Source organism: Pilibacter termitis (assembly GCF_900167335.1).
Taxonomy (GTDB): domain Bacteria; phylum Bacillota; class Bacilli; order Lactobacillales; family Streptococcaceae; genus Pilibacter; species Pilibacter termitis.
Map to the genome: position 1 here is coordinate 1 of NZ_FUXI01000015.1, position 57,671 is coordinate 57,671.

Sequence of the window (57,671 nt, forward strand, 5' to 3'; positions counted from 1 at the left end):
GATTTGAACAATCCTCAGCAGTTGGCGGTTTATGGTAAAAAAGTAGCCGTAATCGAAACGCGAAAACGTGGATTGGCGACTGTCAAAAAACAGTGTGAAGATAGTAAAGATAATGTTTTGGAGGATAATTCGTCCAAATATAATTTGGTACAAGTTACAGATAGTGTAGAGGAAGTTTATAAAAAATATATTGAGCTATCCAAAAAAGGTGTTCATCCTCATACAGGTAAAAAAATTAGTGACGAAGAGGCGAAAAAATTCCAATATGCAGCTTGGGCAGGCACGATTACAGATTTTGCAGGAACGGTGTATGGTGCTTACTATGTCTCTAAGGGAACTGTGGATATTAGTGGAAAAAACAAAGTCAATGGTAAAAAGACCACTAACGGACAATCTACTGGTAGGAATAGCCAATCTATTGCTCAAAAGTCGTTGAATGATTTGCCTAGCCATGTCCAAGATATTTATCAGAAGTATGAAAAAGGAGGTTGGAAAGGAAATGTAGTCGGACAAACTCAAGGAACCAAAGCAGGAAAAAATGGGGAAATAATGACGAAGTCTTGCCCAAATTGGACTCTAAAGGAAGAATAATTACGTATAAAGAATTTGATGTCAATAATTATTCTTCTCAGTTAGGTAGTCGAGATAAAGAAAGACTTGTCAGAGGGTCTGATGGTTCTGTGTATTATACAAAAGATCATTATAATTCTTTTGTTAAAATTAAGTAAAGGAGAATAAGATGAAGAACCAAATTAAAAGAATTTCTCTTCAAGAAGAAAGTAAAATCAAGTCTGAACTAAGAATAGAGGGATATTTCGTTACAGAGATAAACGCTACCGCCTTAACTGATGATAAAACTTATTTAGCGGAGATGAAAAGAGCATTTGAGTACAATGGAAATATAGAGAATTTTAATTGGTTAGATGATGTTATGACCGATTTATATTGGCTAAAAAATGATAAAGGGTATATACTGTTTATTAATAATGCTCAATCAATAGTTTATCCTTATCCTGAAAATGCTCCAAATAATTTTTCAAGAGTTTTATTTTGGATGGAATTTTGGGAAGAAGAAGTAGAAAATGTAGTTATGGGGGGGAAGAAAAAGAAATTTGATGTGTATTTGGTTTATTAAATAAAAACAATTATAATTTTAAAGTTACTACAAGGTGCAATTTGTGAGGTAGCACCTTGTAGTATTTGTAAACGAGCTATGAATTTCAGAATAATTTCTATACGACTTCTAGCAATATTCGTGTTGGAGAACGAATGACACAAGCCTAGACAATACTGGTATGTGCAAAGGCGAGGGTACGGAAAGTGAGAGGATAATAAAAACTCCCAGTTTAAAACAGAAGAACAACGGCGACAAGAAAACTTAGAGGCTGCCTTTGGCAAGCCCAATAAAGACGGTTGGTACTATATTTCAGGTTACAATGTCTACGTTGACAAAAACGGCAAAATCCGTGATAAGTATTTAGAGAATTTCTCGACAAGAAATAATGATATTTTAGAGACTCTATTTAAGGCGATAAGCGGAGAGGGCAATCCGAATACAGGTTGGTTGAAAGCAGCTCAACAGCTGTCAGCACTGGCTTTGTTGGTTCAAATGACATATAGCGGATATGGGCATATACTTGGAACTTGGAAATTGCCGCCGAGTAAGGTGAAGAAGGCTAAGAATCCGAGTGATAAGAAAGCTGGAGTTGAGCCACTGCCAAAAGAAAAAATAATGTCAAATCAAGGTAATGAATATGATTATACTCCGTTCAAAAATCATAAGCATGGAAAACCCGGGGAAAATCCGATAAAATCAGAACCAAATTCTTCAATGGATATTTATGATAAGAATGGGAATCATGTTCAACGACGTTGGTATGACAAAAACGGGGATGTTTACAGAGATTTAGACTTAACTAACCATGGAAATTCTAAAAAGCATCCAGAATATCCCCATGAACATTTATGGAAAGATGGTGTCAGAGGAAAATGATAGGAATTAGTATAGAAAGATTAAAACATAACTATATTCTTAATTTCCTAGATATTCTCACTCCTACGAGAGAGATTATTTCAAAATTTAATTGGGGTATTTCTCTAGAGTGGGAAAATGAAGAGTGGGAGAGTATATTTGAATCCAGTATGTTTTTGACACAAAAATATGTGTTTGTTGAGGGAGAAAAACTTATCGAGATTATGGAAAATAAGGAAATACAATTTATTTGGTCTGTTTTTTCAGCTTTTCCAAAAAGTATTTCTGTTGATAGGATAATGTCTGTACCACTTCCTTTTGTAGAATATAATGAGAAAAATGGTTATTCTATTTACTATGAAACCCCAGTCCTTATTCAGCATGCCTTAGCTGAAAAGGAAATAGTAGTATTTGATTCCTCTTATGTATATATTATAGAGCGAGAAGAAGAACTAATTCCTCAATTGAAAAGTGTTTATAAAGATTATGAACGGCTGTGATAGATTTTTCCTACTAAAAAAGAGATACCAATTTCTCTCTGCTGGCGAAATATATACGACAGTAGTTCTCGGACGGATTATAAAAATTAATTAGTATTTAATTCTTGTTGTAGCGATATATATTTTGCTACAACAAGAATGTTAGAAGGTGAAACGTGAAAAACCAAATTTTTAGAATATCCAAGGAAGAAAAAGAAGAACTAAAAAATAAACTACTTAAGGAAAAGTATTTTGTTTCAGAAATAGAGAGTGAGGTTTTAAAGGATAATACTTCATTTTTAACCAAATTTTCTAAAGAATTTTGTTTTCCTTATGTAGTTACAAACTTCAATGCTTTAAATGACTATATGATGGACTTAGACTGGTTGAATAATGAGCTAGGATATGTATTAATAATTAATAACTTTAATAAAATAAGTTGTACTTCTTACAATGATACCATTGCGATAGCGGAGTCAAACTTTTCAGGTATGATACGCTGGCTATACTACTGGGAAGAGGAGATTACAAGAGTTACAGGGTATTGGAATGAAGAAAAACAAATTTTTGAGAACGGAATGTCTCCTAGGAAATTTGATATTTATTTAGTAGATTAACTCTATAAATTTCAAGTGGCTATAAAAAATATAGTACTAACCGTCTTCGTAAAATCCAATAAAGACGGTTGGTACTATGTTTCAGGTTACAATATCTACGTTGACAAAAACGGCAAAATCCGTAATAACTATTTAGAGAATTTCTCGACAGGAAATAACGATATCGAAGAAACCTTTCGAATCATGAAAAGTGAATTTAAAGCTCGCCCTGTTCATCTTAGTCGTGATGATAGGATTCAAGCACATTTCATTACTTGTTTTATTTCGATAACGATTTTCCGTATTCTTGAGAAACTTCTTCACGAGCAATTTTCGTCACATGATATTATTACAACGTTAAAAGAAATGAATTTCTTAAATGTACATGGGGAAGGTTATATTCCAACGTACGCACGCACTGAGTTAACGGACAAATTACACGAACAAGCTGGTTTTCATACCGATTTTCAGCTACTTTCACAAAAAAATTTAAAAAATATTTTTAAACATATCGAATAAGAAAAAGTACGTAGTTTTTCGTGCGAGAAAACATCCCTACAAACGAAGTATAGCAAGGTTTGTAGGGATTTTATGGTTTGTCAACTGTTAAACTTGGGATTATAACTTAGTTAGGGATATATTTCAAGTTAGTGTTAGATAGATTGTGATATTCTTCGTTAGAATCATTTTTATCCCTTATTCTCATAATACCAACCATACGAAAAAACAAGCAAAAAGAGAATTTTACAAAAAACATGGTTTTAACTGTCAAACGGAAAATATTTTGTTATAATTATGTTAGAAAAGAATGAAAAATAAAAAAGAGATACATTGTCGCAGATAAGATTGTGTGATAGTGAGGGCGAGTCAAGTTTTTTTACCTTGTCAAAGTGAAGAAAGGGGTGTTCATGATGAAAACTCAAAAGAAAATTTATATGGTTGCACAATATATTGATTATCATCTGGATGAATTGCAAACTTCGATTGCAGATTGGATGATTTTGATCCGTGTGTTAAGTGAGCCAGCGACTTTTCAAATCAATCAGGAAAATGCAAGAAAATTTGATGTTGAAGAAGTCATTAGTCGGATAGAACACGTGTCAATGGAGGATGATTTTTGGTGGCGAATCACAGGAGATGCTGGTGAATTTCAAGTTCATGTTTACAAAGGAACATTGTTTTTTAGAAATTTGTTTTTTGATGAAGTTTTCTTTCAAAACGAACCGATGATTTTTGATTATTTTGACCATCGTATGAGCGAACACGGACTTTATGGTTATTTGAGAAGTTATGATGAATACCTTTATAGCAATACTTCTCGATTAGAAGATAGGGCGATATTTGAAGAAGAAGAAATTACGGAAAAATTGCCAAAAATGTATAACCGTCATCAGCGTTTGATTGTCGATTGCAATCAGTTGGCAGGATATGATACGTTTTTTAAAGGCTTGTGCTTGACGAGTTGTTGGAAGATGTATTTTAGTAAGTACTACTACAATGTCATTCCACGACCAATTTTGGAGGAAGTGCAACAAGTGGAGGAAATTGAAACGCTAGAAAATGACGTGATGAAAATTTCACTTTATAAAAATCCAAATAATTGGCAGCATGAGGCGAATCAAAAATCTCAGCGACTGTTTCGTGACCAAATTGGTGTTGACGGTTTGGCATGGAGTAATGGTGTGGGCATTTTGCGTGAGCCGTTTATCGAGTATGCTTTTACGGATAATATCGTGCATACGGTGCAATACCAAAACCAGCAAGGACAGCCGATTGAGAAGAAGAAGGCAACACATTTTGTCACACGCACCTTTGATTTTTTACATGATGATTATCGTGAGCAACGAATGTTTGGTACGCTTAATTCACAAGCATTTTTCCCTTGGGTAGATGATGCGGGGCGAAAAATGATGAATTATCGTGTGTTAAATCCTAGCTTGACCTTAGATGAGGGAGCGAGTGCATATGAATTTTACATTCGTGAGTTTTTAGAAGTAGAACTTGAGGATGATAAAGAATACGAGCATTATACCTCTGTTTTGCGTTTCTACGTGCCGAAACACAATATTCAGAAGTTACCTATTGAGGAACTAAAACAACGCTTAGAGGACGTTTCTTTCACCGAATTGAAGAACAAAACAGAATATCCGTCTTATGACTTGAAAAAAGGAAAAAATCATTTAAGAATTATTTTCTTCGATTACGAACAATTAGATTTCCTACACAAAGTCAACCGTGCAGAATAAAAAAACTCTCCTAGATACCAAAATGCGGTTCTAGGAGAGTTTTTAATTCAAATCTTCAAATTCATGTGTTAACTCAATGTAGCGAGCATATAAATCATCTAGTATAAGATTGTCTTGTATTTTATCTCGATAAGTTGCAAGTGCGTTTGAGAACGTTTCGTCTAGCTCGTTTCCCTCCACACGACGCTCACTAACATCACTTAACGCATCAAATTCAATCTCCTCTTGATTTTCCAGATTTGCAACAGCCTGCAACGTTTCCTGCTCGGACAAAAAATCTGCCACAGCATCTGAAAACTGAATTTTTATTTCGACAAGCTGTTGCTCTAGCGATTCATATTCCATCCAATTATCCAAGATTTCACCTCTAAAAAAATAGTCTCACTCTATTCTCTCAAAAAAAAGGGAAAATTTCAATGGGAAAGTATTTTCTTAAGGAAGCGGTTTTAATATTTTGAGAAATTTTCAATAAACATAGTGTAACAGCAAGGTTTATCAAAGCAAAAATCGGTAGTGACAAGGATAGAAAGAAAACGTGTTTATAAAATTTGTCCAAATTTTCGTCAATTTTTGTTTAATTAATCCCCTTTTAGCAAGAAAAAAATGTGAGTTGTTTGAAAAAAAACATAAAAGGATATATAATTGCAGACATAATGAGATTTCGTTCATGAAAATTTTAGAGAGTATGTTACAAATCTTGTGAAAAGATTCAAAAAAATAAGATTATGCCCCAACTAAGCAAGAGTATGAAGGAGAACCATGCTCATAACCATAATCTCACAAGAACAGGTGGAAATCTTGACGAAGTCAAATTATACAATGCGTTAGCGAAGTAGCTAAGCGTATTCTTCTATAAGAATCAAAAAAATAAGGAGTGAGGAAAATGAAGAAAAAACTTATTATTCTTTCTGATTTGCAGGAGGAGTTGCATAGCCTGATGCTTGAGTTAGTAGCAAAGGGCTTTGAAGTGATGATAAGTGAAACTGAATTAGAAGAATGTTTAAAAGGAAACTTTGATTTTATTCGCCGTTTTGATATTCTATTGTTTGATAGTGTTTCCTATAATAAATTGCCAAAGGAGAACCTTGCGAATTTGCAAAAGCAAAGCAAGCCAATCGCTGTTTTTTCAATAAAGGAAACATTGAATGGAGATTATCATTATTTGTTCTCTTTGTTAAAAACAGAAAAAGAAATAGTGAACTATCTTTCTCTTTTACTAAACGACGAACAGGAAGAGGAGAAGTATTCTGCCAAAGAGTTTGAAGACGACAAGTATAAGCTAAAGGCATTGTTCAATACTCCAGAAGTAAGTGCGTCGGTGTATAGATACTATGATATGCCAGAGAGTATTCCAAATTATTCTATGCCTGAAAGGAATGATGAAAAATATTCGATTGAAATTTACGACAATAACTTGATTGTCAATGGTTTTCCAATCAGATTGTCTAAGAAGGAAAGCCAAGTACTAGAAAGCGTTGTCAATGCCAATCATGATATTATTTGTAATGAACAGCTATTTGAAAAAGTATGGAACAAAAAATATGATGATAGCAAACAACCGTTTCTAAGCAATTTGATTTTAAAAATTCGTCGAAAAGTAAGGGAAGAATATGGAACGATAGATTCCATTATTTTGAATCAAAAAGGAAAAGGGTACCAGTTGAACGAGAAATTTTCAATAAAGAAAACAGATTGATTTCTGAAAGAAACTTTTGTTAATGAGAGGTAAGTAGCTATGGAAGTGAAAATAGGGAAATTATACCGTTGTCATGCAATCGGTGTGGACGGTGAAATTACAGGGGAAGTTATGAGTATATACGATCGTGTACTCGTGGTGAAAGTGGAAAAATGTTCTTCAGCAGATGAACGAGTGATAGTTGACAAGTTAAATCTTGTAGTGGTCAAAAAAAATGACGTTCTCTCGGAGATAAAAACGAAAGCGGGTTAGGTTAGCATAATAGGTTGGGATAATATTTCATTTACATTCTAAAAATGATTTTTCAAAAGAATGTGCGAAGTATTGTCCGAGCCTCTTTTGTTTGGAAAAATCAAAATGTTAATTTTTGAAAAAACAAACCCTTTACATTTTTAAAAAATTGAAAAAATCTTTGAGGTGAGGAAATTTTTTCATGAAATTTGTAATAAAATTGAAAAAGGTATTGTATTTTCTCGCGTTTCCATTATACTTAATAAATGAGTGTGAGGGGAAAAGGAACAACTTCATTTGATAGAGTATTTTAGAGGTATCCTTAATGGATTTATTATGACCTTAGAATATTCTTGTAAACTATTATCTCAAAAAAGGTCTGTTGGGAAATGATGACACTTTATTCACGTAAAGAAACAATTAGGAGGACCAAAAAAATAAAAGGGAGAGATTTCAAAAAATGATTACATTATTTAGTTCACCAAGTTGTACGAGTTGTAGAAAGGCTCGGAATTGGTTTGATGGACATGGTATTGAGTATAAGGAACGCAATATTATGTCTAGTCCAATTAAAAAAGAGGAGCTACGGAAGATTTTATCCTTGTCCTTAGAAGGAACAGAGGATATTATTTCGACACGTTCAAAAGTGTTTCAAAAGTTGAACGTGGATTTAGAAGAAATGTCGCTCTCGCAATTACTAGAGCTTGTTGAAAAGCATCCAAGCCTTTTACGTCGTCCGTTGATTATGGACACAAAACGCTTGCAAATTGGCTTTAACGAAGATGAAATTCGTGCCTTTTTGCCAAGAGACGTTCGCAAAATGGAATTACGACACGCACAAATGATGGCTGGGATTTAAAGAGTTGGAGATTACACCCTTTTGTTTGAGAGGGTGTATTTTTTGGGGGAGTTGTTGTAGAAATACACACCTTCTTTCCTTATCCTCTTTACCAATTCTTAAATCTTTAGTATAATAGCTAAGTAACGAGTATTTGGTGGAGAATCCACAGACGAAGGAGGAAATTCGATATGGCGATTTTTAAAGGACGCACAGTCGAAGAAGCGATTGAGAGAGGTTTGAAAGAACTTGGGATTTCAAAAGAAAAAGCTCATGTTCATATCAAACAAACAGAGAAGAAAGGATTCTTAGGCTTTGGCAGAAAACTTGCTGAGGTAGAGATTGACGGGATTGCAGAGGACGTAATCATGCAGGCAGACCGCCATGCTGTTCGTGGTGTGCCAGACGAAATTCGTGCTCAAGCAGAACCAGTAAAAAGTGCAAGTGAAGCAACGGTAGAGCTTTCTAAAGTAGTCTCAGCAGTGAAACAGGCAGAAGAAGGAGACGCAAAGAAAAATTCGTCAAAGTCTGAAGTAGGTGCTGACAAACTTGCTGCAACAGTACCTACGGAGCTTGCAAGTGAAGGAAATGAATTTTTAGAGAATCTTGACGAAAAAACAACGCTTGCAGAGCTTGCGAAATATTTGACGAAAATTACAAAGGAATTGGGTGCACCTGCATTGGTGAAAATTTCTCGTGATTCCACAGGTGTTGCAACGTTGAGTTTAGAAAGCACAAAGCAAGGGATTTTGATTGGAAAACACGGAAAAATCCTAAATAGCTTGCAATATTTATCGCAAGTGTTTGTGCATAGAGTGGCAGAGGGGAAAGTTTCCGTCATTATCAATGTTGGCGATTATCGTGAAAAACGAAAAGAGGTTTTAACTCGATTGGCAAAACGTACAGCTGAAAATGTGAAACGTACAGGTCAACCAGTATTCCTTGAGCCAATGCCTGCATTTGAACGCAAGCAAATTCATGCAGCTTTAGCAAAAGATCCATATATTAGCACACACTCAGAAGGGGATGACCCTTATCGTTATCTGGTTGTGGAAAAAAGTGGACGTAGGATATAGAGAAATAGTGAAATAACCAAAAACACACTTCTAATTGAACGTATAGTAGTTCAAATGGAAGTGTGTTTTTGCCTGAAAATTAGCCAATTCTTTTCAAAATCGCAATCGACTCCTCTGCCTCATCGCTCAGCGAAATCGGTGTTTTCTCGTCTGCGTGAATGGTGATTTGATAACCATATTTATCTTGAACAACGAGTTTGTGATCGTCAATCGTCAGAATTTTTCCGTCCATTGCAATATTATCAATTGTAATGTTCAAGGAATCTGTGATTTCTAAAATATGTGTTGTTTTTCTTGTAACGCTTGGTGCAGAAAAACTGAAACGTCCGACATATTTATCTTTGAAATTTTCTTGACGCACTTTTTTTTCACGTTTTTTCTGATACAAAAGTGAGCTCATCGCACCTGTAATAACAGAAGCACTCAAAAGTGCAAGCCAGCCTTTTCTCATTTTTTCTCCACCTAACTAAATAATCTGATAGAAAAAATAATACCATAGTTTAAAGCAAAATATTTTGATAAACTCTATTTGTAAAAGAAACGTAATTTATTTTATAAGAAAACTTAAAAATCGCTCCAATTGTCGCTTATTTTCTTTGTGGAATTTCCATATTTGTTGCTAGATTTCAAAAGCATTTTGTTAGCTAATCGCTTTAAATCGTTGTCAAACTGTTCAATTTTTTCAGCTTTTATTTTTTTGGTACCTTTTTATTGACAATTTTATTTACTAGTAATAATATTTAATAGTGTTAATAATTATCAAAGGTAAATAAAAAATATTCGCTCAAAAAAGAGGTGAGAAAAATGAGCTATGTAGAAGAATCGGCAAGAGAGCTTGTTGATTTATTCATTAATCATCGGAACAATGCGTTTCGGCGAATGGATAAAAGTTCACGTGGAGAACTTGTGGTGTTGAAATTTCTTGCACAATCTCCGCCACTTGCACCGCCAAAGCAAGCTCCACCGTCTATTACGCCAAAAATGATAGCGGAAATGATGAATGTTTCCAAGCCAAGAATTGCACTTATTTTGAACGCTTTGGAGAAAAAAGGTGAAATTTTACGCAAACCGTCTAAAACAGATAGGCGACAAGTCCTAGTTTCGATTACTGAAAAAGGTATTCTTCGAGTGAACGAAAGTAAAAATGAATGGCGAGAAACGTTGTACAAAGTCTTTGAAGAAATGGGTGAAGAAGATACAAGGAAATTTATTGAACTCATCCAGCAATTTATGACAAGCTATAAAAATCATGAGAAATAAATCAAAACGCTTAACAATTAACCTAGGTATAATATACAATTAGTTAGGTGAAATTTACGAAGTAAAAAATCAAGAGCGTAGTGAGACAAAGAAAGGAATAAAGCATGAAAATTTTTGGTTATCTAAAAAAATATTGGTATGCCGTACTGATTGCGGTTGTCTTGCTTATTGTGCAAGCACACAGTGATTTAAGTTTGCCAAATTTGACAAGTGACATCGTGGATGTAGGGATTATGCAAGGAGGAGTGGAGGATGCGACACCTAAAAAAATCCGCTCAACTTCTATGCAAGCTCTTGAATTGTTTATGACGGATAAAGAAGTCAAAACAGTGGAGGACAATTACAAATTAAGTGGAGATAAAAAAACTTATACACTTGATTTGCAAAAAGGAGAAACAAGCGAGAAACTCTCAAAAATTATGAGTTTGCCAATGGTGATGGTCGCAGAAACGGCAAAATTAAAAGATGAAAAAACGAATTTGACCGCTTTGATGAAAGCTTATCAAGCTGGCATGATGAAAAAAGAACAATTCATCGAAATGCGTGATAAAGCGAAAGAAAAAATGGGTGACTTGTCTGAAAGCTCTATGCAACAAGTTGGCGTGCAATTTGTTCGTAGCGAATACAAAGCGTTAGGCGAAAATACGAAAAAAATTCAAAATGACTATATGTGGTCAACAGGGTTGAAAATGATTGGTTTGACGCTACTTTCAGTTGTAAGTTCCATTTTAGTGGCATTGATTGCCTCTTATGTGGCGGCGAGTATCTCAAGAGATTTGCGTGTTCGTCAATACGAGCGAACGCTTGAGTTTTCAAATGCTGAAATGGATAAATTTTCTGCAGCCTCATTGATTACACGGAACACGAATGATATTCAGCAAATTCAAATGGGGCTTGTCATGGCAATGCGTTTAGTGTTGTATGCACCGATTTTGGGTATCGGTGGAATTTACAATGTATGGAAAACAGGTACAGGTATGGGATGGATTGTAGGTCTCGCCGTGGGTCTTGTATTGGTTTTAGTCTTGGTATTGCTCGGAACGACGATGCCAAAATTCAAGTCGTTGCAAAAATTAGTTGACCGAGTAAACCTTGTTTCTCGAGAAATTTTGACAGGACTTCCAGTTATTCGTGCGTTTAGTCGTGAAAAATTTGAGGAAAAACGTTTTGATGCGGCGAATACTGATTTGATGAAAACGCAATTGTTTGTCAATCGTGCGATGAGTTTGATGATGCCGTTGATGATGTTATTGATGAACGGAATTTCAGTGTTAATTGTCTGGGTTGGCGGACACAATATGGAAAAAGGCGAGCTTCAAGTTGGGGATATGATGGCATTCTTGACGTATACAATGATGATTGTCATGGCATTTATGATGCTTTCTATGGTGTCAATTATTTTGCCACGTTCAAACGTTGCGGCAGTTCGTGTGGAAGAAGTATTAGCTACCACACCGACGATTACGAGCAAGGAAGTTGTGCGTGATGATGAAAAAGAATTTGCTGGTGAAGTGAAATTTGAAGGCGTAACATTCCATTTTCCAGATGCGAAAGAAGATGTGTTGCACCACATTAATTTCACAGCGAAAACAGGGCAGACGACTGCTTTGATTGGCTCAACAGGTTCAGGAAAATCTACGATTGTCAATCTTGTTCCTCGTTTGTACGATGTGACAGGTGGGCGAATTACGATTGATGGCGTGGATATTCGTGATTTGAGCTTGCATAAATTGCATGAATTGATTGGTTTTGTACCGCAAAAAGGAATGCTCTTTTCTGGTGATATAGCTTCAAATATTAAGTTTGGCGATGCTGAAATTAGTGATGAAGAAATGAAAAAAGCAGCTGAAATTGCACAGGCAACAGAATTTATTTCACAAAGTGAGGAAGGATTTGAACGCTCCATTTCCCAAGGTGGAACAAATGTCTCAGGTGGGCAAAAACAACGTTTGTCTATCGCTCGTGCAATTGCGAAGAAACCCAAAATCATGATTTTTGATGATAGTTTTTCAGCACTTGACAACAAAACGGATGTGGCTTTAAGAAAAGCTCTGGCTGAAAATGTAAAAGATGCAACGATGATCATTGTTGCACAAAAAATTTCCACCATTCTTCATGCTGACCAGATTGTCGTATTAAACGAAGGGCGTGTTGTTGCGACAGGGACACATGAGGAATTGATGCAAACGAGTGAAACCTATCAAGAAATTGCGAAAAGTCAGCTGAATAATTCAGAGCTTGGCATTGAAGAAGCGGAGTAGAAAGGGGCGAAAAACATGAGTAAAGAAACAACAACACAACATAAAGCCCCACAAGGACGAGGCGGATTTGGCCCAATGGGCGGTATGCAAGGAAGTGTCGAAAAGGCAAAGGATTTTAAAGGAACACTGAAAAAATTACTCGCCTATATCGGTTCATATAAGATTGCTGTAATCTTTGTGATGATTTTTGCGATTGCCTCTACTGTTTTTACGATTTGGGGACCAAAGATTTTATCTAAGGCGATTACCGAGTTGTTTAATGGGTTAATTAAGAAATATCAAGGAACAGGCGATATTAATTTTGACAAAATTGCAGGCATTTTGATTTTCATGCTTGTTCTGTACTTGCTAAGTTCATTCTTTTCTTTTATTCAAGGATGGATTATGTCAACTATTACACAACGCATTACTTATCGCATGAGAAGAGAAATCAGCGAAAAAATCAATCGTATGCCAATGAATTATTTTGAAAGTCGTACGATTGGAGATGTATTGAGCCGTATCACGAATGATGTCGATACGCTTGGACAAAGTTTGAACCAATCTGTTACACAGCTTATTACAAGTGTTTGTACGATTATCGGTGTGGCGATTATGATGTTGACCATTAGTCCGCTTATGACAGGAATTACGATTATCATCTTACCAGTTTCTGCCATTTTGATTGCCGTTGTCGTGAAATTTTCACAAAAATATTTCCGTATTCAGCAGAAATATCTAGGTGTCATTAACGGTCAAGTCGAAGAAACAATTGGAGGACACAATATTGTCCGTTTGTTCAACGAAGAGGAAAAATCCCTTGCTGAATTTAAAAAACAAAATGATATTTTGTTCCAATCTGCATGGAAATCACAGTTTCTATCTGGGTTAATGCAACCAATCATGAACTTTGTCGGAAATCTTGGTTATGTGGCAGTTGCTATTGCTGGTGGTGTCCTTGCGTATAACGGCACGATTACAGTTGGAGATATTCAAGCGTTTATCCAATATGTTCGCAATTTCACACAACCAATTGCTCAACTTGCACAAGTTTCCAATATGTTGCAATCAATGGCAGCAGCAGCAGAACGCGTGTTTGAATTTCTTGGTGAAGAGGAAGAAGATCAATTTGCTGAAAATCCTGTGAAAATCGACAAAGCAAAAGGAACGGTTGACTTTGAACACGTGAAATTTGGTTACACACCAGAGAAGATTGTCATCAAAGACTTCAATTCTCATGTTGAGGCAGGTCAAATGGTCGCAATTGTAGGACCTACTGGAGCTGGGAAAACGACAATGGTCAAATTGCTTGAGCGTTTCTATGATGTTACCAGCGGTGCAATCAAAGTGGACGGACACAATATCCAAGATTTTAATCGTGCAGATTTGCGTGAAAATATCGGTATGGTCTTGCAAGACACGTGGTTGTTTAAAGGAACGATTATGGAAAATCTTCGCTATGGTCGTCTTGATGCAACGGATGAGGAAGTATATGCAGCAGCTAAAGCGGCACACGTTGACCACTTTATCCGCACACTTCCCGGCGGTTATGAAATGGAGTTAAACGAAGAGTCTAGCAACATTTCTCAAGGTCAAAAACAATTGCTTACGATTGCACGTGCCATTCTTGCCGACAAACCAATTTTGATTTTGGACGAGGCGACATCAAGTGTAGATACACGTACAGAAGAATTAATCCAAAATGCGATGAACAACTTGATGAAAGGCAGAACGAGCTTTGTTATCGCTCACCGTCTTTCTACAATTAAAGATGCAGATAAAATTCTCGTAATGAATCAAGGAGATATTATCGAGCAAGGCACGCACCACGAATTGCTTGACGCAGGTGGATTTTACGCTGAGCTTTATAATAGTCAATTTGAGGAAGTGGGGGAATAAGGTTTTAGAGTGGCTAGGACAAAATAGAACATTCATCTATTTTGTCCTAGCTTTTTTACATTTTTCCACACAAAAAAACTTTTCATAAATAATTATCGTTTACAATTGTTTGTTTCAAGAAAAACTGTTAATCTTTCCTTGTTATACGACACGCAAATATAAACCTCACCCCACTCTACGAGTTGAAATCCCTAAAGAAAACGGAAAATGCGTCAATTAGGCATTTTCACAGTCGTTGATAAAGTGATTTAACAACAAATATTAGGTCCGATATTTGAAAAACAATTTAGCGAGTATAGCTATGGTTTTCGTCCATAACGCAGTTGTGAAATGGCGATTATTCAAACGTTAGAGTATCACACAAAACACTTGCATTCTTTTTTTCTTCATGGTAAGATAGTTAAGGTTAAGTAATTAACTGTACCGAAGACAGTAGGTGAGGCGACTCGTAAATCCTACCGAGGACACAATATGAGAAAATCATTTGTCCCTTCATGTCTTTTTGTGTACGTGAAGTTTTTTTATTGTAAAAAATCTTCACCACAAATAAAAACGGAGGTGAAACATACATGAGCGAAGCAATTATTGCAAAAAAAGCTGCATTAGTAGAAGAAGTAGCTGGTAAATTTAACAATGCAACTTCTGTTGTTATCGTAGATTCACGTGGTTTAACCGTAGAACAAGATACTGTTTTGCGTAAAAACTTGCGTGAAGCTGGCGTTGAATTGAAAGTAATCAAAAACTCTATTCTACGTCGTGCTGCTGAAAAAGCTGGATTGTCTGGTCTTGACGAAGTATTCACAGGACCAACTGCAGTTGCGTTTTCAAATGAAGATGCTGTTGCACCAGCGAAAATCATCAACGATTTTGCAAAAGAAGCAGAAGCACTTGAAATCAAGGGTGGTGTTGTGGAAGGAAAAGTTTCTTCAAAAGAAGAAATTATCTCTCTTGCAAAACTTCCAAACCGCGAAGGTTTGCTTTCTATGCTTTTATCAGTTCTTCAAGCTCCTGTACGCAACGTGGCATATGCTGTCAACGCTGTGGCAGAAAGCAAAGAAGGCGAAGCTGCATAATTTCTATGCAGGAAAAATTTGTTGCGTAAGTGCAACACCATTTATTGAAATAAAACAATTAACTTAAAACGGAGGAATTTTACAATGGCATTAAACATTGAAAACATCGTTGCTGAATTAAAAGAAGCAACTATCTTAGAATTGAACGACTTAGTAAAAGCTATCGAAGAAGAATTTGGTGTATCTGCGGCTGCTCCTGTAGCTGTAGCTGCTGCTGGTGGAGAAGCTGCTGGTGGAGCTGAACAAACTGAATTCACAGTTGAATTGACTGAAGCTGGTGGAACTAAAGTGAAAGTGATCAAAGCAGTTCGTGAAGCAACTGGTCTTGGTTTGAAAGAAGCAAAAGAATTAGTTGATGGTGCTCCATCTGCAATCAAAGAAAATGTTTCTAAAGAAGAAGCTGAAGCATTGAAAGCTGCTCTTGAAGAAGCTGGTGCTGTGGTTACACTTAAATAATCGGTGTATAAATATAGGTAAACTACAATTTGTGGTTTGCCTTTTTATTTTGACAATTGATATCTTCTCATGTTTATACTAAACGAATTCTAAAAAAACACTCTCATCCACTGTCGATAACAAATACTCTTAATCATTTCGTTTTTTTAATTCTTTATCGTCTCGCAAAGTTGAACTATCACCTCCTCTAAGGAGTTAAAAATCCGATTGTTCCATCCAATCTCTCTTATTTTCGCCCACACTTGTTCAATCGGATTCATCTCAGGTGTATATGGTGGAATAAATAAAATTTTGATGTTTTCTGAATCATCTATTTTTTGGATTTATGCCAAATTTCATTCTCGCAAATCAATAAGTAAGTCCGTCTCCAAGACAATAACCATAAGCCTTAGAACAATCTTTTTATCTTTTTCTTGTTTGATGAGTCGGCTTGCTTCTTGAATTTGTTCGCCTGTAATATTATGTTTAGTCATAAGATAATTATACTACGGTTTATGTTTTTTTTAGAATTCTTTTAGTATCAAACCAAACAACAGAAAAAAACGCAAGAAACCAACATCATTTTCTAAAAGGTTCATTTCATGCGTTTTTTTATTTTTAAAGTCTTTTGTTACGACTATTTCTCTAAAACCTCAACTTCTACCACTTTAAACGATTTTTTTTCAAGTTTTTCTATAATCGCATCAACGGTTTCTTTTGCGGTATCTGCCGGAAGTGTGAAAATGGTACGTCGAATGTATTCATCTTTTCCGATGTCAAGCGTGATACAGCTGGCAATAGAGGCATATTTGGCGATAATTTTACTCATAGTTGCCAGATCTCCTTGGATACCCGTAGAGGCAACGGTCAAGACATAACGTCCTTCTTGTATATTCCAGCTTTGTGAGAGCATATTGAGCAAAGCGGAGTGTGTTAAAATACCGTAAAACTCATCTTCATCGTTTAAAACAGCGATATAAGGTAATTCCTTGATAGTGAAGAATACTTTGAAAAAGGAAGAAGAAAGATGAATAGTCTTCGTTTCGTTTTTCAAAAGATGAGTAACGGGAACATCCATTGCACCGCCCTCAGATTTATGCTTATAAATGTGCATTTTGTAGATATTTCCTAGAAATTTTTTCCCTGTTTCATCAAGTATCGGCACGCAGCGGAAACCAGATTCCTCTAAAATTTGAAGTGCCGCTTCAAGTGTAGTGTCCTCTGTAATCGTTGTCAGCACTTCTTTTTTTGTTACAATTGTTTTGAGAAGTAACATGATAATTCCCCCTTGTGATATAGGTATTTTGTTTTTTTATCATCTCAGTTTTATTTTAACACAAGATAAATAAAACTGCCTAATGTTATTTGAAATGATTTTTTATTCCTTCATGGAAACTCTGTTATAATAGTATTGATAGATTAAAGATGTTCGGAGAAAAGAATAGAATGAAAGAATTGAAAGTAGAAAATTTGAAGAAAACTTATGGTGAGAAAGATTTATTTAATCATTTAACGTTTTCTATTCAAGAGAAAGATAGAATTGGATTGATTGGGGTGAATGGTACTGGAAAATCTAGTTTGTTGAATATTTTGTCACAGCGTGAGGGGGCAGATGGTGATGTGTCGCCTATCTCGATGGCGAAAGATTATCGCATTGCTTACCTTGCTCAGCAACATGATTTTTCAGATGATGAAAGTGTTGCTGAGGCGGTGTTTTCTGGAGAAACGGCTGAAATCATGGCGGTGAAGAATTATGAGTTGTCACTTTTGGCATTGGAAGAAGATAGCATGAGCGAAACTGCACAAAATAGATTTTCTAAGTGTGAGGAAGAGATGAATAAACTTGATGCTTGGAATTTGGAAGCGAGGGCAAAAAGTATTTTGAATAAACTGGGGGTTGATTTTTTGTCGAAAAAAATCGGAGAGCTTTCAGGAGGGCAACAAAAGCGTGTGCAATTAGCGAATACTTTGCTTTCAGAGGCAGATTTATTGCTTTTGGATGAACCGACCAACCATTTGGATTATCAAACAATCGAATGGCTTGAAAATTATTTGCAAAATTTTCAAGGGGCAATTCTTTTGGTCACGCATGACCGTTATTTTTTGGATGCAGTGGCAAATCGCATTTTTGAGCTGGAGTTTGGCAATTTAGTTGAATATAAGGGAAATTATCAAGACTATTTGGCACAAAAAGAGGTGCGAATAGAAGAAGCAAAAAACCAAGAATACAAGAGAAAACAATTGTTTAAGCAAGAATTGGCATGGATGCGTAAAGGTGTAGAGGCTAGAAGAACCAAGCAACAAGCGAGAATCAATCGTTTTCACGATTTGAAAGAAAATTTGCATCAAGTGAAAATAAATGACGATGTTGAGATGAATTTTGCAAGTAAACGGCTAGGAAAAAAAGTGTTGGAGTTGTCGAAAGCAAGTCTTTCTATCGGGGAAAATGTACTTTTAAGAGAATTTGACTTACTCGTGCAGGCGAATGCTCGTATTGGGATAACTGGGAAAAATGGTGCTGGAAAATCTACTTTGCTCAATGTGCTAAGTGAGCGATTGAACATTGATAGTGGCACTCTTGAAGTTGGAGAAACGGTGCGTATTGCATTTTACACGCAACAAAATGAGGATTTGCCAAATGATAAGCGAATGATTCGCTATTTGCAAAGTGTGGCAGAAGAAGTGAAAACAGCAAACGGTGAAACAATCGGAGTAGCTGAGATGTTGGAGCGATTTTTATTTCCGAGACATTCACATGGTACATTGATTGGCAAACTTTCTGGCGGAGAAAAACGCAGACTTTATTTGCTTAAACTTCTCATGGAACAACCGAATGTCTTGCTTTTGGATGAGCCGACAAATGATCTTGATATTTCGACATTGACAGTGTTAGAGGATTATTTGGCACAATTTTCAGGTGCTGTTATTGCAGTCAGTCACGACCGGTATTTTTTAGATAAAACGATGAATCAACTGTTAATTTTTGAGGGGAATGGAAAAATTGAACGGTTTTATGGTAATATGACGGATTATCTTGATAAAAAAGAGAGTGAAGAATTACTCAATTTGCCAAATAAAAAAATTGAATCGAAGGAAGTGAAGAAAGAGAAAATCAAAGAAAAGAAACGCTTGAGTTATATGGAGCAAAAAGAATGGGCGACGATTGAAGATGAAATTTCTTCTTTAGAAGAACGGATAGAAGAAATTGACATGGAAATGAATGAACATGGCAGCGATTTTGGTAAATTAAATTTGTTGCAAAAGGAATTAGACGAAATAACGAAGCAATTGGAGGAAAAATATGAACGGTGGGAGTATTTGAGTGAGTATGTTTAGGGGTGTTCGGTGCTATTACTTGAATGGTTTCAAAATTATTTAGAGGGTAAAGCCCATTTTTGTTAGTCTAAAATTTTTAGACTAATAACCTCCAAAAAATCCTTGAAATAAAAAAGAATCCCCTATAATCCCGACTTTTACAGAAGAAACAAGCCTAAATCAGCCAGAGTCCTTGATTTCAAAGGGGGTAGGACTGATTTGGGCTTGAATTTTTTTTGTTAACACAACTATCTTCCATATTTTTTAGTTTCTCTATCGAAAAAAACGTATTTCTTATACCATTCAATATTGAGAAGTTGATTTAACTTTTTAAAATTACTGTCGAAACGTACTGCTTACCCTCGCGGTTTTCGTGATTTTTATAGACATACATTGTTATAATGCGAACAACCGTTCGCAACAAGAAAAATAAATAAAAAAAACATTAAGAATCCTTATATACTCAAGGTTTCTTAATGTTTTTGGGTGGTGGTAACTGTAAAATTTGAAAGCTCTCCCCTAATTTCCTATCAGTACAAAACTCCCCCTGCGATATGCTATAATAATAAAAAAACAAGATAGGAGTTTTATCGTGAATCATATTGTTTTATTTGAACCGCAAATTCCAGCGAATACTGGGAATATTGCACGTACTTGTGCGGCGACGAATACGCCACTTCATTTGATTGAGCCGTTAGGCTTTTCGACAGATGATAAGCATTTGAAACGAGCGGGACTGGATTACTGGCAAGATGTGGAAATTCATTATTATAAAAATTTGGAAGAATTTTTGTCGAAAATTTCTTCGAGTAATCTTCATTTGATTACAAAATTTGCCAATAAGACATATAGCGAAGAAAATTATGCGGATAATGAAGAACATTATTTTTTATTTGGAAAAGAAACAACGGGATTGCCTGAAGAGTTTATGCGTGAAAATGAGGAAAAATGTCTGCGTTTGCCGATGAATGATGAACATGTTCGGAGTTTGAATTTGTCTAATACAGCAGCAATCGTCATTTACGAGGCGCTGCGACAGCAAAATTTCCCAAATCTTGAGCTGACGCATCATTATGAAAATGATAAAATAGATAAATAATGGAGAATAAAATGAACTTATATTTTGTACGACATGGTAAAACTGAGTGGAATTTAGAGAGACGTTTGCAAGGGAGAAGTGGAGATTCTGCACTTTTGCCAGAGAGTATTGGTGAAATTGAGCAGTTGGGCGACTATTTGAGCGAAATTTGCTTTGATAAAATTTATTGCTCTCCGTCTTTGCGAGCGAGAAGAACGGCTCAGGGAATTTATGCCCAATTAAAACAACCTTGTGAAATTGTGTTTTCAGAAAATCTCCGTGAATTTGGATATGGTGATTTGGAAGGTGAGTTAATTGAGGTAGCTCACCAAAAGTTTCCCAAAGAAATGCACAATCTTCGTTATGATTTAAGTCACTATGACCCAAGTGCTTTTCATGGTGAGACGATAACAAGCGTGCTGGATAGAGTATCGCACGTGGTCATGCAGGCGATTTTGGAAAATAAAGGAAACGTGTTATTTGTCTCACATGGAGCTGCTTTAACGGCAACTATTCGTCATTTGGCTGGTTTTTCGCTTGACCAGTTGCGAGCCGTAGATGAAAGTTTGAAAAACAATTCGGTGAGCATTTTAAAAGCTGAAGGACTTCATTTACCTTTTGAGTTAGAATTGTGGAATGACACGAGTTATTTAAACGAAAAATGATAGGCGGTGATTGGTGTGGATTTGTTTCAAGAAGAGCCTTTTTACATTGACGGAAAAGTGGCAGCAATTTATTTTGAAAATCCGCAGAATTTTTATAAAGTCATGCGTGTGGAAATGCTGGATACCAATACCGATTTTTTAGAGCATGAAGTTGTTGTCACAGGCTCATTTGGTGCGATTTCAACAGGTGAGGAGTACCATTTTGTTGGAAGAATGGTCGAACACGTGCGTTTTGGCAAACAGTTTCAAGTGGACACTTACGCTCAAATTCAGCCGACATCAAAAAGTGGGGTAGTAACGTACCTTTCAAGTGAAAAATTTCAAGGAATTGGCAAGCGGACAGCTGAAAAAATCGTAGATATTTTAGGAGTAGATGCGATTGAAAAAATACTGGATGATCCTAGTGTTTTAGAGAAAGTATCAGGTTTCACAAAGAAAAAACGTGAAATGCTCGTTGAAACACTTCGCCTGAATTATGGTATGGAAAAAATACTGATTGGTTTAAATCAATTTGGTTTTGGTTCGCAACTCTCCATAGCCATTTATAACAAATATCAAGCGAATGCTCTGGATAAAATTCATGAAAATCCTTATCAGTTAATTGAAGATATTGACGGGATTGGATTTACCAAAGCCGATCAACTTGCCGAACAGCTCGGTTTTTCGGAGGATAGCTCTGGTAGAATACAGGCTGCGATTATGCACAAAATCATGGAAAATGCTCTTGAAACGGGCGACACGTATGCCGAAGCTCAAGGTTTTTTAGAGCAAATTATCGAAATGCTAGAGAAAGCTAGACCTTATGAAATCGCTCCTCAAAGAGTGGCAGATGAAATTATCGTTTTAGTTGAGGAAGGGAAAATTCAGCAGGAGGAAATGAATCTGTTTGAAAACTCCTTGTACTTTGCAGAATGTGGTGTTGCAAGCAAAATATCACGCATGATAAAAAGCGAGAGTGAGCTTAGTTATCAAAAAAAAGAAATTGAGAAATGTATTTCTGAAATTGAAAAAAATAACAAGATTACTTATGCTGAAAGTCAAAAAGAGGCGATGATTGAGGCGATTCAAAGTCCGTTTTTTATTTTAACGGGTGGTCCCGGGACAGGGAAAACAACGGTTATTCGTGGAATAGTAGAATTATACGCTAAATTGAACGGTATCAGCCTTGAATTGGATGATTATACGCATAAAACATTTCCGATTTTACTAGCGGCACCGACAGGTCGAGCGAGCAAACGCATGAATGAAACGGCAGGACTTCCAGCAGGAACAATTCATAGAATGTTAGGACTAACAGGGCATGAAAAAAATGGTCATGAGGAAATTCGTGAACTTGAGGGTGGTTTGTTGATTGTTGATGAATTTTCAATGGTGGACACATGGCTTGCAAATATGCTCTTTAAGGCGATTAACGAAGACATTCAAGTAATTTTTGTAGGCGATAAAGATCAACTTCCTTCGGTTTCTCCGGGGCAAGTGTTGCATGATTTATTGCAAATTGAAGAAATTCCAAAAAGAGAGTTGACGGAGATTTTTCGTCAGAAAAGCGATTCTTCGATTATTCCACTTGCACACGAAATCAAAAATGGTTATTTGCCAGCAGATTTTGCAGAAAACAAGCGAGACCGCTCCTTTTTCTTTTCTTATGCGAATAATATCGAGGCGTACATTCGTCAAATTGTTGAAAAAGCGAAAGGAAAAGGTTTCACTCAAACGGAAATTCAAGTGCTTGCTCCGATGTATCGGGGATTAGCGGGAATTAACGCACTGAATGTCATGCTCCAAGAAATTTTCAATCCGAATGACACAGGAAAACGAAAAGAAGTGAAATATAACGATACCATTTATCGAATTGGTGACAAAATTCTTCATTTGGTCAATGCTCCAGAAGTGAATGTCTTTAATGGAGATTTTGGGCGAATTTCAGGGATTAGTTATGCAAAAGATACGGAGGAAAAAACGGATATTTTGCACCTTGATTTTGACGGAGTAGAAGTAAGTTATCCACGAGGTGAGTGGAATAAAATTACTCTTAGCTATGCGACAAGTATTCACAAAGCTCAAGGAAGTGAATTTGATACGGTTATTTTACCTTTTGTCATGCCTTATCGCCGAATGTTGCAAAGAAATTTGCTCTACACGGCGATTACACGAGCGAAGAAACGTTTGATTTTGCTTGGCGAAGTCGAGGCGTTTCATATTGCAACGGAAAATGAAAGTGCCGTTCGCAAAACGAGGTTGAAAGAACGTTTAGCAGAGTTTGGGTTTACAATTTGCGGAGAAAATGCTAGCGAAGAAAAACAAAAAATAGAGTTACAGGCAGAGCATATTTTGACACTCGAGGACATTGACGAGGAAAATATTTCAGCAATGATTGGCATGGAGGGAATTTCGCCGTTTGATTTTTTGTAAATCTTCACAAGAGAAGAAAAAATACCCGTATCTATTGAAAAAAAAGAGAAAAATAGGTAATCTTAATACTATATGACGATAATAGGCAAGTCTAACGCAGATTTGCTCAATAATGAATGGAGAGAAACAATGCCTTACAATCACAGAGAAATTGAAAAAAAATGGCAAAAATATTGGCATGCGAACAATACGTTTAACACGCATGATGAAGGCGAAAAACCTAAATTTTACGCACTGGATATGTTTCCGTATCCGTCTGGAGCAGGACTTCACGTAGGGCATCCAGAAGGTTATACAGCAACGGATATTTTAAGTCGCTACAAACGTGCAAAAGGCTACAATGTTTTGCATCCAATGGGGTGGGATGCATTTGGACTTCCTGCTGAGCAGTACGCACTTGACACAGGAAATGACCCTGCAGAATTTACAAAGAAAAACATTGAAACGTTCAAGCGACAAATCAATGCTCTTGGTTTTTCTTATGATTGGAATCGTGAAATCAATACCACTGACCCTGAGTATTATAAATGGACACAGTGGATTTTTACAAAATTATACGAACATGGTTTGGCATATGAGGCAGAAGTAGCAGTAAACTGGGTGCCTGCACTTGGAACAGTGATAGCTAACGAAGAAGTAATGCCAGACGGCACTAGCGAGCGAGGCGGACATCCCGTTATCCGTAAGCCAATGCGTCAATGGATGTTGAAAATTACCGCATATGCAGAACGTTTGCTAGAAGACTTGGAATTGGTTGACTGGCCAGAGTCTATCAAAGAAATGCAACGCAACTGGATTGGGAAATCTACTGGGGCGAATGTAACATTTAAAATTGACGAGACAGACAAAGAGTTCACCGTCTTTACAACAAGACCAGACACACTCTTTGGTGCAACTTACGCTGTCTTGGCTCCAGAGCTTGATTTGGTCAAAGAGATTGCGACAAAAGAGCAATTGCCACTTGTTGAGCAATATATCGAAGAGGCGGCGAAAAAATCAGATCTCGCTCGTACCGATTTGGCAAAAGAAAAAACAGGTGTCTTTACAGGGGCTTATGCTGTAAATCCTGTCAACAATAAAAAAATTCCGATTTGGATTGCAGACTATGTACTTGCAAGCTATGGAACAGGTGCGATTATGGCAGTTCCTGCTCACGACACACGAGATTGGGAATTTGCCAAGCAATTTCACCTTGAAATTCTCCCAGTGCTTGAAGGTGGCGATGTTGAAAAGGCGGCATACACCGAGGACGGCGTGCATATCAATTCAGATTTTCTAAACGGTTTAGATAAAGCGACTGCGATTGAGAAAATGAACATATGGCTTGAAGAAAAAGGTGTAGGTGGCGAAAAAGTAACTTATCGTTTGCGTGATTGGCTGTTTTCTCGTCAACGTTATTGGGGAGAGCCTATTCCGATTATTCATTGGGAAGACGGTGAGACGAGTGCCCTTACCCTTGAAGAATTGCCACTTCGCTTGCCAAAAACAGACAACATTCAGCCTAGCGGAACAGGAGAAAGTCCACTAGCGAACATTTCTGAATGGGTCAATGTGGTAGACGAAAATGGTCGCAAAGGTCGCCGTGAAACGAACACTATGCCACAATGGGCAGGTTCTAGTTGGTATTATCTTCGCTATATCGACCCGAAAAATAAGGAAAAATTGGCGGATAGTGAGAAATTAAAACGCTGGTTACCTGTGGACGTTTATATTGGTGGTGCAGAACACGCAGTATTACACTTGCTTTACGCACGATTTTGGCACAAATTCTTGTACGACATTGGTGTCGTGCCAACGAAAGAGCCGTTCCAAAAATTATTCAACCAAGGGATGATTTTAGGGGTCTCTTATCGTGATAGTCGTGGAGCATTGGTGCCAAATGATAAAGTGGAAAAACAAGGAGAAAGCTACATTCACACTGAAACAGGTGAAACATTGGAACAATTCCCAGCGAAAATGAGTAAGTCGCTGAAAAATGTTGTCAATCCAGATGATGTGATTCACCAATACGGAGCAGATACTTTGCGATTGTATGAAATGTTTATGGGTCCACTCGAGGCGAGCATTGCTTGGAGCGAGGAAGGACTTGAAGGTGCGAGAAAATTCCTTGACCGTGTATGGCGATTGATCATTGATGACAACGATAATGGACGTATGCGAGAAAGAATTACGACAGTAAATGACGGAAAATTAGACAAAGTTTACAACGAAACGGTCAAAAAAGTCTCAGAGGACTTTGAGAAATTGTCCTTTAACACAGCGATTAGTCAATTGATGGTTTTTGTCAATGCAGCAAACAAACAAGAAGCTCTATGTTACGACTATATCAAAGGTTTTGTGCAATTACTAGCACCGATTGCTCCGCATTTAGCAGAAGAATTGTGGGAGCGTTTGGGTGAAAAAGAAAGCATTAGCTATGTTGCTTGGCCGACTTATGACGAAACTGCTCTTGTGGAAAATGAAATCGAAGTAGTTTTCCAGATCAATGGAAAAGTCCGTAGCAAACTCATTGTACCAGCTGATTTATCAAGAGAAGAACTCGAAAAAACAGCACTTGAAAACAAGGACGTTCAAAGACACCTTGACGGGAAACAAGTACGCAAAGTTATTGCGGTACCGAATAAATTGGTTAATATTGTGGCGAATTAATAAAACTCAAAAAACGCAAGAGTATAGAAATTCTTGCGTTTTTTAGGTATCTTAAAATGAAAGTTCCTCGTCTTCACGGTTCAACGCACGATAAAATTCAGCATTTGCCATGTCCGTATAAGGTACTAAGAAAATTGCTCCAATCCCACAAGTAAGAAGAGCGAGCAACCCCCAGCCTATAAAAGAAAGTTGTAAACGAATAAAATCCCATATATGTCCTTTCATCAATTCTTTACTGAGAGTGATTGCTTGCATGGAAGAGTCAAGTTTTCCATTTTTTTCAATGATGTCATACATTAAAAATATGGCTTGAGAATATTGACAAATTTTCCAAATTCCCACAATAAATGTTGCCAGTGCGAATAGAAAAGTGAAAAACGTTTCTCCGCCGACGAATGATACAACAATGAGTACGATAATAAATGGCACAATTGTCCAAGATAAAAGAAGAAGTCCCATTAATATGTTTGTTATGATAATTCCTTTTAAATAAGGTGGTTTTATTCGGTTGAAAAGTTCTTTAAAAGGATTGAATTTATCAATATTCTGACGAGAGAGTGTGAGTACACACCCACTTACTGCAATGGATAACAAGAAAATTGGAATGTCAACAAAAAATTGAAGAAATCCAACAATCAAATCAGTACCATTAGTATGAAGGGCTTTCTGAGTTGTTCCAAGAGCTATGGCACCTAAAATAAACGGGAGAGAAAAGAGCATACTAGCGATGAAATTCAATCCCACAGGAATTATATTAAGAAGAAAAATCTTCCAATAACTGAATCTTAAATTTTCCCAAGCTGCTTTGCGTGTTTTGTTTGCTGAAATCATTTTTTTCCTCCTATTTCATTTGTTGTTAAAAATATTATGAAATATTTTGTATAAAATATCAAGCAAAAACTTGTATGGTAAATTCTTATAAAAACTGTTGTTTTTAAAAAATTTACCTTATCAACAGCTAAAATCTTCACACTTAGGAATTTTGTGCTAAAATAGAGAGTAGAAATTTTTCAGTAGGTGAACTGAGAAACTTTTGGAGGAAATCAACATGTATGACAATTATGGTGGAAATGATGCACAAGTGGAAGTGACGTGTTCCTTTTGCGGAAAAGCACAAACTGAGGTTCGACGGATTATCGCTGGACCGGGGGTATATATTTGTGATGAGTGTGTCGAGTTAAGTAAGGAAATTATTGATGAAGAGTATATGGACGAGGTGGTTCGTGAGTTAAACGAAGTACCAAAGCCTCAAGAATTACTTGGAATTTTGAATGAATATGTAATAGGTCAGGATCGTGCGAAAAAAGCATTGGCTGTGGCTGTTTACAATCATTACAAACGTGTTAATCAACTAGATATTTCAGATGACGTTGAGCTACAAAAATCAAACATTTGTCTGATTGGCCCGACAGGTTCTGGGAAAACATTTTTAGCACAAACGTTGGCTCGTAGCTTAAATGTACCGTTTGCGATTGCAGATGCGACAAGTTTGACAGAGGCTGGTTATGTCGGAGAAGATGTGGAAAATATTCTACTCAAACTTATTCAAGCGGCAGATTATAATATTGATAGAGCCGAGCATGGCATTATTTATATTGATGAAATTGACAAAATCGCTAAAAAATCAGAGAATGTTTCTATTACTCGTGATGTTTCTGGTGAAGGTGTGCAACAGGCTCTTTTGAAAATTTTAGAAGGAACGGTTGCCAGCGTGCCACCGCAAGGCGGAAGAAAGCACCCACAACAAGAATTAATCAATATTGATACTAAAAATATTCTCTTTATTGTTGGCGGAGCATTTGACGGAATTGAACAAATGGTGAAAAATCGTTTGGGCGAAAAAGTGATTGGTTTTGGTGCAAGTCAGAGGAAATTATCCGAAGAAGAAAGTGCAATGCAACACATTATTCCAGAAGATTTGTTGAAATTTGGTTTAATTCCAGAATTTATTGGTCGTTTGCCAGTAATGGCTGCTCTGGAAAAATTGACCGTGCCAGACTTGGTTAAAATTTTAACAGAACCAAAAAATGCACTTGTGAAACAATACCAAAAGCTACTCAGCTTTGACGAGGCTGAACTTGAATTTACACATGGTGCCTTAGAGGCGATTGCCAAAAAAGCAATTGAACGCAATACAGGAGCTCGTGGACTTCGCTCTATCATTGAAGATGTCATGTTAGATGTGATGTTTGACGTGCCAAGTGACGAGACGATTGCCAAAGTTATTGTAACAGAGGAGTCAATTACAGAGGGGAAACGTCCTGAACTCCTTTACACAAAAGATACTAGACAGGCAAGCTAATAGGCAAGAAAAGGCTGGTATGATACTCAAGATACTCTCTCTATTAGAAAGTGGATTTGAGTATTCTTCCAGCCTTGATTTTGTTTTCAATAAAAATGTGAGAACGTGTGTGATGTGCAAAACTCACTAGAAAAAGGAAGAACATGAATATTCATAACGCAGAAATCGTGATAAGTGCAGTAAGTCCTGCACAATATCCAGAGAGTGATTTACCAGAAATTGCCCTTGCAGGTAGAAGTAATGTCGGAAAATCTTCGTTTATTAACACGCTTTTAGGAAGAAAAAATTTGGCTAGAACGTCTAGCAAACCCGGAAAAACACAAACGCTTAATTTTTACAATATTGATGACACGCTCCATTTTGTTGATGTACCGGGGTATGGCTATGCAAAAGTATCGAAAACGGAGCGAGCAAAGTGGGGGAAAATGATTGAAACGTATTTGACGACACGTGAAAATTTGCGTGCAGTTGTAAGTCTTGTTGACCTCAGGCATGACCCTAGTCAAGAAGATATTCAGATGTATGAGTTTCTAAAATACTATGACATCCCTGTAATTGTAGTGGCAACAAAAGCTGACAAAATCGCTCGTGGAAAATTGAACAAACACGAGGCTGCGATAAAACGCAAACTAGATTTTGATAAAACGGACAAATTTATCACATTCTCCTCTGTCACAAAAGACGGTACACAGGAGGCATGGCAGGCGATTCTTTCTGCTATTGAAAATTGATGAAAAGGGTAATTACTGTAAAAAGATAAAACTTTGGGATAAAATAGAAGCAGATGATAAAACAGAATTGAGGAAAAAAAATGGTAAATTCAGTGTTAAGAAATGCTTGCTTGAAAGACCTTGCGATTCGTGTCAAAAATCGTGACAAGATGATTGATTTTTATCGAAATGTGCTAAAATTTCGTCTGATAAGTGAAGAAAATGCAGTTGCGTTCTTCGGTGTGGCGGCTGATAAAGAAATTCGCTTTACCCTTGAGGAAAGTCCTGAATATCGTACTCGTGCAGTCGTTGGAGAACAAAAACTACACGTTTTTCAAATTCGATTGTCAAAAAAAGAAGATTTTTTAGCGACAGCAGGAGAGATTTTAAAAAGAGAACTTCCGATTGAATTTGCATGGAAAAAAGGAGAGGCAATGGGGTTTGTCTTGCGTGACCCGGAAGGCAATCGAGTGGGTGTGTATGTAAGCGACGTTGCACTTTCTGCAAAAGATGCCGAGCGTGTTGAACTTTCTACTCTCGTGGAAAAAGAAGTGAGCGTTGACACTTGGAGTGAGGCAAAAATTGATTATTTGAAATTGAACGTACCAAATCTTGAAGTTGCCAAAGCGTTTTATGAAAAAGCCTTTCAGCTTTCATTTAATGAACGTCAAGAATTGTCGATTTTAGATGATTTCACCCTTGCGTTGACTGAAAGAAGTGGCGAAGATTTAATTGGCAATGTGGATAAATTGTGGGATATTGAATATGTCGAGATTTTCGTTGAAAATAGTGAGGAAATTAAACGATTAATTCAGCATTTTTCCGATAAAGAAATCGAGTTTTTCGTAGACAAAAAGCACCAACTTTTCACAATTAGCGACACTTCAGGACTTGAATGGTGGTTTATGCTACAAAAGTAAAGGGTTTGAGTGAGCTTCGGCTTGCTCAAGCTTTTCTATATGGAGAAGAGGGAAATTATGTACGAGCGAACAAATGCTCTGATAAGAGAACAAATGCAACAAGGAGTGTTTCCGGGGGCTAGTTGGGCATTTTTGGACGATGAAAAAGAGCAAAAACACGTTGAGGGCTTAGCACAAGTTGTACCGACTAAAGAAATTTTGCGTGAAAATATGCTTTATGACATGGCGAGTATTACGAAGGTCGTTTGTACGACAAGTTTAATTTTAAAACTTTGGGAGCAAGGAGAAATTGACTTAGACGTGCCGTTTCGTCGGTATTATCCCTCGTTTTTAGACGAAAAAGTGACCGTTCGTCATTTGCTTACGCACACAAGCGACATCAATCCTTGGATTGAAAACAGAGAGAAATTATCTGCAAATGAATTGAAAGAAGCGTTTAATTTTCTGAAAAGTGGTGAAAATGTCGGGGAAATAGTGAAATATACGGATACTGGTACAATTTTGCTTGGTTTTTTATTGGAAAATATATTTCAGATGAATGTACAGAGTGCATTTCAACAATTTGTTTTGGATGAGTTAGAAATGAACAATTCCTGTTTTCAGCCCGCACCGATTGAGCTTAGTGTGCCAACGGAAAATCATGTCACTCGAGGTGTCATTCGTGGGTGGACACATGATCCAAAGGCATTTGTTTTAGGTGAAAGTGCAGGAAGTGCAGGACTTTTTTCGACTTTAGACGACCAAATAAAATTTGTCAGAAAAGTATTTTTTGAGCAAAGTTATTTGAAACCTGCAACAATAGAGAAATTATTACACGACCAAACTCCCTCAGGTACGCTCGCACGTTCATTAGGTTGGGATTTAAGGCAAAATAAACAAGAAGAACCTGTTCTTTTTCATACAGGATTTACGGGAACGTTTTTGCTGGTTGATGTACGAAATCAGCGTGCTTTTATTTTTCTATCCAACCGTGTACATCCTGAAAATCATCGTCAAGCATACATTTTGAGTCGCGAGGAATTGGTAGCGAAATATTTTGAGGAGTGTGAGGAATGATTTCTATTGTATTTCTTTTGTGTAACGATTATAATATCTATTAAGATAATTGTTTTATTTTTAAAAAATAAAAAAGAAGAAAGTTGAGAGAAAAAATGAAAGAGCCATTATTTTTGTCATCAGTTATGCAAGAAAAAATATGGGGTGGCACTCGTTTACATGAGGTGTTTGGATATGATTTACCGAGTGAGAAAATCGGTGAATATTGGGCGATTTCAGCACATCCTCATGGCGTTTCGACAGTGAAAAACGGAACATATAAAGGGTGGAAATTGGACGAATTGTGGGGCAAACATCGTGAGCTTTTTGGCAATGCAAAAGGGGACGTTTTTCCACTTTTAACTAAAATTTTGGACGCAGAAGATTGGTTAAGCGTACAAGTTCATCCAGATGATGCTTATGGTTTGGAACACGAGGGTGAGCTTGGGAAAACAGAATGTTGGTATGTAATTGATGCAGAAGAAGGGGCTGAAATTATTTACGGTCATCATGCCAAGAGTCGAGAAGAGTTGCGTCAAATGATTGAACAAGGTGAATGGGAAAATCTTTTGACAAAAGTTCCTGTTAAAAAAGGTGATTTTTTCTATGTGCCAAGTGGCACTATGCACGCAATTGGAAAAGGCATCATGATTTTAGAAACGCAACAATCAAGCGATACTACTTATCGTGTGTATGATTTCGATCGTCCAGATGACAATGGGAACCTTCGTGAACTGCACATTGAGCAATCTATTGATGTAATGACGATACCAGCAGCTACTCCAGATCTTGCGATTCAGCAGGAGAAAATAGGACAATCGCTTATTACAACTTTTGTTGAAAATGAATTTTTCAATGTATCTAAATGGGATATAAACGAGGAGTTAACTCTTGATTTGACCGCAGATTATACACTTGCCTCCGTTCTTGAAGGAGAAGGAAGTATTCAAATTGAGGAAAACACTTGGAATATTGGCAAGGGCGACCACTTTATTTTGCCAAATGAAGTGAAAAAAATAACGCTGACAGGAAAATTGTCTTTGATTGTCTCTTCAGCGGGGGAGTAATTGGATAAAAAACGCGGGAAATGTTTAACCCTGCTGAAAAAGTTAAATAATTAAAGCTACATAAAACCATTTTCGTTTTATGTAGTTTTTTCCTTTTTTATAGATTTAATGTTAAACAAATTCTAAAAACTCATTCTCGCCCACTGTCGATAACTAATACTCTTAATCATGGACACCTCTAAAAACTCGCACTTATCCTAAATTGCTAGTTTTCTGATTTGCTTTGTCAATCTCCTCAACCTTGTCTAGCTATAAGGGGCAGGAGTTTGGTCGCTGTGAAACTTTGTTTCCAGTAAATAAATGCTGTGGCTCACTACGACAAACTCCTAAACGCCCCTCTCCGCTTTTCTTTGTCTAGCTCCGAGGAGCTGGCAACTGCTCACAATATCGCTAGAAACTTACTCCAAAACCAATTTTCTTTTTCTTTCCCAACCCCTATGTTAAAATACCCTTATACTAAATAATCCTGAAAAGAGGTAACCCTATGGCAAAAAAACTTGTCATTATTTCCATAGATGCACTTGGTGCAAGTGATTTACAAGGTGATTTGTCACATATTCCGACATTGAAACAATTGGTTGAGACAGGTTGTCATGTTGAACAGGTGAAGGCGATTTATCCTTCGTTGACGTATCCCAGTCATACAACGATTGTGACAGGAGAATATCCTGTTGCTCATGGCATTGTCAACAATACTAAAATTCAGCCAACACGCATTAGTCCTGATTGGTATTGGTATCGGAAAGATGTGAAGAGTAAAACGATTTATGATGTGGCACGAAAAGAGGGAAAGACGAGTGCAGCGTTTTTATGGCCTGTTACGGCAAAATCGAAAATTCACTGGAATATCGCAGAAATTTTCCCAAATCGCATATGGACAAATCAAGTGCTTGTATCCATGAGTGCGAGCTCCCCTAAGTTTATTTTTGAGATGAATAAAAAATATGGGTACTTGAGAAATGGGATTCAACAGCCAGAACTAGATGATTTTGTGACAGCTTGTGCGGCGGATACGTTGTTAAACAAAAAGCCAGATTTAACTTTAATTCATCTGGTTGATATGGATTCTCAACGTCATGCACATGGTGTGAGAAGTTTTGCGGCACAAAATGCACTTGTTCGCCAAGATATACGTGTTCGAAAAATTATTGAGGCGACGAAAAAAGCTGGGACGTATGATGAAACGGTGTTTGTAATTTTAGGTGATCACTACCAAATTGATGTGCAAAAACGTATTCAGTTAAACGTGCGTTTTGAACAATTAGGTTGGTTGAATGCTAGAAGTGACGGAACAGTTGCGAAAAATTGGGAAGTATATGCTCAAAGTTGTGACGGTTCGAGCTATGTTTTAGTGGACAAGAAAAGTGCGATTACACCAGAAATCGTGCGAGAGGAACTTGAGAAAATCGAAGGAATTGAAGCGGTTTATACAACAAAACAAGCAGAAAAAATGGGAGCGAGCAATAAAATTACCTTTATGGTTGAAGCACAGAGGGGATATTATTTTACAGATGAGTCGACAGGTGAAGTAGTTGCCACTGTGAAAAGTGATGAAATTGGTAGCCCCAATCGCTATAAAGCGGTGCATGGTTTTTCGCCAGAAAAAGAAAACTACAATACAACTCTCGTCTTTAACGGTGTGGGAATTGCCAAAAATAAAAAAATCAAACAAGCACGTTTGATAGATGAAGCGGCAACATTTGCGAAAATTTTGGCATTGAAAACATTCCCGAAAGACATTGCCGGTGGCGTGATAGAAGGAGTTTTTGAGACGTGAAATTAATCAGACGATTTAACAAAGAAGAATGGAGCTGGATTTTTTACGATTGGGCAAATTCTGCGTATTCTTTGGTGGTGGTGACGGCGATTTTGCCCTTATATTTCAAATATGTAGCGGAAAATGGTGGGGTAAAAGATGCGACTGCTACCGCTTATTGGGGGTATGCGAGTGCAATGGCGTCGCTTGTGATTAGTATTTTAGCACCTATTTTAGGGACGTTAGGCGATTATAAGGGATATAAAAAGCGTTTGTTTAGCTTTTTCGCCCTTAGTGGTATGATTTTGACTGCGACACTTTCTCTTGTGCCAACGCATAGTTGGATTGCTTTGCTTGTTATTTTTGTGTTGAGCTATATTGCTTTTCAAGGGGCAAATGTATTTTATGACGGTTTTTTAGTGGACGTGACAACGGATGAGAAAATGGATAGAGTTTCAGCAAGCGGTTATGGGTTTGGTTATTTTGGGAGTAGTTTTCTCTTTATCCTTGTCATGATTTTACAAATAACAAGCGGGTTTGGTCAATTAACTGGAGATGTAGTGATCAAACTTTCGTTTATTTTAACAGCGATTTGGTGGTTTGTTTTTACACTTCCTTTTTTCAAAAACAATCATCAAAAATACAGCGTTGAAAAAGTGAAATCTCCAGTGAAAGAAAGTATTCGCCGCATGATGTCAACGATTCGTGAAATTTCTAAATACAAACATATCGCCTATTTTTTAATTGCTTATTTCTTTTATATTGACGGAGTAGATACAATTTTCACAATGGCAACTGCAATAGGGGTAGATTTTGGCATTGACACGAACAAATTGATTGTTATGCTTTTAGCAATTAATCTCATTGCCTTTCCATTCACCATTCTCTATGGCATTTGTGCGAACAAATTTGGTACGAAACCAATGATTTTAGTAGCGATTGCAGTTTATACATTTATCTCTCTTTTTGCGATTTTTATTCATACCGAGTTAGAATTTTGGATTTTGGCAATTTTGGTTGGTACAAGTCAAGGGGGGATTCAAGCTCTCTCAAGAAGTTATTTTGCAAGTATTGTACCAAAAGAAAACGCAAATGAATTTTTCGGTTTTTACAACATATTCGGCAAATTTTCCGCCATTCTTGGTCCTCTTATCGTAGGATTTGTCGGGCAACTTACAGGGAAATCCCAATACGGCGTAAGTGCATTGGTGATTTTGTTTATTCTTGGCGGGATTTTGTTTTTGAGAGGGAAAGAAAAGAAGGTTTAGAGATAGCTTTTTTAGTGTTCATCTTCTTTAATTCATACATTTTTGCTATAATAAATAGAATAGATTAGATTCTCTGAAATAATCGGGAGGAAATTCAGATGAGAAAAAAACAAACAATGGACGGAAATACTGCGGCAGCACATATCGCCTATGGCTTTAGCGAGTTGGCAGGAATTTATCCAATTACACCAAGTTCTACCATGGCAGAGCTAGTAGATACATGGCAAGCTGCTGGGAAGAAAAATATGTTTGGCACAGTGTTAAATGTGGTAGAAATGCAGTCAGAAGCAGGAGCTGCTGGTGCGGTACATGGTGCGTTGAAAACGGGAGCGTTGACGACAACTTTTACAGCGAGTCAAGGTTTGCTTTTAATGGTGCCGAATATGTATAAAATCGCAGGAGAATTGTTGCCAACGGTTTTCCATGTGGCAAGTCGTGCGGTAACGACGAACGCACTGAATATTTTTGGCGACCATAGCGATGTTATGGCAACACGTCAGACAGGATTTGCAATGCTTGCAGAAAGTAGCGTCCAAGAAGTAATGGACTTGTCTGCGGTTGCTCACCTTGCAACGATAGAAGCGAGTGTTCCATTTACTAATTTCTTTGACGGTTTTCGGACGAGTCATGAAATTCAAAAGGTGGAAGTGCTAGAATACGAAGAACTTCTTCCGCTTTTGAACAAGGAGAAACTCTCAGAATTTCGTGCAAGGTCGATGAATCCCAATCATCCGAGCATTTCAGGGACGAACCAAAACCCAGATATTCATTTTCAACAACGTGAAACAATCAATCGTTATTATGAAATCGTGCCAAGCATTGTGCAAAAATATATGCGAGAAATCAATGCACTTCGTGGCACCAATTATGATTTGGTCAATTATTATGGCGATGAAAACGCAGAAGAAGTAATTGTCTCGATTGGATCTGTCGGTCAAGTGATAGAGCAAGTGGTAGATTTTCTGAACGCAAAAGGAAGAAAGGTAGGGTATTTAAATATTCATCTCTATCGTCCGTTTCCTGTGGAGAATTTCTTGGAAAAACTGCCGAAAACGGTCAAAAGTATTGCTGTTTTAGATCGGACAAAAGAGCCGGGAGCAAACGGAGAACCTCTTTTATTAGATGTGCAATCCGCATTGTATGATAGCGACATTCGCCCAGACATTATCGGTGGACGATACGGTCTTGGCTCAAAAGACACGACACCAAACCAAATTGTTGCGGTGTTTGATGAATTGCAAAAAGAAGTAAATGAGAGAAAATCAAGATTTACTATTGGGATAACAGATGATGTGACAATGCTCTCACTTGATTGTGGCACTCCTCTTGATTTGACTGAGGCAGGTACATTCCAAGCGAAATTCTGGGGATTTGGAAGTGACGGTACTGTCGGAGCGAACAAGTCGGCAATTAAGATTATTGGTGACACTACCGAACAATATGCCCAAGGGTATTTTGCCTATGACTCTAAAAAATCAGGTGGCTTGACCATTTCACATTTGCGTTTTGGTAAAAATCCGATTAAATCCGCTTATTTGGTTGACAATGCAGATTTTATTAGCTGTTCAACAGGTGCATATGTACATCAATATGATTTGTTGAAAGGTTTGAAAAAAGGTGGGATTTTCTTACTGAATACGGTTTGGTCAGATGAGGAATTGAATCGTCATTTGCCTAGTAGAGTGAAGAAATATATCGCTGAGAATGAGATTCAATTTTACACAATGAATGCCGTTGAAATAGCTCAGAAATCTGGTCTTGGTCGTAGAATCAATACAGCCATGCAAGTTGCGTTTTTCAAATTGACCAATATTTTGCCATTTGACGAAGTTTTCGCCATGCTGAAAAATGATGCAAAGAAAAGCTATGCACAAAAATCAATGAAAATCGTTGAAGCAAACTGGCAGGCGATGGATTTGGCAGTGGACGGATTGCACAAAGTGGACGTGCCACTCTCTTGGGCAATGGCGGAAATTCCTGTTAAAACAAGAAAATCTGGCGAAAGCAAATACGTCTTTGAAATTTTGCAACCAATCAACGCTCAAGAAGGAGACAATCTTTCAGTTGCTACACTTGTTGCCAACAATATGACCGACGGTCGTATTCCGCTTGGAACAAGTGCAACAGAAAAGCGTGGAATTGCAATTGAAGTGCCAGAGTGGGATGTGGCAGCTTGTACGATGTGTAACGAATGTTCTTTTGTTTGTCCGCACGCTGCGATTCGTCCATTTTTGGCGGATGATGAGGAAATGGAAAACGCACCAGACGGATTTATTACACGTGAATTTCGTGGTAAGGACGGTCTGAACTATCGTATTCAAGTGAGCGTAGAAGATTGCACAGGTTGTGGACTTTGTGTAGATGTTTGTCCAGCGAAAAATAAAGCATTGCACATGAAACCTTACGGCGACATGAAACAAGAGGCAATCAATTGGGCATTTGCCATGACTTTGCGTGCAAAAGAAAATCCAGCACGTGAAGGAACACTCATGCATACTCAGTTCAATCAGCCACTTTTAGAGTTTTCTGGAGCGTGTTCTGGCTGTGGGGAAACACCATATGTGAAACTTTTGACGCAAATGTTTGGTGATCGCATGATGATTGCCAATGCGACAGGTTGCTCATCTATTTGGGGCGGTGCCGCTCCTGCAGGCCCATATACCACGAATGAATTTGGGCAAGGACCTGCTTGGAGCAATTCACTTTTAGAAGACAATGCAGAATATGGTTATGGTATGCTTTTAGCAAGTCAAGTGCGAAGAAGTGCGTTAGCAGAAAAAATGGAACAAGCAAGTGAAATGGTAAGTGATGACTTGTCCGCTTTGATGAAAGATTGGATTGCTAATCTTTACAATGGCGAGGGAACACGTGCAAGAGCGAGCAAACTTACCGCACTTTTAGAAGAAGAAAAAGCAGGAAATGAGTTGCTAGAGGAAATTTATCAAGACCGTGATCAATTTGTCAAACCGTCGCAATGGATGATCGGAGGCGATGGTTGGGCGTATGATATTGGTTATGGTGGAATTGATCATGTGCTTGCAAGTGGAGCAGATGTCAATATTTTAGTCTTGGACAACGAAGTTTACTCAAACACAGGCGGACAAGTATCAAAAGCAACGCCGACAAGTGCGATTGCAAAATTTGCTGCAAGTGGAAAATATGTATCGAAAAAAGACTTAGGTGCAATGGCGATGACTTATGGTAATGTGTATGTTGCACAAATTGCCAGTGGAGCTAATGCAATGCAGACGATTAAAGCATTCCAAGAAGCAGAGAATTTTGCGGGACCAAGTATTATTATCGCTTATACTCCATGTATTACACATGGTTTGCGTGGTGGACTTGGACAAAGTTTGACCGAGGCAAAACAAGCGATAAATTCTGGGTATTGGTCGCTTTATCGTTTCAATCCAATGTTGCGTGAGACGGGTGGGAATCCGATGACACTGGATTTCAAACGTCCAAACTTTGATGAAATGCCAGCATTTATGCGAAATCAAGTTCGGTTCTCTTCTCTTGAGCGGACACATCCTGAGGTGGCGGAAAAATTATTTGCCAAAACAGTAGAAGATGCGAAAACTCGTTTCTTCCACTATGCAAATATGAGTGGAGATGCAGAAAAAATCCTTGCTCGTATGGAGAAATCGAAGGGAGCGGGGACGGAGAAGGCTGAGGTGTCAGTACGTGAAAAACGTGAGCGAAAAGCGGATCCTGAAGCTGAAGCAAGAAGATTAAAACGCAGAGCCGAAAGACTTGCCAAGCGTGAGAAAGGCTAATGAAGAGTAGAAGAGACTATAAGGTTGAAAAATGACCTTGTGGTCTCTTTGCATAAAGAAAAAAGTCTATTTTTGTGCTAAAATAAAGGGAAGAAACTTTTTTCTTACTTTGAACAACGAACATTGCTCTGAATTTCAGTCAAATGGATTTTAGGAGAAACTTATAGATATTAGGAGAGAACAAAATGTCTCAAAAACGTTTATTATTGATAGACGGCAATTCGATTGCCTTTAAAGCCTATTTTGCCCTACCGAAAACTTTCACCAATAAAGCCGGACTACATACGAATGCAATTTATGGTTTTCACACCATGCTAGATAGTGTCCTTGCAAGAGTTGAGCCAACGCATATTTTGGTCGCTTTTGATGCGGGGAAAACGACATTTCGTACGGAAATGTTTCAAGATTACAAAGGAGGTCGTCCGACAACAGACCCAGAACTTCGGGAGCAATTTTTGCCACTGCGTGAAATGCTTGCGGCACGTTCTATCCGTTATTATGAATTACCAAATTATGAGGCGGACGATATTATCGGCACGCTTGCCACACGAGCAAGTGAGGCGGGATTTCTTGTGACAATTGTATCAGGAGATAGAGATATGACCCAGCTTGCCACGGAGAAGATTACAGTTGAGATTTCTAAAAAAGGGGTGAGTGACATTGAGGAGTACACACCTGCCGTGGTGCAAGAAAAAATGGGCATTACACCAAAGCAAATCATTGATTTGAAAGGACTAATGGGAGATAAATCGGATAATATTCCGGGAGTAACAAAAGTTGGTGAGAAAACAGCATTGAAACTTTTGTGGGAATATCAGACGGTTGAAGGGGTTTATGAGCATATTGATGAGTTAAAAGCCTCTAAAATGAAAGAAAATCTGATAAATGAACAAGAAATTGCTTTGCTATCGAAGAAACTCGCAACGATTAACCTTACTTCCCCAGTAGAAATTGAGCTTGATGAATTGGCAATGAAAGAGCCAGACGCTGAAAAATTAATCGCTTTTTACCAAGAAAATAATTTCAATGAATTTCTTTCACGCATGGGAAGTGCCGTCGAAGAAGAAGTTCAGGAAATCTCTTACGAAGTCGTGGAAAATTTCTCAGCAGAACATTTGGCAAACGCTGAAGTGTTTCACTTGGAAACATTTGGAGAAAATTACCACGAGGCAGAAGTGTTGGCAGCGGTTGTTGGAAATAAAGAAAAACTCTTTGTTACAAGCAATCTCGATACACTTTCTTCAAGTGAAGCAAAAAAATGGTTAGATGATAGAACAAAAGAAAAAATTGTTTTTGATGTAAAAGCAATTTCGGTGTTTCTTTCCAAAATGGATTTGAGCATAAAAGGAGTGAAACATGACGTTTTACTTTCAGCTTATTTGCTTGATAAATTGGACAAAACGCAGGAAATTGCAGGAGTGGCAAAGAAATTGCACACCTCTCCGATTAAATTTAACGAGGACGTGTACGGCAAAGGAGCAAAATACGCTGTTCCAATGTTTTTTGAAGAAGTCGAATCATTTGCCGCTCAAAAAGCATTTGCTACGCTTAATGTAAGTGAACGATTGCACGAAGAACTAGAAGAAAAAGAAATGTTGCACTTGCTTTTGGAAATGGAAATGCCTTTAGCGATTGTTTTGTCTGAAATGGAAGAAAAAGGAATTGCCGTAAAACCCGAAGTGTTAGATGAACTTTCTGTTGATTTAATGAGTAGAATTGAGGAATTAAAGACAAAAATTTATGCACAAGCGGGTGTGGAATTGAATCTTAATTCGCCAAAACAGCTCGGAGAATTGTTGTTTGAAACGCTTGGTTTTGATTATAAACTTTACTCGAAAAAGACAAAAACAGGGTATTCCACCAATGCCGAAGTGTTAGAGAAAATGAGCGTGGTTGCACCGATTGTGGATGATATTTTGACGTATCGAGAACTTCAAAAATTGCAATCTACCTATATTGAGGGATTGAAAAAATCAAGGAGAGCAGACGGAAAAATTCACACACGTTATCAACAAGCACTTACTCAAACAGGACGGCTTAGCTCGGTTGACCCGAATTTGCAAAATATCCCTATTCGTACAGAGGACGGACGGAAAATTCGTCAGGCATTTGTGGCGAGCAAGGAAGATTGGGTGATTTATTCCTCGGATTATTCACAAATTGAATTGCGTGTGTTGGCTCACATTTCTCAAGACGAGCATTTGAAATCTGCCTTTATGGAAGGGCAAGATATTCATACGAGTACAGCCATGCGTGTGTTTGGGATTTCCTCTCCAGATGAGGTTACACCACTTGATAGACGAAATGCCAAAGCGGTTAATTTTGGTGTGGTCTACGGCATTAGTGAGTGGGGGTTGGCAAAAAATTTAGGGATTGAGCCATATAAGGCGAAAGATTTTATTGACAAATATTTTGAAAAATATCCGGGAATTAAGCAATATATGGAAGAAGTCGTGCGTGAGGCAAAAGAAGTGGGCTATGTAGAGACTATGTTTCACCGTCGTCGCAATTTGCCAGAAATCAATGAGCGAAATTTTGCACGTAGAAGTTTTGCAGAACGTACGGCGATTAATTCGCCAATTCAAGGAAGTGCAGCGGATATTTTGAAGATTGCCATGAATAACTTGCACACTCGTCTAGCAAAAGAAAATTTACAAGCCAATTTGTTGTTACAAGTGCATGATGAGTTGATTTTTGAAGTGGCAAAATCAGACGTTGAGGCGTTGGATAAAATTGTCCGAAGTGAAATGGAAGATGCTGTAAAACTTTCTGTTCCGCTTGTGGCAGATAGTGCGTGGGGTGAGAGCTGGTATGACGCAAAATAAGACATTTTTTCTTGGACTAACAGGCGGAATTGCGACAGGAAAAAGTACAGTGGCGGATATTTTTCGCTCGCAAGGGATTCCAGTAATTGACGGTGATATTGTTGCAAGAAACGTACAAAAAAAAGGAAGTCCTGCACTTGCAAAGATTGTGGCAACATTTGGGGAAATCATGCTTTTGCCTAACGGAGAGTTAGACCGAAAAGCGTTAGGAGAGCGGATTTTCCACTCGAGAGAAGAACGTGAAAAATTAGATAAACTGATGTCTCCGTTCCTTCGTGCAGAGTTTGACAAGGAAAAAGAACGATTGATACAACAAAACATCCCTTTTGCAGTATTGGATATTCCGTTGTTATTTGAAAAAGATTACACAAAGGCAGTTGATGCGATTATGCTTGTTTATGTGCCAGAGAAAATTCAGTTGGCTCGTTTGCAACAGCGTGATAATTTGAGCGAAGAAGCGGCACTTAAACGCATTCTTGCTCAATGGTCAATCGAGGAAAAACGAAAATTGAGCGATATTCTCATTGATAATACACATTCATTGGAGGAAACGAAAAGACAAGTTTTGGCTTACTTGTCTGAGGTATCCATTAAGGACACTTCTAAAAACTCGCACTTATCCTAAATTGCTAGTTTTCCGATTTTCTTCGTCAGTCTCCTCAACCTATGAACCACATAGCTTTCGTCGATTTCCTCGAAAATCGAAAAACTAGCTAATTTAGTCTTAAGCGGAGTTTTTAGAGGTGCCCTTAACAAATAAAAAATTCACAAAGAAAAACGAGGAGGTGCTTTTATGCGTTGTCAAAAATGCGGTAATAACCATTCAAAAGTAGTGGATTCAAGACAAAGTGAGGACGGGCGTGCGATCCGTCGTCGTCGTGAGTGCGAAGAATGTGGCGAGAGGTTTACTACCTTTGAGCGAATCGAAGCGACCCCACTTCTTGTGGTCAAGAAAAATGGCACACGTGAGGAATTTAAGCGTGAAAAAATCCTCAATGGCTTGATTCGTTCGGCAGAAAAACGACCTGTTGCTATGGAAGATATGGAAAAAATTGTTGACCATATCGAACAAAGAGTAGCAGCCTTAGGAAAAAGCGAAGTGCCAACAGATTTAATCGGTGAGTATGTAATGGAAGATTTAGCCGAACTAGATGAAATTTCTTATATCCGATTTGCAAGTGTGTATCGTGAATTTAAGGATATGTCGGTCTTTTTAAGAGAACTAGAAGATATTGTGAAAAAGGCAAAGAGGAGTAATGACAAATGATAGACGCACCAAAATCAAGTGAAATTGTCTTCATTGCAAGAAGTCGGAAAATGACCGATAGCGAAGAGGCAGCTTTGTTAAGATTGTATCAGCCGATTTTAGAGGCAAAAGCTGTTTCGCTCTATCTTACGCTTGTTGACCTTGCTCCACGAGATTTTGACAATCCGTTGTTAATCGCTGATTTGTACGCAACAACGCAATTAATCGGCAAGGAATTTGAGCATACACGAGGATTGCTTGAAGGGATTGGTTTGGTGGAAACGTATGAAAAATTTTCATCAAAATATGGCAAAATTTACAAATACATTTTGCACGCACCTAAAAACGCTGGAGAATTTTTTCAAGATAGAACTCTTTCTTCGTTTTTGCTTCATTCAGTTGGGGAAAATAGATTTTCTTTGCTTGCAGAGAGTTTTCAAACGGACGATTTAGATGTTTACGGCTATTTTCCAACAACGAGAGAATTTCATGAAGTATTCGGCTATGAAGTGGAAAATGTAGTGTCAGATGAGGAAAAACTTGCCTTTGCCAAAGCGAAAAGCTATGAATTGCCTAAGAAAAAACTTGAGGTAGTTGGCGGGAAATTTGATGTATCACACTTTAAATATTTGCTTACGCAACTTGGTGCGAAATTGAAAGATGAGGACATCAACGAAATTTATATTCTTCATGAATTGTACGGTTTAAATGAAAATAACATGATTGAACTGGCAAAAGATGTGGTGGAAATGGGAGATGATACGCTTGATATTGAAAGATTTTCTAAGCATATTCGGAAACTTTCTGCAACTGGTGCGGTTGAAAAACGTTTGCACTCTAATGAAGAAGAAGTGAAAAAAGAAGAAGAGGAAGTTACCGTTCAAGAATTGCAGAAATTAGGAGCAACAGAAGCGGAAATTCAAATGGTAAAAGATGCTCAAGAGCTTGCTCCTATGGATTTTTTACGAAAAATTCAAAGAGAGCAAGGTGTTTCACCAAGCAATTTGGAAGATTGGTTGCTTGATGATGCGATACGCAAATCACCGCTTAGAGCCTCTGTTCTCAACATTTTAATGCACTATATCCTCGTTCAAGAAAAAATTCCTTCCCTTGATTATAAAAATCAATTTGTTGAGGGGAAACGTGAGTTTGAAAAGAGGAAAATTGTTTCTGTTGTTGAAGCGATGAAATTTATAAAAGAAGAAAAAACTTCGAGAAATACGACGAAAAGAAGTTATACTCGCAATAGAAATCAAGGAAGAAAAATAAAAATGCCTGAATGGTGGGATCAAAAGCTGGAAACGGACGCTACAAGTGAGGACATTCAAGGAATGTTGAACAATATGAAAAATAATGTAGATGACATATAAGGTACCTAAATCAAAAAATGAGGTGAGAAAATGAGTGAAATGAACAATGTATCAGAAAGTGCCAAATCTTATTTTGCCAGTCATCCAGATTGGAATGAACGCTATAAAGCATTGATAAATGAGGCATTTGAAGATGAGGAAGTTCAACAATTTTTGAAGGAAAATAAGGACAACTTGACAAAAGAAGAAGTGAAAAATAGCTACTCGAAACTTTTTGAATTTGTCAAAGAAAAACGGAAAGTAGCAGAAGGTGCGGAGAATCAGTTGGCAAAAGGGTTTCGTCCGAGATTGGTGTTAAATCACCATTATATTGATGTGCAATACGTGCCAACGGAGGAATATCGTCGCTATGAGGAAGAACAGCGAATCAAAAATTGCGTTGAGCTAATGGATATGCCTGTATCTATTCGTTCGGCAGATTTAGACGGTTTACTCGCCTTACCAGAGCGTAAGAACGTAATGCTTGAGCTATCAGACTTTTTAACGGACTTTGCTAAGGAAAGACAAAAATTCCACCAAGGTTTATATATTTATGGCAATTTTGGTATCGGAAAAAGCTATCTTTTGGGTGCGATTGCAAATGAATTTGCAAGAAGAAAAGTCCGCACGATTATGGTGCATTTGCCGAGTTTTATTGAAGAAGTCAAAGGAAGTTTTCATTCTAAAGATAAAACAGACAACACAAGTGAGAAAATTGAGCGAATCAAAGAAGTTGAAATTTTGATGATTGATGATATTGGAGCGGAAGATTTGACGGAATGGAGTCGGGACAGTCTCTTAGCGGTGATTTTACAATATCGTATGCAGGAGGAGAAAATTACCTTTTTCTCAAGCAATTTGAACTTTGAAGATTTAAGAGAACATTTAACCATTACGAAAAATAACACTGAAAACCCGATGAAAGCAAGACGAATTATGGAACGTGTGAAATTTTTATCCAGAGAAGTAAGAATGGACGGGAATAATCTTCGAGTAAAAGAAGATTGAAAAATAACAGAACAGGAGAACAGAAATGAACGAAACAATTAATTTGCTAAAAAATCACAAGTCAATTCGTAAATTTGATTTAAGTTACACGATTCCTGAAACGGACATGAAAGAAATTTTTGCCGCAACACGTCAAGCAGCAACTTGGATGAACGGACAATTTTACTCAATGATTGTCGTAAAAAATAAGGAAACAAGAAGAAAATTGTACGAACTGGCACCGCCTCATATGACATTTATTGAAGAATGTAATGAGTTAATCGTTTTTGTTGGTGATATGCACAGAACTTCTGTTGCAAGTGAAATGCACGATACTGAAAATTTAGCTGTCGGGATTGAGCCGATTTTAATGGCAAGTGTAGATGCTTCTTTGGCAGCACAAAATATGTGTGTAGCGGCTGAAAGTTTAGGACTTGGCACGGTTGTAATTGGAATGATTCGTCCTCATGCAGTAGAGGCGGCGGAACTTTTAGGCTTGCCAGAAAAAACATTTCCACTTTTCATGGTAGCTTTAGGAAAACCGACAGAAGAAATGCAGGTGAAACCTCGTTTGCCAGAAGAACTGGTTGTGCATGATGAAACATATAAGGAAGTAGACGTTGAACTTTTGAAATTGTATGATGAAGTGGAAAAAACGTTCGCAGGAGAACGTACAAAATACACTTGGACGGAGAAATTTGCGAAATATTTCTCACGCAAACCACATGAGGAAAGTACGAAACAATTAAAAAAGGCGGGTTTGTTGGAGGATGAATGAGTTTCAATTATCTAAGCGATTGGAGACGGTAGCGTCATTTGTGCCGAAAAAATCAAGAGTGGCAGATATAGGGAGTGATCATGCGTATTTGCCGATTTATTTGGTGAACCAAGGGGTGATTGATTTTGCAGTAGCAGGAGAAGTCGTGAAAGGTCCTTTTGAAAATGCCAAAAATCAAATCATAGAAAGTGGTTTGACGGAGAAAGTAATTGCACGTATGGCAAGTGGGTTGAATGCGATTGAGCAAGAAGATGAAATTGATGTGATTACCATTTGCGGTATGGGCGGGATGTTAATTGCCAATATTTTAGAGGACGGTTTTCAAGAAGGAAAGTTAAGTGGCAAAGAACGACTTATTTTACAGCCAAATGTGGTAGAGGTAGAAGTGAGAATGTGGCTGAAAAATCATGCTTATAAAATTGTGGCAGAAGAAATTTTGGAAGAAAATGAAAAAATTTATGAAATCATTGTCGCCGAAAAATCTTCTGAAGAGGTAGAATTGTCGATAGAAGAGGCGATATTTGGCGTTGAATTGCCAAAGAAAAATAGTGCGGTATTTGTAAAAAAATGGCGACAGGAACAAAAACATATTGACCGGATCATAGAGAATTTACAAAAAGCGAAAAAGCCCAATCTATCAAAAATAACAGAGTTAGAAGGAATGAAAAAGAGGATTGAGGAGGTGCTGAAACATGCTGGCAAGTGAGGTAATCAAGAGATTTGAGGAGTATTGCCCTGAAAAACTTGCAATTTCAGGCGACCCAGTAGGTCTGCATATTGGCACATTGAACAAAGAAATCAAAACGGTTATGACGACACTTGATGTGCGACCAGAAGTGGTTTGTGAGGCGATTAGCAAAGAGGTTGACTTGCTAATTGCCAAACATCCACCGATTTTTCGACCAGCTAAAAGGCTAGATACCGACAATCCACAAAACAAAATGTATGCTGATTTATTAAAACATGACATCAACGTTTATGCTGCACATACGAATATCGACATTGTAGAGGACGGGTTAAATGATTGGTTTTGTGAATTGTTAGGAATAGCAAACCCTGAATTTTTAGAGAAAACACATGAAATCAATGGCAAATTTTACGGCATTGGTCGCATTGGCAAATTGCAAGAGAAATTATCGCTTGTTGATTTTACCGAAAAAGTGAAAGAAGTTTTCACGCTAGACAGCTGTCGAGTGATTGCCGAAGATTTCGAGAAAACAATCGAAACGGTGGCGATTTGTGGCGGTAGCGGAGAAAAATTTTATCCAAGTGCTTTAGAAAAAGGGGCGGATTTGTATATTACGGGTGATATTTATTATCACACAGCTCACGATATGTTAGCCAATGGACTTTCAGCGATTGACCCAGGGCATCATATTGAAGTATTGTTTACAGAAAAAATTGCTGAAAAATTGCAAACATGGAATGTAGAAAATAATTGGCAGTTGACGATTTTGAAGTCAGAAGTTGATACGAATCCTTTTAAAGTGCGATAAAAAATATTTTTATGCTGTGACTTTTAACCTTGATTTTAGAAACCAAGAACCAGACGGATTTCTAGGATATTTACTCGTTTTATTCGCCACTTATCTCATGATAGTAGGCGGTGTAAAACTTTGTCAGGAAAGTAAGAGAGTTAAATATTTGCTTTTTGCTATCAAGGAATTTGTTGCAGCTAAAAGAAGTAAAAATATAAATAGACCTAAAAAACAAGGAGAAATCAAATGAACCAAAGAGAAGAATACAAAAATTTATTACCAAGATTTTTAAAATATGTGAAAGAAGAAACAAGGTCAAATCCAGAAAGCACAACAACACCAAGCACGCAATCGCAAGTAGATTTTACGAAAAATATTTTGATTCCAGAAATGGAAGAAATCGGTCTTACAAATGTGCATTATTTGGAAAGTAATGGCTATGCCATTGGTACACTTCCTGCAACGAAAGGCTATGAAAATGCACGTAAAATCGGTTTTATCGCACACGTTGATACGGCTGATTTTAATGCCGTCGGTATCAATCCTCAAATCATTGAAAATTATGACGGAAAAAGCGACATCAGTCTTGGCACATCTGAGTGGAAATTAACAACAACAGATTTTCCAAATTTATTAAATTACAAGGGCGATGATTTGATTACAACAGACGGCACAACGCTTTTAGGAAGTGATGATAAAAGTGGGATTGCTGAAATTATGACCGCAATGGAGTTTTTGATTGCTCATCCAGAAATTCCACATGGAGAAATTCGTGTTGGATTTGGTCCAGATGAAGAAATTGGTGTCGGAGCAGATAAATTTGATGTAGAGGACTTTGATGTTGATTTTGCCTATACAGTGGACGGTGGCCCGCTTGGTGAATTGCAGTACGAAACATTTAGTGCAGCAGCAGCTGATATTACGATTCAAGGGAAAAATGTTCACCCCGGAACTGCGAAAAATACGATGATCAATGCTTTGCAAGTAGCCATTGATTTTCACAATCATTTGCCAAGCGATGAAGTTCCCGAAAAAACAGACGGCTACCAAGGCTTTTCACATCTGTATAAAATGACTGGCACACCAGAAGAAGCACAAATGCAATATATTATTCGTGATTTTGAAAAAGAAGATTTCTTAAATCGTAAAAATTCTTTTATCCAAATTGCTAATAAGATGAACGAGAAATTTGGTCAAGAACGTGTGAAACTCGTATTGAAAGACCAATATTATAACATGAAAGAAGTTATCGAGCGTGATATGGAAGTGGTAAATTTGGCAAATCAAGCGATGATTGCAGCAGGCGTTTCCCCTGTTCTATCAGCGATTCGTGGTGGAACGGACGGCTCCAAAATCTCATTCATGGGCATTCCAACGCCAAACATTTTCGCAGGCGGAGAAAATATGCACGGACGTTTTGAATTTGTGTCGCTTCAAACAATGGAAAAAGCAGTAGATGTGATTGTGAAAATTGTGGAGTTGAATGTTAGGGGGAGTGTTTAAACGTTACCTTGAGTATTGCACAATCATTCAACCAATCGTTTTAAGAGTATGTTGATAAATCAATAAAAAAAGAGGTTTCCTACATCAAGGAAACTCTCTTTTTAATTTGCTACGCTCGTTTCAAATAACTTCCTTCGGCTGTGCCGATTTCAAGTTTTTGTCCTACTTCGATGAAGTCAGGGACGTTTACAACTAAGCCTGTTTCCATTGTTGCGGGTTTTCCGCTCCCTGTAACAGTTGCTCCTTTGATAGAAGGTTGTGTTTCGACAACTTCGAGGATAACAGTTGTAGGAAGAGTAATTCCGATAACTTCTGAACCGAAAAATTGAATTTTTACTTCTGCGTTTTCTAAGATGAATTTCAATTCATTTTCTACAACAGCCGTTGGAATTTCATACTGCTCAAAAGTTTCTAAATCCATGAAGAATGCAGTGTCATCCATTGTGTATAAATATTGTACTGGTTTTGAGTCGATGTGTGCACGTTCAAATTTTTCTTCTGGACGATAAGTTGTATCAAAGTTCGCACCAGAACGAACGTCTTTTAACTTCATACGCATAACAGTGTTCCCTTTTCCGGGTTTGTGGTGGCTTGCTTCTAGCACTTTGATGAGCTTGTCACCATTGACGAATGTCATACCTGCTTTTAAATCACTTGCTGAAATCATAAAAATCCTCCTGTATTTTTAAGGTCAATTTAGAACCTTAAAATATTTTTTTCTCACGCATACTAAGGTATCAAATTTTCTTAAAAATATCTATCATTTTGTGCGAAAAAATAAAAATTGGCACTCGGTATAAAAGAGTGCTAATTTTTGAGAGTTTTTTCTTGACAGAAAACATACGTAGAGGTAAACTAAAACATGAGGTTAGCAGTCACGTGTTTAGAGTGCTAATTTTAATGAGTAGAGTGAGGTGAATGAATTTGACGTTAAAAGAAAGACAGCTACAAATTCTGAAACTTATCATCCAAAATTATGCACAAACGAATAAGGCAATTGGTTCGAAAGCTCTCATAGATAAAGGGATAAAGGCAAGTAGTGCAACGATTAGAAATGACATGAGTGTGCTAGAAACGCTAGGTTTGATTGAAAAAAACCATACGTCTAGTGGGAGACAGCCGACCATTTCAGGTTATAAACTCTATGTCGAAGGATTGCTTAGTGCGACATTGCAAAAACAACGCAACGAGACATTGCGTAGAAGTTTAGCAGGCAATTTTCCAAAGTTAACTGATTTGCTAAGCTATTCCGCACAGCTGTTGAGCGAAGTGACTAATACGACGACATTTTTATTTTCGCCAAGCATGGATTTACGGCGATTGACGGATTTTCAGCTGTTCAAGCTAAATCATACGCAAAAAATTGTTCTTTTGGTTTACGACTATACGCAAGTTGAAACGAATATTCTCTCGGTAGGCGAACATTTGCCTGAGGAAGAACTTTTGAGACTTGCTACCCTTGTGCAAGAACGATTTATTGGCAAACAATTTGGTGAAATTCAGCAACAGGTGAGAATGAATTTACCAATGGTGATGTATCAAATGTTTCATTTTCCAAGCGAAATTGCGGCATTGCTAGAAACCATTTTTTTAAATGATGCAACAAGGCAAGTGTATATTGCTGGTAAAATGAATTTCCTTCAATCAGTAGAGGCAACTTCGATTGCGGCATTTAAAGAAATGTACCATTTTTTTACGCAAGATGAGCAATTAGTTCAGCTGATAGAGCAGAAAACAAAAGAGGACTCATTTGCGACTCGTGTCTTTATTGGAAAAGATTTAGGACATCCATTACTTGAAGAGATGTCGCTGATTACGACACATTATGAAATCACCAATCATGGTGTGGGGAGCATTGCTTTACTTGGAGCAAACAATATGAACTATGAAAAAACACTTAGTCTAGTTCACTCGTTTTCAATGGAGTTGAGTGAACGGCTGAATGAATATTATAGATATTTAGATACCAATAGTTTTACAGAACGCAGAAAGGAATGGTTATAGAAAATGTCAGAAGAAATCAAAGACGAAACATTGAACGAAGAAAATGAAAGTGTGGAGGAAACTACTGAGGAAGTGGAAGTAGAAGAAGTTGAGGAAGTCATTGACGAAGTGGCAGAACTGAAAAAATTGCTTTCTGAAATGGAAGATAAATACTTGCGAAGTCATGCAGAAATGCAAAATATTGCCAGACGTTCTCGTGAAGAACGTGAAACACTTGTTCGTTATCGTTCGCAAGACTTGGCGAAAAAAATCTTGCCGAGTTTGGATAATTTAGAACGTGCGTTGGCAATTCCAGAAATGGATGAAAATGTTCGCAAAGGTCTTGAAATGGTACAAGAAAGTTTGAACAATGCATTGAAAGAAGAAGGGGTGATTGAAATTTCACCAAAAGATGAAGTTTTCGATCCAAATGAACATCAAGCAATTCAAAGCGTGCCAGCAGCTGACGGAGTAGCGTCAGATACTGTTGTTGAAGTCTTTCAAAAAGGCTATAAACTACATGAGCGAATCTTACGACCTGCTATGGTTGTGGTGGCGAGCTAAAGAAACATTCTCGACCGAAATGTCATAAAACTACAAGAAAAATTAATAATGAAATTAAAAAATAAAGGAGCAAACAATTATGTCAAAAATTATCGGGATTGACCTTGGAACAACCAACTCAGCAGTAGCAGTATTAGAAGGAAACGAAGCGAAAATTATTGCCAACCCAGAAGGAAACCGTACAACACCGTCTGTTGTATCATTTAAAAATGGTGAAATTCAAGTAGGTGAAGTAGCAAAACGTCAAGCAGTAACAAACCCTAATACGATTTCTTCTATCAAACGTCACATGGGTGAAGAAGGCTTTAAAGGAGTAGAAATCGAAGGGAAAACTTACAAACCTGAAGAAATTTCTGCAATGATTTTACAAAACTTAAAAGCAACAGCTGAGGCATATCTTGGTGAGACAGTGGATAAAGCAGTTATCACCGTTCCAGCTTACTTTAACGACGCACAACGTAATGCAACAAAAGTAGCAGGGAAAATTGCAGGTCTTGAAGTAGAACGTATTGTCAATGAACCAACAGCAGCAGCACTTGCGTATGGTTTGGATAAAACAGATCGTGATGAAAAAATCTTAGTATTTGACCTTGGTGGAGGTACTTTTGACGTATCAATCCTTGAACTTGGTGACGGGGTGTTTGATGTGCTTTCTACAAGTGGGGACAATCACTTAGGTGGAGATGACTTTGATAACAAAATCATTGACTTCTTGGTAGCAGAATTCAAGAAAGAAAATGCGATTGACTTGTCACAAGATAAAATGGCAATGCAACGTTTGAAAGATGCAGCTGAAAAAGCAAAAAAAGATTTGTCAGGTGTATCAAGCACGCAAATTTCACTTCCATTCATCACTGCAGGGGAAGCAGGACCACTTCACTTAGAAGTAACATTGACTCGTGCAAAATTTGATGAATTAACCGCAGACCTTGTGGAACGCACGAAAACACCAGTTCGTCAAGCATTGTCTGATGCTGGTCTTTCTACAAGTGAAATTGATGAAGTGATTCTTGTGGGTGGTTCTACACGTATTCCAGCGGTAGTAGAGGCAGTCCGCAAAGAAACAGGAAAAGAACCAAATAAATCTGTAAACCCTGATGAAGTAGTAGCAATGGGTGCTGCGATTCAAGGTGGTGTGATTACTGGAGACGTAAAAGATGTTGTCTTGCTTGATGTAACACCACTTTCTCTTGGTATTGAAACAATGGGTGGTGTATTTACTAAATTAATTGACCGCAATACAACGATTCCTACAAGCAAATCACAAGTATTCTCAACTGCTGCAGACAATCAACCAGCTGTTGACATTCATGTATTGCAAGGGGAACGTCCAATGGCTGCGGACAACAAAACACTTGGTCGTTTCCAATTAACAGATATTCCACCAGCACCACGTGGGATTCCACAAATCGAAGTAACATTTGATATTGATAAAAATGGTATCGTAAATGTTTCAGCAAAAGATTTGGGTACGCAAAAAGAACAAAAAATTACCATTAAATCTTCTTCTGGCTTGACAGATGATGAAATCGAACGCATGGTGAAAGATGCTGAGGCAAATGCTGAGGCGGATAAAGCTCGTAAAGAAGAAGTAGAATTGAAAAATGAAGCAGATGCTTTGTTGTTCACTGTTGACAAAACGTTGAAAGAACTTGAAGGAAAAGTTGACGCTGACGAAGTGAAGAAAGCAGAAGACGCACGTGATGAGCTGAAAGCTGCTGTTGAGGCGAACAACCTTGAAGAAATCAAAGTAAAACGTGATGCTTTGAACGAAATCGTACAAAGTTTGTCTGTAAAATTATATGAACAAGCTGCGGCACAAGCTGCAGGAGCAGAAAATGCTGCTCAAGGAAGTGCTGATGATGTAGTAGACGGCGACTTTGAAGAAGTGAAGTAACAACCGAACAGCTTGAGACAGTCAGTGGCTTGTGGGATGCGAAGTCACTGACTGTTTTTTTGAAAAAAACCATGAAATTTATTTTCTTGTTAAAAATGCCCCAAAAATTTCATGATTTTTGTTACAATAATAATATCTAAGAATTTCCTTAGATAAAATATATAGAAAAACAGGAGAGAAAAAATGAGCAATCTTAAAAAAGCGACTCTAGTAGGTTGTTTGCTACGCAGTGCGGTTTCCCTTTGGGGAATCATCCAAGCGATTATGCTACTTACTTCGCCAAGTGCAGAAATGGAAGAAGCATTATCACAAAGTGGACTCGGTGAAAACTCAGCAGAAATGGTTAAGAGCTTAGCGTCAGGACTGGTAGTTACGTCCCTTGTCATTTCGCTTGTGTTCTGTGCGATTTGCTGGCTTGGTTATTTCAAAATCGAAAAATCTTCAGGAAAAGGCTGGAAAATTTTCTTCTTAGTCTATGGGATTCTTATGATTGTAACCAATATACTGGGCATTTTAGCTGACCCAATAAATGCGATTCTAAGCATTGCGACAGGTGTTGTGTTTATTTTGGTTTTTACTACAAAAGGTGAACCAGAAGAAGAGTAAGGAACAATGAAAGCAAGCTCTACAAATTGGGACTCTCTCGTCCAATTTGTAGAGGCTTGTGATTGTTCTAATGCAAAAGAAAGTGGTGGGGAGAATTGAGTAGTGCGAAAATTTGTGGATTGATAGGAGCAATTTTGAATAGTTGCTATGTATTATTTTTGTGTTTTATTATGCTTATCATGAACGTTTCGGGCGAATACAATGGTATGTTGACAATGGGCGTGATAACGTTTCTTGCCTTAGTAATCATGTGTTTATGTTGGGGTGCATTTGCAAAAATGGACAAAGCAGGTGAGCAATTGTGGAGAATTTTTCTTCTTGTTATCGGGATTCTTGCAATGCCGTGTAGTTTTTTTATAAATACGCCAGCAGGTGTGTTGTTTATTTTAGCTTTTGCTCTGAAATCAAAAATGCAACAAACTCAAAAAGTGGTGGATGAATTGGATTTCTAACACAGAAGTGGAGGGTGAGGAATGTCTGAGAAAAAAGTAGTGATTATTACAGGTGCCTCAAGTGGTATGGGGTTTGCGGCGGCGAAATTGTTTGCCCAAAATGGTTGGATTGTCTACGCAGGAGCAAGACGAGTGGAACGCATGAAAGAACTTGAACAATTTGGCGTTTACATTTGCCCACTCGATGTAACGAGTGAACTCTCCGTTCAATCATTTATCGAAAAAGTTCAAACCGAGCAAATGAGAATAGATGTCCTAGTCAATAACGCGGGCTACGGTGAATATGGACCAGTCGAAGAAATTCCACTAGAAAATGCAAAATATCAATTTGACGTGAATTTGTTCGGTGTTGCACGAATGACAAATGCTGTATTACCAACAATGAAAAAGCAAAAAAGCGGAAGAATTATCCATATTTCTTCTATTGGTGCAGATGTCTACACGCCACTTGGTGCGTGGTATCATGCAACGAAAGCGGCACTTAGTATGTATAGCAATGTGCTAGATACTGAAATTACCCCTCTCGGTATTCGTTCTATCGCCATTCAACCGGGTGTTACCCAAAGTGAATGGAGTGAAATTGCCATGAAAAATGCGGAAAAAAATCTAAAAGAAAATTCGAGTTATCAAGATTTGGTCATAGGAGTCAAAGGACTTATGTCAACTGTTGAAACAGGTGCGACAAGTGAAAAATTAGCCCAATTGTTTTACAAAGCAGCAACCACTTCTAAGCCTAAGTCACGTTATTTTTACTCGTTTTCTGATAGAATAATGGTGGCAATAGAAAGGATTTTTCCTCGCTTGTATCGTTTTTCGTTAGAAAAAATTATTCAGCGGGCAAAAAAATCAAAATAACAAACGATTACGGAAATGTCTAAAGGCTGAGGAGGCTCTCTGCTTTTGGAGATTTTCTTATGAAAATTGAAATGAAAATTTGAATATTAAGGATACAAATTATAAATTGGAGGTTCCAAATGGCGGACAAAAGAGATTATTATGAAGTGCTAGGTTTATCAAAAGGTGCAACAGATGCAGAGATAAAAAAAGCCTATCGTAAATTAAGTAAGCAATATCATCCAGATATTAACAAAGCAGCAGATGCAGAAGAAAAATTCAAAGAGATTTCTGAGGCATATGAGATTTTAAGCGACTCACAGAAAAAAGCTGCGTATGACCAATATGGTTTTGCCGGAGTCGACCCAAATTATGGTGGCGGTGCAGGCGGATTTGGCGGTTTCGGTGGATTTTCTTCGAGTGGCGGAGGATTTGATTTTGAGGACATTTTGGGCAGTTTCTTCGGTGGTAGCGGAGGATTTGGTTCAAATGCGAGAATGAATCCAAACGCTCCACGAGCAGGAGAAGATTTGCAATACACCCTTAGACTTTCTTTTGAAGAGGCGATTTTTGGTGTGCAAAAGGACATTGAATATACTCGTCAAGATGAATGTGGTACTTGTCATGGAAATGGAGCAAAACCCGGTACGACACCAGTAACTTGTTCAAAATGTCACGGTTCTGGTCGTATAAATATTGAACGTCAAACACCGCTTGGTCGTATGGTTACACAGCAAACGTGTGACGCTTGTCGAGGGTTAGGGAAAGAAATCAAAGAAAAATGTGTAACGTGTCATGGTGCAGGACACGTGGCAAAATCACATAAAGTAAAAGTCAACGTTCCAGCAGGTGTTGAAGAAGGTCAACAAATGCGACTAAATTCACAAGGTGAAGCGGGAGCGAATGGTGGTCCATATGGTGATTTATACGTCATTTTCAGCGTAGCAGCAAGTGACAAATTTGAGCGAAAAGGGGCAGAAATCTACTATGAAATGCCGTTGAACTTTGCTCAAGCAGCGTTAGGAGATGAAATTGAAGTGCCGACTGTTCATGGCGAAGTGAAATTACGCGTGCCTAGTGGTACGCAAACGGGGACGAAATTCCGCTTGCGTGGAAAAGGAGCACCAAGACTTCACAGCGGTGGGAACGGCGACCAAACGGTTATTGCGAAAATTATCACACCAAAACATTTAAACGAAGAACAAAAAGAGGCACTTCGTGCATTTGCTAAAGCAAGTGGAGATTCCATTTCAGAGTCTGATGAAGGTTTCTTTGACAAAATGAAAGACGCTTTTGGTGGGAAAAAGAAAAAATAGAAACGAATAATTGAAAAGCTAGGAAATCCCCTGAGTCTCCCTCTTATAAACGGATAAGTTTTTAGAAATTTGAGCGGACACAACGGAATCCTAGCTTTTTTGGTGTAGCTGAGAACTGTTTTCTCCAAAATATGATAAAATGAAATCAACTATAAAAAATGTCGGGGGATACTATGGGAAAACAATTTATCAAAGATTATCAAGTGACGTATTATGATTGTGATGCAAAATCGAGAATGAAACTTTCTACGTTATTGAATGTAGTTATTTATTTTTCTGGGATTCAATCGGAAGACTTAAATAGAAGTGATGAATATGTCCACTCGCTTGGTGTAACGTGGGTGGTGACCAATCATGAAATTGAAATAAAGCGATTGCCAAAAAAGAAAGAGAAAATCGTCGTTATAACAGAGGCGAAAAGTTACAATCGTTATTTTTGTTATCGTGATTTTACCGTTCAAACAGCAGACGGCGAAGAATTAGTTGTGGTTCATTCGACATTTGCATTAATGGATATAGAAAGTAGAAAAATGGCAAGTGTGACGGAGGAATTTCTTGCTCCATATGAAAGTGAAAAAACAAAGAAAATCAATCGTCCGTTAAATATTTCACTTGAAAAAGTGGATTATGAGCGTGACTATCCTGTTCGTTTTTCCGAGTTAGATGTCAATCATCATGTGAACAATGCTAAATATATAGATTGGTTACTCGATGTGTTGGGCTATGACTTTTTGATTGCACACACACCAAGGAAACTTTCCATGCGATACGTGCGTGAAATAGAAGAAGGAACAATCGTAAAAAGTACCGCACAAGTTGAAGGTTTAGAAACGAAACATCAGATTTCAGTTGACGGTGT

53 protein-coding genes, 3 pseudogenes and 1 other annotated feature (1 of these 57 running past the window's edge) are annotated in these 57,671 nt (G+C 37.6%); of the genes and pseudogenes, 49 read left to right on the top strand and 7 right to left on the bottom strand.

Translation table 11 applies throughout. From position 1 onward, the window contains the following. The 8 genes and pseudogenes from B5D30_RS13650 to B5D30_RS07100 form a co-directional block, all read left to right on the top strand. Window positions 1-591: pseudogene (locus B5D30_RS13650) on the top strand (hypothetical protein); the annotation flags it as partial. Continuing rightward, window positions 489-728, top strand: a complete 240-nt coding sequence (locus B5D30_RS14455; RefSeq protein WP_078807362.1) for a ribonuclease domain-containing protein — start codon at window positions 489-491, stop codon at window positions 726-728. The pseudogene B5D30_RS13650 and the gene B5D30_RS14455, both read left to right, overlap by 103 nt. Before the next feature lie 11 nt (window positions 729-739). Next, complete coding sequence (locus B5D30_RS07075) at window positions 740-1,135, top strand: barstar family protein (RefSeq protein WP_078807363.1); 396 nt, start codon at window positions 740-742, stop codon at window positions 1,133-1,135. 429 nt (window positions 1,136-1,564) lie between these two features. Beyond that, window positions 1,565-1,993 (top strand): hypothetical protein, encoded by a 429-nt coding sequence (locus B5D30_RS07080; protein WP_078807364.1) that lies wholly within the window; start codon window positions 1,565-1,567, stop codon window positions 1,991-1,993. Continuing rightward, window positions 1,990-2,472: a hypothetical protein gene (locus B5D30_RS07085; protein ID WP_078807365.1), complete on the top strand. Its 483-nt coding sequence runs from the start codon at window positions 1,990-1,992 to the stop codon at window positions 2,470-2,472. The genes B5D30_RS07080 and B5D30_RS07085 overlap by 4 nt, the downstream gene beginning before the upstream one ends. Before the next feature lie 155 nt (window positions 2,473-2,627). Continuing rightward, on the top strand, window positions 2,628-3,068 hold the full coding sequence (locus B5D30_RS07090) for a barstar family protein (protein WP_078807366.1): 441 nt from the start codon (window positions 2,628-2,630) through the stop codon (window positions 3,066-3,068). Window positions 3,069-3,227: 159 nt separating this feature from the next. Then, window positions 3,228-3,566, top strand: a pseudogene (locus tag B5D30_RS07095) (IS1634 family transposase); the annotation flags it as partial. Between the two features lie 389 nt (window positions 3,567-3,955). Then, on the top strand, window positions 3,956-5,293 hold the full coding sequence (locus tag B5D30_RS07100; RefSeq protein WP_234984638.1) for a hypothetical protein: 1,338 nt from the start codon (window positions 3,956-3,958) through the stop codon (window positions 5,291-5,293). A gap of 42 nt (window positions 5,294-5,335) precedes the next feature. On the opposite strand, the gene B5D30_RS07105 is transcribed toward B5D30_RS07100, so the two are convergent. Beyond that, window positions 5,336-5,650 (bottom strand): hypothetical protein, encoded by a 315-nt coding sequence (locus B5D30_RS07105; RefSeq protein WP_078807369.1) that lies wholly within the window; start codon window positions 5,648-5,650, stop codon window positions 5,336-5,338. Between the two features lie 526 nt (window positions 5,651-6,176). On the opposite strand from B5D30_RS07105, the gene B5D30_RS07110 reads away from it, so the two are divergent. From B5D30_RS07110 to jag, 4 genes are all read left to right on the top strand, one after another. After that, window positions 6,177-6,989 carry a winged helix-turn-helix domain-containing protein gene (locus B5D30_RS07110; protein WP_078807370.1) on the top strand — a complete coding sequence of 271 codons (813 nt, stop codon included), beginning with the start codon at window positions 6,177-6,179 and terminating at the stop codon, window positions 6,987-6,989. 39 nt (window positions 6,990-7,028) lie between these two features. Beyond that, window positions 7,029-7,241, top strand: coding sequence for a hypothetical protein (locus B5D30_RS07115; RefSeq protein WP_078807371.1), 213 nt, complete (start codon window positions 7,029-7,031; stop codon window positions 7,239-7,241). A gap of 439 nt (window positions 7,242-7,680) precedes the next feature. Continuing rightward, window positions 7,681-8,079, top strand: coding sequence for a transcriptional regulator Spx (gene spx / locus B5D30_RS07120; RefSeq protein WP_078807372.1), 399 nt, complete (start codon window positions 7,681-7,683; stop codon window positions 8,077-8,079). 170 nt (window positions 8,080-8,249) lie between these two features. Then, complete coding sequence (gene jag, locus B5D30_RS07125) at window positions 8,250-9,134, top strand: RNA-binding cell elongation regulator Jag/EloR (RefSeq protein ID WP_078807373.1); 885 nt, start codon at window positions 8,250-8,252, stop codon at window positions 9,132-9,134. A gap of 79 nt (window positions 9,135-9,213) precedes the next feature. Here the strand turns inward: jag and B5D30_RS07130 are convergent, their stop codons facing one another. Further along, the gene (locus tag B5D30_RS07130; protein WP_078807374.1) at window positions 9,214-9,585 is read right to left on the bottom strand and encodes a DUF4828 domain-containing protein; all 372 of its coding nucleotides are present in this window, start codon (window positions 9,583-9,585) and stop codon (window positions 9,214-9,216) included. Window positions 9,586-9,938: 353 nt separating this feature from the next. Here B5D30_RS07130 and B5D30_RS07135 point away from each other — a divergent pair, with 353 nt between their 5' ends. From B5D30_RS07135 to rplL, 6 genes and pseudogenes are all read left to right on the top strand, one after another. Further along, window positions 9,939-10,394 (top strand): MarR family winged helix-turn-helix transcriptional regulator, encoded by a 456-nt coding sequence (locus tag B5D30_RS07135; RefSeq protein ID WP_078807375.1) that lies wholly within the window; start codon window positions 9,939-9,941, stop codon window positions 10,392-10,394. 104 nt (window positions 10,395-10,498) lie between these two features. Next, the gene (locus tag B5D30_RS07140; RefSeq protein ID WP_078807376.1) at window positions 10,499-12,655 is read left to right on the top strand and encodes an ABC transporter ATP-binding protein; all 2,157 of its coding nucleotides are present in this window, start codon (window positions 10,499-10,501) and stop codon (window positions 12,653-12,655) included. A gap of 15 nt (window positions 12,656-12,670) precedes the next feature. After that, complete coding sequence (locus B5D30_RS07145; protein ID WP_078807377.1) at window positions 12,671-14,533, top strand: ABC transporter ATP-binding protein; 1,863 nt, start codon at window positions 12,671-12,673, stop codon at window positions 14,531-14,533. A 151-nt stretch (window positions 14,534-14,684) separates the two neighbouring features. Beyond that, window positions 14,685-14,848 (top strand): annotated as a pseudogene (locus B5D30_RS14070) (group II intron reverse transcriptase/maturase); the annotation flags it as partial. A 90-nt stretch (window positions 14,849-14,938) separates the two neighbouring features. Then, window positions 14,939-15,064, top strand: a sequence feature (ribosomal protein L10 leader region). Window positions 15,065-15,102: 38 nt separating this feature from the next. Then, window positions 15,103-15,606 carry a 50S ribosomal protein L10 gene (rplJ, locus tag B5D30_RS07150; RefSeq protein WP_078807378.1) on the top strand — a complete coding sequence of 168 codons (504 nt, stop codon included), beginning with the start codon at window positions 15,103-15,105 and terminating at the stop codon, window positions 15,604-15,606. Window positions 15,607-15,690: 84 nt separating this feature from the next. After that, window positions 15,691-16,062, top strand: coding sequence for a 50S ribosomal protein L7/L12 (rplL, locus tag B5D30_RS07155; protein ID WP_078807379.1), 372 nt, complete (start codon window positions 15,691-15,693; stop codon window positions 16,060-16,062). Between the two features lie 146 nt (window positions 16,063-16,208). Here the strand turns inward: rplL and B5D30_RS14460 are convergent, their stop codons facing one another. The 3 genes from B5D30_RS14460 to cbpA all read right to left on the bottom strand — a co-directional run bounded on the left by B5D30_RS14460 (window position 16,209) and on the right by cbpA (window position 17,317). Next, on the bottom strand, window positions 16,209-16,385 hold the full coding sequence (locus B5D30_RS14460) for a transposase (RefSeq protein ID WP_144399526.1): 177 nt from the start codon (window positions 16,383-16,385) through the stop codon (window positions 16,209-16,211). 12 nt (window positions 16,386-16,397) lie between these two features. Then, on the bottom strand, window positions 16,398-16,535 hold the full coding sequence (locus tag B5D30_RS13655; protein WP_159443253.1) for a hypothetical protein: 138 nt from the start codon (window positions 16,533-16,535) through the stop codon (window positions 16,398-16,400). A gap of 143 nt (window positions 16,536-16,678) precedes the next feature. Beyond that, window positions 16,679-17,317 carry a cyclic di-AMP binding protein CbpA gene (gene cbpA / locus B5D30_RS07165; RefSeq protein ID WP_078807381.1) on the bottom strand — a complete coding sequence of 213 codons (639 nt, stop codon included), beginning with the start codon at window positions 17,315-17,317 and terminating at the stop codon, window positions 16,679-16,681. Window positions 17,318-17,487: 170 nt separating this feature from the next. Between cbpA and B5D30_RS07170 the strand changes: the two genes are divergently transcribed. The 5 genes from B5D30_RS07170 to leuS all read left to right on the top strand — a co-directional run bounded on the left by B5D30_RS07170 (window position 17,488) and on the right by leuS (window position 26,160). After that, on the top strand, window positions 17,488-19,377 hold the full coding sequence (locus tag B5D30_RS07170) for an ABC-F family ATP-binding cassette domain-containing protein (RefSeq protein ID WP_078807423.1): 1,890 nt from the start codon (window positions 17,488-17,490) through the stop codon (window positions 19,375-19,377). Between the two features lie 568 nt (window positions 19,378-19,945). Beyond that, window positions 19,946-20,455, top strand: coding sequence for a tRNA (uridine(34)/cytosine(34)/5-carboxymethylaminomethyluridine(34)-2'-O)-methyltransferase TrmL (gene trmL / locus B5D30_RS07175; RefSeq protein WP_144399524.1), 510 nt, complete (start codon window positions 19,946-19,948; stop codon window positions 20,453-20,455). Between the two features lie 11 nt (window positions 20,456-20,466). Then, window positions 20,467-21,099, top strand: coding sequence for a histidine phosphatase family protein (locus tag B5D30_RS07180; protein WP_078807383.1), 633 nt, complete (start codon window positions 20,467-20,469; stop codon window positions 21,097-21,099). A gap of 21 nt (window positions 21,100-21,120) precedes the next feature. Beyond that, complete coding sequence (gene recD2, locus B5D30_RS07185) at window positions 21,121-23,511, top strand: SF1B family DNA helicase RecD2 (protein WP_407675495.1); 2,391 nt, start codon at window positions 21,121-21,123, stop codon at window positions 23,509-23,511. Between the two features lie 129 nt (window positions 23,512-23,640). Next, on the top strand, window positions 23,641-26,160 hold the full coding sequence (gene leuS / locus B5D30_RS07190) for a leucine--tRNA ligase (RefSeq protein ID WP_078807385.1): 2,520 nt from the start codon (window positions 23,641-23,643) through the stop codon (window positions 26,158-26,160). Window positions 26,161-26,211: 51 nt separating this feature from the next. On the opposite strand, the gene B5D30_RS07195 is transcribed toward leuS, so the two are convergent. Further along, window positions 26,212-26,991, bottom strand: a complete 780-nt coding sequence (locus B5D30_RS07195; RefSeq protein WP_078807386.1) for a DUF975 family protein — start codon at window positions 26,989-26,991, stop codon at window positions 26,212-26,214. A gap of 217 nt (window positions 26,992-27,208) precedes the next feature. Between B5D30_RS07195 and clpX the strand changes: the two genes are divergently transcribed. The 18 genes from clpX (at window position 27,209) to pepT (ending at window position 49,160) form a co-directional block, all read left to right on the top strand. Further along, entirely contained in the window at window positions 27,209-28,462 is a 1,254-nt protein-coding gene (gene clpX / locus B5D30_RS07200; RefSeq protein WP_078807387.1) for an ATP-dependent Clp protease ATP-binding subunit ClpX, read from the top strand. A 143-nt stretch (window positions 28,463-28,605) separates the two neighbouring features. Continuing rightward, window positions 28,606-29,193, top strand: coding sequence for a ribosome biogenesis GTP-binding protein YihA/YsxC (yihA, locus tag B5D30_RS07205; protein WP_078807388.1), 588 nt, complete (start codon window positions 28,606-28,608; stop codon window positions 29,191-29,193). Window positions 29,194-29,273: 80 nt separating this feature from the next. Further along, entirely contained in the window at window positions 29,274-30,092 is an 819-nt protein-coding gene (locus tag B5D30_RS07210) for a CppA N-terminal domain-containing protein (RefSeq protein WP_078807389.1), read from the top strand. 57 nt (window positions 30,093-30,149) lie between these two features. Then, window positions 30,150-31,148, top strand: coding sequence for a serine hydrolase domain-containing protein (locus B5D30_RS07215; protein WP_078807390.1), 999 nt, complete (start codon window positions 30,150-30,152; stop codon window positions 31,146-31,148). A gap of 95 nt (window positions 31,149-31,243) precedes the next feature. Then, complete coding sequence (gene manA, locus B5D30_RS07220; RefSeq protein ID WP_078807424.1) at window positions 31,244-32,194, top strand: mannose-6-phosphate isomerase, class I; 951 nt, start codon at window positions 31,244-31,246, stop codon at window positions 32,192-32,194. A gap of 484 nt (window positions 32,195-32,678) precedes the next feature. Then, entirely contained in the window at window positions 32,679-33,971 is a 1,293-nt protein-coding gene (locus B5D30_RS07225; RefSeq protein ID WP_078807391.1) for an alkaline phosphatase family protein, read from the top strand. Then, window positions 33,968-35,218 (top strand): MFS transporter, encoded by a 1,251-nt coding sequence (locus tag B5D30_RS07230; RefSeq protein WP_078807392.1) that lies wholly within the window; start codon window positions 33,968-33,970, stop codon window positions 35,216-35,218. The genes B5D30_RS07225 and B5D30_RS07230 overlap by 4 nt, the downstream gene beginning before the upstream one ends. A gap of 98 nt (window positions 35,219-35,316) precedes the next feature. Further along, a complete protein-coding gene (nifJ, locus tag B5D30_RS07235) occupies window positions 35,317-38,994 on the top strand; it encodes a pyruvate:ferredoxin (flavodoxin) oxidoreductase (RefSeq protein WP_078807393.1) in 3,678 nt (1,225 codons plus the stop codon). Between the two features lie 185 nt (window positions 38,995-39,179). Beyond that, complete coding sequence (polA, locus tag B5D30_RS07240; protein WP_078807394.1) at window positions 39,180-41,819, top strand: DNA polymerase I; 2,640 nt, start codon at window positions 39,180-39,182, stop codon at window positions 41,817-41,819. After that, complete coding sequence (gene coaE / locus B5D30_RS07245) at window positions 41,806-42,444, top strand: dephospho-CoA kinase (protein WP_078807395.1); 639 nt, start codon at window positions 41,806-41,808, stop codon at window positions 42,442-42,444. Before polA ends, coaE begins: the two co-directional genes overlap by 14 nt. Window positions 42,445-42,612: 168 nt before the next feature. Further along, on the top strand, window positions 42,613-43,086 hold the full coding sequence (gene nrdR, locus B5D30_RS07250; RefSeq protein ID WP_078807396.1) for a transcriptional regulator NrdR: 474 nt from the start codon (window positions 42,613-42,615) through the stop codon (window positions 43,084-43,086). Next, on the top strand, window positions 43,083-44,435 hold the full coding sequence (locus tag B5D30_RS07255; RefSeq protein WP_078807397.1) for a replication initiation and membrane attachment family protein: 1,353 nt from the start codon (window positions 43,083-43,085) through the stop codon (window positions 44,433-44,435). Before nrdR ends, B5D30_RS07255 begins: the two co-directional genes overlap by 4 nt. Window positions 44,436-44,465: 30 nt before the next feature. Further along, entirely contained in the window at window positions 44,466-45,422 is a 957-nt protein-coding gene (gene dnaI / locus B5D30_RS07260) for a primosomal protein DnaI (protein WP_078807398.1), read from the top strand. 25 nt (window positions 45,423-45,447) lie between these two features. Then, window positions 45,448-46,179, top strand: a complete 732-nt coding sequence (locus B5D30_RS07265; RefSeq protein ID WP_078807399.1) for a nitroreductase family protein — start codon at window positions 45,448-45,450, stop codon at window positions 46,177-46,179. Continuing rightward, window positions 46,172-46,885, top strand: a complete 714-nt coding sequence (locus tag B5D30_RS07270) for a tRNA (adenine(22)-N(1))-methyltransferase (RefSeq protein WP_078807400.1) — start codon at window positions 46,172-46,174, stop codon at window positions 46,883-46,885. The genes B5D30_RS07265 and B5D30_RS07270 overlap by 8 nt, the downstream gene beginning before the upstream one ends. Beyond that, entirely contained in the window at window positions 46,872-47,675 is an 804-nt protein-coding gene (locus tag B5D30_RS07275; RefSeq protein ID WP_078807401.1) for a Nif3-like dinuclear metal center hexameric protein, read from the top strand. The genes B5D30_RS07270 and B5D30_RS07275 overlap by 14 nt, the downstream gene beginning before the upstream one ends. Further along, window positions 47,647-47,907 carry a hypothetical protein gene (locus B5D30_RS07280; protein WP_144399525.1) on the top strand — a complete coding sequence of 87 codons (261 nt, stop codon included), beginning with the start codon at window positions 47,647-47,649 and terminating at the stop codon, window positions 47,905-47,907. The genes B5D30_RS07275 and B5D30_RS07280 overlap by 29 nt, the downstream gene beginning before the upstream one ends. Next, complete coding sequence (gene pepT, locus B5D30_RS07285) at window positions 47,904-49,160, top strand: peptidase T (RefSeq protein ID WP_078807403.1); 1,257 nt, start codon at window positions 47,904-47,906, stop codon at window positions 49,158-49,160. The genes B5D30_RS07280 and pepT overlap by 4 nt, the downstream gene beginning before the upstream one ends. A gap of 109 nt (window positions 49,161-49,269) precedes the next feature. Here the strand turns inward: pepT and efp are convergent, their stop codons facing one another. Continuing rightward, window positions 49,270-49,827, bottom strand: a complete 558-nt coding sequence (efp, locus tag B5D30_RS07290; RefSeq protein WP_078807404.1) for an elongation factor P — start codon at window positions 49,825-49,827, stop codon at window positions 49,270-49,272. 251 nt (window positions 49,828-50,078) lie between these two features. On the opposite strand from efp, the gene hrcA reads away from it, so the two are divergent. The 8 genes from hrcA to B5D30_RS07330 form a co-directional block, all read left to right on the top strand. After that, window positions 50,079-51,164 (top strand): heat-inducible transcriptional repressor HrcA, encoded by a 1,086-nt coding sequence (gene hrcA, locus B5D30_RS07295; RefSeq protein WP_078807405.1) that lies wholly within the window; start codon window positions 50,079-50,081, stop codon window positions 51,162-51,164. A 3-nt stretch (window positions 51,165-51,167) separates the two neighbouring features. Continuing rightward, window positions 51,168-51,707, top strand: a complete 540-nt coding sequence (gene grpE / locus B5D30_RS07300) for a nucleotide exchange factor GrpE (protein ID WP_078807406.1) — start codon at window positions 51,168-51,170, stop codon at window positions 51,705-51,707. Between the two features lie 79 nt (window positions 51,708-51,786). Continuing rightward, window positions 51,787-53,604 carry a molecular chaperone DnaK gene (gene dnaK / locus B5D30_RS07305; protein WP_078807407.1) on the top strand — a complete coding sequence of 606 codons (1,818 nt, stop codon included), beginning with the start codon at window positions 51,787-51,789 and terminating at the stop codon, window positions 53,602-53,604. A 183-nt stretch (window positions 53,605-53,787) separates the two neighbouring features. Further along, window positions 53,788-54,210: a hypothetical protein gene (locus tag B5D30_RS07310; protein WP_078807408.1), complete on the top strand. Its 423-nt coding sequence runs from the start codon at window positions 53,788-53,790 to the stop codon at window positions 54,208-54,210. Window positions 54,211-54,305: 95 nt separating this feature from the next. After that, the gene (locus B5D30_RS07315) at window positions 54,306-54,662 is read left to right on the top strand and encodes a hypothetical protein (RefSeq protein WP_078807409.1); all 357 of its coding nucleotides are present in this window, start codon (window positions 54,306-54,308) and stop codon (window positions 54,660-54,662) included. Window positions 54,663-54,683: 21 nt separating this feature from the next. Beyond that, window positions 54,684-55,517, top strand: a complete 834-nt coding sequence (locus tag B5D30_RS07320; RefSeq protein WP_078807410.1) for an SDR family NAD(P)-dependent oxidoreductase — start codon at window positions 54,684-54,686, stop codon at window positions 55,515-55,517. A gap of 119 nt (window positions 55,518-55,636) precedes the next feature. Continuing rightward, the gene (gene dnaJ / locus B5D30_RS07325; protein WP_078807411.1) at window positions 55,637-56,812 is read left to right on the top strand and encodes a molecular chaperone DnaJ; all 1,176 of its coding nucleotides are present in this window, start codon (window positions 55,637-55,639) and stop codon (window positions 56,810-56,812) included. Between the two features lie 173 nt (window positions 56,813-56,985). Next, window positions 56,986-57,671, top strand: the 5' portion of a protein-coding gene (locus B5D30_RS07330) for an acyl-[acyl-carrier-protein] thioesterase (RefSeq protein WP_159443254.1). It continues 49 nt past the right edge of the window; the window shows 686 of its 735 coding nt (coding positions 1-686); its start codon is at window positions 56,986-56,988; its stop codon lies beyond the right edge, outside the window.

Bases quoted from the DNA above. Each gene is read 5' to 3' on its own strand.
- B5D30_RS07075 (WP_078807363.1), top strand. From the start codon at position 740: ATGAAGAACCAAATTAAAAGAATTTCTCTTCAAGAAGAAAGTAAAATC.
- B5D30_RS07085 (WP_078807365.1), top strand. From the start codon at position 1,990: ATGATAGGAATTAGTATAGAAAGATTAAAACATAACTATATTCTTAAT.
- B5D30_RS07100 (WP_234984638.1), top strand. From the start codon at position 3,956: ATGATGAAAACTCAAAAGAAAATTTATATGGTTGCACAATATATTGAT.
- B5D30_RS07110 (WP_078807370.1), top strand. From the start codon at position 6,177: ATGAAGAAAAAACTTATTATTCTTTCTGATTTGCAGGAGGAGTTGCAT.
- B5D30_RS07115 (WP_078807371.1), top strand. From the start codon at position 7,029: ATGGAAGTGAAAATAGGGAAATTATACCGTTGTCATGCAATCGGTGTG.
- spx (WP_078807372.1), top strand. From the start codon at position 7,681: ATGATTACATTATTTAGTTCACCAAGTTGTACGAGTTGTAGAAAGGCT.
- jag (WP_078807373.1), top strand. From the start codon at position 8,250: ATGGCGATTTTTAAAGGACGCACAGTCGAAGAAGCGATTGAGAGAGGT.
- B5D30_RS07130 (WP_078807374.1), bottom strand. From the start codon at position 9,585: ATGAGAAAAGGCTGGCTTGCACTTTTGAGTGCTTCTGTTATTACAGGT.
- B5D30_RS07135 (WP_078807375.1), top strand. From the start codon at position 9,939: ATGAGCTATGTAGAAGAATCGGCAAGAGAGCTTGTTGATTTATTCATT.
- B5D30_RS07140 (WP_078807376.1), top strand. From the start codon at position 10,499: ATGAAAATTTTTGGTTATCTAAAAAAATATTGGTATGCCGTACTGATT.
- B5D30_RS07145 (WP_078807377.1), top strand. From the start codon at position 12,671: ATGAGTAAAGAAACAACAACACAACATAAAGCCCCACAAGGACGAGGC.
- rplJ (WP_078807378.1), top strand. From the start codon at position 15,103: ATGAGCGAAGCAATTATTGCAAAAAAAGCTGCATTAGTAGAAGAAGTA.
- rplL (WP_078807379.1), top strand. From the start codon at position 15,691: ATGGCATTAAACATTGAAAACATCGTTGCTGAATTAAAAGAAGCAACT.
- B5D30_RS13655 (WP_159443253.1), bottom strand. From the start codon at position 16,535: ATGACTAAACATAATATTACAGGCGAACAAATTCAAGAAGCAAGCCGA.
- cbpA (WP_078807381.1), bottom strand. From the start codon at position 17,317: ATGTTACTTCTCAAAACAATTGTAACAAAAAAAGAAGTGCTGACAACG.
- B5D30_RS07170 (WP_078807423.1), top strand. From the start codon at position 17,488: ATGAAAGAATTGAAAGTAGAAAATTTGAAGAAAACTTATGGTGAGAAA.
- B5D30_RS07180 (WP_078807383.1), top strand. From the start codon at position 20,467: ATGAACTTATATTTTGTACGACATGGTAAAACTGAGTGGAATTTAGAG.
- leuS (WP_078807385.1), top strand. From the start codon at position 23,641: ATGCCTTACAATCACAGAGAAATTGAAAAAAAATGGCAAAAATATTGG.
- B5D30_RS07195 (WP_078807386.1), bottom strand. From the start codon at position 26,991: ATGATTTCAGCAAACAAAACACGCAAAGCAGCTTGGGAAAATTTAAGA.
- clpX (WP_078807387.1), top strand. From the start codon at position 27,209: ATGTATGACAATTATGGTGGAAATGATGCACAAGTGGAAGTGACGTGT.
- yihA (WP_078807388.1), top strand. From the start codon at position 28,606: ATGAATATTCATAACGCAGAAATCGTGATAAGTGCAGTAAGTCCTGCA.
- B5D30_RS07210 (WP_078807389.1), top strand. From the start codon at position 29,274: ATGGTAAATTCAGTGTTAAGAAATGCTTGCTTGAAAGACCTTGCGATT.
- B5D30_RS07215 (WP_078807390.1), top strand. From the start codon at position 30,150: ATGTACGAGCGAACAAATGCTCTGATAAGAGAACAAATGCAACAAGGA.
- manA (WP_078807424.1), top strand. From the start codon at position 31,244: ATGAAAGAGCCATTATTTTTGTCATCAGTTATGCAAGAAAAAATATGG.
- B5D30_RS07225 (WP_078807391.1), top strand. From the start codon at position 32,679: ATGGCAAAAAAACTTGTCATTATTTCCATAGATGCACTTGGTGCAAGT.
- nifJ (WP_078807393.1), top strand. From the start codon at position 35,317: ATGAGAAAAAAACAAACAATGGACGGAAATACTGCGGCAGCACATATC.
- polA (WP_078807394.1), top strand. From the start codon at position 39,180: ATGTCTCAAAAACGTTTATTATTGATAGACGGCAATTCGATTGCCTTT.
- coaE (WP_078807395.1), top strand. From the start codon at position 41,806: ATGACGCAAAATAAGACATTTTTTCTTGGACTAACAGGCGGAATTGCG.
- nrdR (WP_078807396.1), top strand. From the start codon at position 42,613: ATGCGTTGTCAAAAATGCGGTAATAACCATTCAAAAGTAGTGGATTCA.
- B5D30_RS07255 (WP_078807397.1), top strand. From the start codon at position 43,083: ATGATAGACGCACCAAAATCAAGTGAAATTGTCTTCATTGCAAGAAGT.
- dnaI (WP_078807398.1), top strand. From the start codon at position 44,466: ATGAGTGAAATGAACAATGTATCAGAAAGTGCCAAATCTTATTTTGCC.
- B5D30_RS07265 (WP_078807399.1), top strand. From the start codon at position 45,448: ATGAACGAAACAATTAATTTGCTAAAAAATCACAAGTCAATTCGTAAA.
- B5D30_RS07270 (WP_078807400.1), top strand. From the start codon at position 46,172: ATGAATGAGTTTCAATTATCTAAGCGATTGGAGACGGTAGCGTCATTT.
- B5D30_RS07275 (WP_078807401.1), top strand. From the start codon at position 46,872: ATGCTGGCAAGTGAGGTAATCAAGAGATTTGAGGAGTATTGCCCTGAA.
- pepT (WP_078807403.1), top strand. From the start codon at position 47,904: ATGAACCAAAGAGAAGAATACAAAAATTTATTACCAAGATTTTTAAAA.
- efp (WP_078807404.1), bottom strand. From the start codon at position 49,827: ATGATTTCAGCAAGTGATTTAAAAGCAGGTATGACATTCGTCAATGGT.
- hrcA (WP_078807405.1), top strand. From the start codon at position 50,079: ATGAATTTGACGTTAAAAGAAAGACAGCTACAAATTCTGAAACTTATC.
- grpE (WP_078807406.1), top strand. From the start codon at position 51,168: ATGTCAGAAGAAATCAAAGACGAAACATTGAACGAAGAAAATGAAAGT.
- dnaK (WP_078807407.1), top strand. From the start codon at position 51,787: ATGTCAAAAATTATCGGGATTGACCTTGGAACAACCAACTCAGCAGTA.
- B5D30_RS07310 (WP_078807408.1), top strand. From the start codon at position 53,788: ATGAGCAATCTTAAAAAAGCGACTCTAGTAGGTTGTTTGCTACGCAGT.
- B5D30_RS07320 (WP_078807410.1), top strand. From the start codon at position 54,684: ATGTCTGAGAAAAAAGTAGTGATTATTACAGGTGCCTCAAGTGGTATG.
- dnaJ (WP_078807411.1), top strand. From the start codon at position 55,637: ATGGCGGACAAAAGAGATTATTATGAAGTGCTAGGTTTATCAAAAGGT.